At 73.6% G+C, this 55,927-nt stretch carries 52 protein-coding genes (1 of these 52 cut by a window edge); 28 read left to right on the plus strand and 24 right to left on the minus strand.

The features are described from left to right. Positions 1–344, minus strand: a 344-nt coding sequence (locus tag ACH4TP_RS38555) for a hypothetical protein (protein ID WP_398440530.1), incomplete at its 3' end; no start/stop codon positions are given. A 128-nt stretch (positions 345–472) separates the two neighbouring features. Beyond that, the gene (locus ACH4TP_RS38560) at positions 473–3,238 is read right to left on the minus strand and encodes an FAD-binding and (Fe-S)-binding domain-containing protein (protein WP_398440531.1); all 2,766 of its coding nucleotides are present in this window, start codon (positions 3,236–3,238) and stop codon (positions 473–475) included. Positions 3,239–3,289: 51 nt separating this feature from the next. On the opposite strand from ACH4TP_RS38560, the gene serC reads away from it, so the two are divergent. After that, positions 3,290–4,408: a phosphoserine transaminase gene (serC, locus tag ACH4TP_RS38565; RefSeq protein WP_398183735.1), complete on the plus strand. Its 1,119-nt coding sequence runs from the start codon at positions 3,290–3,292 to the stop codon at positions 4,406–4,408. Between the two features lie 3 nt (positions 4,409–4,411). On the opposite strand, the gene ACH4TP_RS38570 is transcribed toward serC, so the two are convergent. Continuing rightward, positions 4,412–5,443, minus strand: coding sequence for a helix-turn-helix domain-containing protein (locus ACH4TP_RS38570; protein ID WP_398183732.1), 1,032 nt, complete (start codon positions 5,441–5,443; stop codon positions 4,412–4,414). Positions 5,444–5,712: 269 nt separating this feature from the next. Here ACH4TP_RS38570 and ACH4TP_RS38575 point away from each other — a divergent pair, with 269 nt between their 5' ends. Next, positions 5,713–6,234 (plus strand): peptidase inhibitor family I36 protein, encoded by a 522-nt coding sequence (locus ACH4TP_RS38575; RefSeq protein ID WP_398183729.1) that lies wholly within the window; start codon positions 5,713–5,715, stop codon positions 6,232–6,234. Between the two features lie 15 nt (positions 6,235–6,249). On the opposite strand, the gene ACH4TP_RS38580 is transcribed toward ACH4TP_RS38575, so the two are convergent. After that, a complete protein-coding gene (locus ACH4TP_RS38580) occupies positions 6,250–7,236 on the minus strand; it encodes a WD40 repeat domain-containing protein (protein WP_398440532.1) in 987 nt (328 codons plus the stop codon). Between the two features lie 263 nt (positions 7,237–7,499). Here ACH4TP_RS38580 and ACH4TP_RS38585 point away from each other — a divergent pair, with 263 nt between their 5' ends. Next, a complete protein-coding gene (locus ACH4TP_RS38585) occupies positions 7,500–8,345 on the plus strand; it encodes an alpha/beta fold hydrolase (RefSeq protein WP_398183723.1) in 846 nt (281 codons plus the stop codon). Positions 8,346–8,399: 54 nt separating this feature from the next. Then, complete coding sequence (locus ACH4TP_RS38590) at positions 8,400–9,080, plus strand: GDSL-type esterase/lipase family protein (RefSeq protein WP_398183720.1); 681 nt, start codon at positions 8,400–8,402, stop codon at positions 9,078–9,080. Between the two features lie 4 nt (positions 9,081–9,084). On the opposite strand, the gene ACH4TP_RS38595 is transcribed toward ACH4TP_RS38590, so the two are convergent. Beyond that, the gene (locus tag ACH4TP_RS38595; RefSeq protein ID WP_398440533.1) at positions 9,085–9,507 is read right to left on the minus strand and encodes a carboxymuconolactone decarboxylase family protein; all 423 of its coding nucleotides are present in this window, start codon (positions 9,505–9,507) and stop codon (positions 9,085–9,087) included. Between the two features lie 31 nt (positions 9,508–9,538). Between ACH4TP_RS38595 and ACH4TP_RS38600 the strand changes: the two genes are divergently transcribed. Further along, on the plus strand, positions 9,539–10,072 hold the full coding sequence (locus ACH4TP_RS38600; RefSeq protein WP_398440534.1) for a MarR family winged helix-turn-helix transcriptional regulator: 534 nt from the start codon (positions 9,539–9,541) through the stop codon (positions 10,070–10,072). Positions 10,073–10,105: 33 nt separating this feature from the next. Here the strand turns inward: ACH4TP_RS38600 and ACH4TP_RS38605 are convergent, their stop codons facing one another. After that, positions 10,106–11,095, minus strand: coding sequence for an aldo/keto reductase (locus ACH4TP_RS38605; RefSeq protein ID WP_389221437.1), 990 nt, complete (start codon positions 11,093–11,095; stop codon positions 10,106–10,108). Between the two features lie 166 nt (positions 11,096–11,261). Further along, entirely contained in the window at positions 11,262–11,846 is a 585-nt protein-coding gene (gene thpR / locus ACH4TP_RS38610) for an RNA 2',3'-cyclic phosphodiesterase (RefSeq protein WP_398183709.1), read from the minus strand. Positions 11,847–11,879: 33 nt separating this feature from the next. Between thpR and ACH4TP_RS38615 the strand changes: the two genes are divergently transcribed. Beyond that, positions 11,880–12,380: a GNAT family N-acetyltransferase gene (locus ACH4TP_RS38615; protein WP_398440535.1), complete on the plus strand. Its 501-nt coding sequence runs from the start codon at positions 11,880–11,882 to the stop codon at positions 12,378–12,380. Between the two features lie 49 nt (positions 12,381–12,429). On the opposite strand, the gene ACH4TP_RS38620 is transcribed toward ACH4TP_RS38615, so the two are convergent. The 3 genes from ACH4TP_RS38620 to ACH4TP_RS38630 all read right to left on the minus strand — a co-directional run bounded on the left by ACH4TP_RS38620 (position 12,430) and on the right by ACH4TP_RS38630 (position 15,761). Then, positions 12,430–13,818 (minus strand): signaling protein, encoded by a 1,389-nt coding sequence (locus ACH4TP_RS38620; RefSeq protein WP_398440536.1) that lies wholly within the window; start codon positions 13,816–13,818, stop codon positions 12,430–12,432. Positions 13,819–13,934: 116 nt separating this feature from the next. Next, on the minus strand, positions 13,935–15,290 hold the full coding sequence (locus tag ACH4TP_RS38625) for an MFS transporter (RefSeq protein ID WP_389221445.1): 1,356 nt from the start codon (positions 15,288–15,290) through the stop codon (positions 13,935–13,937). 27 nt (positions 15,291–15,317) lie between these two features. Next, positions 15,318–15,761, minus strand: a complete 444-nt coding sequence (locus tag ACH4TP_RS38630; protein WP_351184871.1) for a MarR family transcriptional regulator — start codon at positions 15,759–15,761, stop codon at positions 15,318–15,320. A gap of 202 nt (positions 15,762–15,963) precedes the next feature. On the opposite strand from ACH4TP_RS38630, the gene ACH4TP_RS38635 reads away from it, so the two are divergent. Next, positions 15,964–16,188 (plus strand): hypothetical protein, encoded by a 225-nt coding sequence (locus ACH4TP_RS38635; protein WP_389221447.1) that lies wholly within the window; start codon positions 15,964–15,966, stop codon positions 16,186–16,188. On the opposite strand, the gene ACH4TP_RS38640 is transcribed toward ACH4TP_RS38635, so the two are convergent. Continuing rightward, positions 16,158–17,609 (minus strand): NCS2 family permease, encoded by a 1,452-nt coding sequence (locus ACH4TP_RS38640; protein WP_398183701.1) that lies wholly within the window; start codon positions 17,607–17,609, stop codon positions 16,158–16,160. The genes ACH4TP_RS38635 and ACH4TP_RS38640 overlap by 31 nt on opposite strands. A 153-nt stretch (positions 17,610–17,762) precedes the next feature. Between ACH4TP_RS38640 and ACH4TP_RS38645 the strand changes: the two genes are divergently transcribed. Together ACH4TP_RS38645 and ACH4TP_RS38650 are read left to right on the plus strand one after the other, a co-directional pair. After that, positions 17,763–18,038 carry a DUF2530 domain-containing protein gene (locus tag ACH4TP_RS38645; RefSeq protein ID WP_389221451.1) on the plus strand — a complete coding sequence of 92 codons (276 nt, stop codon included), beginning with the start codon at positions 17,763–17,765 and terminating at the stop codon, positions 18,036–18,038. 77 nt (positions 18,039–18,115) lie between these two features. Beyond that, complete coding sequence (locus ACH4TP_RS38650; RefSeq protein ID WP_398183698.1) at positions 18,116–20,524, plus strand: HAD-IC family P-type ATPase; 2,409 nt, start codon at positions 18,116–18,118, stop codon at positions 20,522–20,524. 130 nt (positions 20,525–20,654) lie between these two features. Here ACH4TP_RS38650 and ACH4TP_RS38655 read toward each other — a convergent pair whose 3' ends face one another. Then, complete coding sequence (locus ACH4TP_RS38655; protein ID WP_398183695.1) at positions 20,655–21,062, minus strand: SRPBCC domain-containing protein; 408 nt, start codon at positions 21,060–21,062, stop codon at positions 20,655–20,657. Further along, the gene (locus tag ACH4TP_RS38660) at positions 21,059–21,376 is read right to left on the minus strand and encodes an ArsR/SmtB family transcription factor (RefSeq protein WP_398183692.1); all 318 of its coding nucleotides are present in this window, start codon (positions 21,374–21,376) and stop codon (positions 21,059–21,061) included. The genes ACH4TP_RS38655 and ACH4TP_RS38660 overlap by 4 nt, the downstream gene beginning before the upstream one ends. A gap of 229 nt (positions 21,377–21,605) precedes the next feature. On the opposite strand from ACH4TP_RS38660, the gene ACH4TP_RS38665 reads away from it, so the two are divergent. Beyond that, positions 21,606–22,829 carry a calcium-binding protein gene (locus tag ACH4TP_RS38665; RefSeq protein ID WP_398440537.1) on the plus strand — a complete coding sequence of 408 codons (1,224 nt, stop codon included), beginning with the start codon at positions 21,606–21,608 and terminating at the stop codon, positions 22,827–22,829. Positions 22,830–22,885: 56 nt separating this feature from the next. Here the strand turns inward: ACH4TP_RS38665 and ACH4TP_RS38670 are convergent, their stop codons facing one another. The 3 genes from ACH4TP_RS38670 to ACH4TP_RS38680 all read right to left on the minus strand — a co-directional run bounded on the left by ACH4TP_RS38670 (position 22,886) and on the right by ACH4TP_RS38680 (position 28,801). Next, entirely contained in the window at positions 22,886–23,713 is an 828-nt protein-coding gene (locus ACH4TP_RS38670; RefSeq protein WP_398183685.1) for an alpha/beta fold hydrolase, read from the minus strand. 100 nt (positions 23,714–23,813) lie between these two features. Continuing rightward, positions 23,814–26,957: a sacsin N-terminal ATP-binding-like domain-containing protein gene (locus tag ACH4TP_RS38675; RefSeq protein WP_398440538.1), complete on the minus strand. Its 3,144-nt coding sequence runs from the start codon at positions 26,955–26,957 to the stop codon at positions 23,814–23,816. Positions 26,958–27,871: 914 nt separating this feature from the next. Further along, complete coding sequence (locus tag ACH4TP_RS38680; RefSeq protein WP_389221465.1) at positions 27,872–28,801, minus strand: DUF3027 domain-containing protein; 930 nt, start codon at positions 28,799–28,801, stop codon at positions 27,872–27,874. Between the two features lie 340 nt (positions 28,802–29,141). Between ACH4TP_RS38680 and ACH4TP_RS38685 the strand changes: the two genes are divergently transcribed. The 4 genes from ACH4TP_RS38685 (at position 29,142) to ACH4TP_RS38700 (ending at position 32,707) form a co-directional block, all read left to right on the plus strand. After that, the gene (locus ACH4TP_RS38685; RefSeq protein ID WP_398440539.1) at positions 29,142–30,542 is read left to right on the plus strand and encodes an MFS transporter; all 1,401 of its coding nucleotides are present in this window, start codon (positions 29,142–29,144) and stop codon (positions 30,540–30,542) included. Between the two features lie 104 nt (positions 30,543–30,646). Further along, complete coding sequence (locus ACH4TP_RS38690) at positions 30,647–31,129, plus strand: DUF2771 domain-containing protein (protein WP_389221469.1); 483 nt, start codon at positions 30,647–30,649, stop codon at positions 31,127–31,129. 7 nt (positions 31,130–31,136) lie between these two features. Next, positions 31,137–31,859, plus strand: coding sequence for a futalosine hydrolase (locus ACH4TP_RS38695; protein ID WP_398183678.1), 723 nt, complete (start codon positions 31,137–31,139; stop codon positions 31,857–31,859). After that, complete coding sequence (locus ACH4TP_RS38700) at positions 31,856–32,707, plus strand: 1,4-dihydroxy-6-naphthoate synthase (protein ID WP_398183675.1); 852 nt, start codon at positions 31,856–31,858, stop codon at positions 32,705–32,707. Before ACH4TP_RS38695 ends, ACH4TP_RS38700 begins: the two co-directional genes overlap by 4 nt. A gap of 49 nt (positions 32,708–32,756) precedes the next feature. Here ACH4TP_RS38700 and ACH4TP_RS38705 read toward each other — a convergent pair whose 3' ends face one another. Then, complete coding sequence (locus tag ACH4TP_RS38705) at positions 32,757–33,140, minus strand: cold-shock protein (protein WP_389221475.1); 384 nt, start codon at positions 33,138–33,140, stop codon at positions 32,757–32,759. A gap of 329 nt (positions 33,141–33,469) precedes the next feature. Here ACH4TP_RS38705 and ACH4TP_RS38710 point away from each other — a divergent pair, with 329 nt between their 5' ends. Beyond that, positions 33,470–33,733: a hypothetical protein gene (locus ACH4TP_RS38710; protein ID WP_389221477.1), complete on the plus strand. Its 264-nt coding sequence runs from the start codon at positions 33,470–33,472 to the stop codon at positions 33,731–33,733. 10 nt (positions 33,734–33,743) lie between these two features. On the opposite strand, the gene ACH4TP_RS38715 is transcribed toward ACH4TP_RS38710, so the two are convergent. Then, a complete protein-coding gene (locus tag ACH4TP_RS38715) occupies positions 33,744–34,367 on the minus strand; it encodes an HAD family hydrolase (RefSeq protein ID WP_389221479.1) in 624 nt (207 codons plus the stop codon). 110 nt (positions 34,368–34,477) lie between these two features. On the opposite strand from ACH4TP_RS38715, the gene ACH4TP_RS38720 reads away from it, so the two are divergent. The 3 genes from ACH4TP_RS38720 (at position 34,478) to ACH4TP_RS38730 (ending at position 37,472) form a co-directional block, all read left to right on the plus strand. After that, the gene (locus ACH4TP_RS38720) at positions 34,478–35,482 is read left to right on the plus strand and encodes a FecCD family ABC transporter permease (protein ID WP_389221481.1); all 1,005 of its coding nucleotides are present in this window, start codon (positions 34,478–34,480) and stop codon (positions 35,480–35,482) included. 128 nt (positions 35,483–35,610) lie between these two features. Continuing rightward, entirely contained in the window at positions 35,611–36,666 is a 1,056-nt protein-coding gene (locus ACH4TP_RS38725; RefSeq protein WP_398440560.1) for a FecCD family ABC transporter permease, read from the plus strand. Further along, positions 36,663–37,472 carry an ABC transporter ATP-binding protein gene (locus tag ACH4TP_RS38730; RefSeq protein ID WP_398440540.1) on the plus strand — a complete coding sequence of 270 codons (810 nt, stop codon included), beginning with the start codon at positions 36,663–36,665 and terminating at the stop codon, positions 37,470–37,472. Before ACH4TP_RS38725 ends, ACH4TP_RS38730 begins: the two co-directional genes overlap by 4 nt. Before the next feature lie 3 nt (positions 37,473–37,475). Here ACH4TP_RS38730 and ACH4TP_RS38735 read toward each other — a convergent pair whose 3' ends face one another. Further along, positions 37,476–38,624 (minus strand): hypothetical protein, encoded by a 1,149-nt coding sequence (locus tag ACH4TP_RS38735; RefSeq protein WP_398440541.1) that lies wholly within the window; start codon positions 38,622–38,624, stop codon positions 37,476–37,478. Between the two features lie 72 nt (positions 38,625–38,696). Between ACH4TP_RS38735 and ACH4TP_RS38740 the strand changes: the two genes are divergently transcribed. Continuing rightward, entirely contained in the window at positions 38,697–41,360 is a 2,664-nt protein-coding gene (locus ACH4TP_RS38740) for a helicase-associated domain-containing protein (RefSeq protein ID WP_398440542.1), read from the plus strand. A 15-nt stretch (positions 41,361–41,375) separates the two neighbouring features. On the opposite strand, the gene ACH4TP_RS38745 is transcribed toward ACH4TP_RS38740, so the two are convergent. After that, the gene (locus tag ACH4TP_RS38745; protein ID WP_389221491.1) at positions 41,376–41,690 is read right to left on the minus strand and encodes a hypothetical protein; all 315 of its coding nucleotides are present in this window, start codon (positions 41,688–41,690) and stop codon (positions 41,376–41,378) included. A 179-nt stretch (positions 41,691–41,869) separates the two neighbouring features. On the opposite strand from ACH4TP_RS38745, the gene ACH4TP_RS38750 reads away from it, so the two are divergent. After that, positions 41,870–43,516, plus strand: a complete 1,647-nt coding sequence (locus ACH4TP_RS38750) for a DNA repair helicase XPB (protein WP_389221493.1) — start codon at positions 41,870–41,872, stop codon at positions 43,514–43,516. Positions 43,517–43,568: 52 nt separating this feature from the next. Here the strand turns inward: ACH4TP_RS38750 and ACH4TP_RS38755 are convergent, their stop codons facing one another. Further along, positions 43,569–44,924, minus strand: a complete 1,356-nt coding sequence (locus tag ACH4TP_RS38755; RefSeq protein WP_398440543.1) for a hypothetical protein — start codon at positions 44,922–44,924, stop codon at positions 43,569–43,571. A 263-nt stretch (positions 44,925–45,187) separates the two neighbouring features. Here ACH4TP_RS38755 and ACH4TP_RS38760 point away from each other — a divergent pair, with 263 nt between their 5' ends. From ACH4TP_RS38760 to ACH4TP_RS38780, 5 genes are all read left to right on the plus strand, one after another. Then, on the plus strand, positions 45,188–47,245 hold the full coding sequence (locus tag ACH4TP_RS38760) for a HelD family protein (protein WP_398440544.1): 2,058 nt from the start codon (positions 45,188–45,190) through the stop codon (positions 47,243–47,245). Beyond that, complete coding sequence (locus tag ACH4TP_RS38765; RefSeq protein ID WP_389221499.1) at positions 47,242–47,652, plus strand: VOC family protein; 411 nt, start codon at positions 47,242–47,244, stop codon at positions 47,650–47,652. The genes ACH4TP_RS38760 and ACH4TP_RS38765 overlap by 4 nt, the downstream gene beginning before the upstream one ends. 190 nt (positions 47,653–47,842) lie before the next feature. After that, positions 47,843–48,310 carry a hypothetical protein gene (locus ACH4TP_RS38770; RefSeq protein WP_398440545.1) on the plus strand — a complete coding sequence of 156 codons (468 nt, stop codon included), beginning with the start codon at positions 47,843–47,845 and terminating at the stop codon, positions 48,308–48,310. Positions 48,311–48,313: 3 nt separating this feature from the next. Beyond that, complete coding sequence (locus ACH4TP_RS38775; RefSeq protein WP_398440546.1) at positions 48,314–49,057, plus strand: hypothetical protein; 744 nt, start codon at positions 48,314–48,316, stop codon at positions 49,055–49,057. A gap of 89 nt (positions 49,058–49,146) precedes the next feature. After that, complete coding sequence (locus ACH4TP_RS38780; protein WP_398440547.1) at positions 49,147–50,025, plus strand: transporter substrate-binding domain-containing protein; 879 nt, start codon at positions 49,147–49,149, stop codon at positions 50,023–50,025. Between the two features lie 2 nt (positions 50,026–50,027). Here ACH4TP_RS38780 and ACH4TP_RS38785 read toward each other — a convergent pair whose 3' ends face one another. From ACH4TP_RS38785 to ACH4TP_RS38795, 3 genes are all read right to left on the minus strand, one after another. After that, positions 50,028–50,903, minus strand: coding sequence for an aminoglycoside phosphotransferase family protein (locus ACH4TP_RS38785; RefSeq protein ID WP_398440548.1), 876 nt, complete (start codon positions 50,901–50,903; stop codon positions 50,028–50,030). 130 nt (positions 50,904–51,033) lie between these two features. Further along, positions 51,034–51,723 carry a copper homeostasis protein CutC gene (locus ACH4TP_RS38790; protein WP_398440549.1) on the minus strand — a complete coding sequence of 230 codons (690 nt, stop codon included), beginning with the start codon at positions 51,721–51,723 and terminating at the stop codon, positions 51,034–51,036. Between the two features lie 51 nt (positions 51,724–51,774). Continuing rightward, positions 51,775–52,746 carry a hypothetical protein gene (locus ACH4TP_RS38795; RefSeq protein WP_398440550.1) on the minus strand — a complete coding sequence of 324 codons (972 nt, stop codon included), beginning with the start codon at positions 52,744–52,746 and terminating at the stop codon, positions 51,775–51,777. Positions 52,747–52,953: 207 nt separating this feature from the next. Between ACH4TP_RS38795 and ACH4TP_RS38800 the strand changes: the two genes are divergently transcribed. From ACH4TP_RS38800 to ACH4TP_RS38810, 3 genes are all read left to right on the plus strand, one after another. Further along, complete coding sequence (locus tag ACH4TP_RS38800; protein WP_389221517.1) at positions 52,954–53,235, plus strand: heavy-metal-associated domain-containing protein; 282 nt, start codon at positions 52,954–52,956, stop codon at positions 53,233–53,235. Positions 53,236–53,425: 190 nt separating this feature from the next. Next, positions 53,426–55,693, plus strand: a complete 2,268-nt coding sequence (locus ACH4TP_RS38805; RefSeq protein WP_398440551.1) for a heavy metal translocating P-type ATPase — start codon at positions 53,426–53,428, stop codon at positions 55,691–55,693. Between the two features lie 32 nt (positions 55,694–55,725). Continuing rightward, a protein-coding gene (locus ACH4TP_RS38810; protein WP_389221521.1) for a metal-sensitive transcriptional regulator crosses the window boundary here: on the plus strand, positions 55,726–55,927 show its 5' portion. It continues 80 nt past the right edge of the window; only the first 202 of its 282 coding nucleotides appear in the window; the start codon lies at positions 55,726–55,728; its stop codon lies off the right edge, out of view.

The raw sequence follows: 55,927 nt of genomic DNA on the forward strand, positions 1-55,927 counted from the left end.
CCGGGGCGCAGGCCTGAGGGGCCGCAGACGTAGACGGCGACGAGACCGGCGACCTCCGTGCAGTCGTTGGCCTGTGCGGTGAATCCCTGGGGGACCCCTGCTCCGTCTCCGGCCGGTCCGGTCAGCGGCTTGGTGGAGAAGGCGATCACGGTCTTGCCGTCAGGGGTGCCGGACTCCACCTTGGGGGAGAGGCGCGGCGCGGTGCCGGGAGCAGCGACCTGGTCATGCGCCGACAGCTTCAGATCCTCCGCCGCGGCCACCCCCGCCCCCGCCGTCATACCGGCCACGGCCAGCAGGCCCGCCACCCCGGTCATCGCCGCCGCGCGGCGCATGCGCTTGCTCAAGAGTCGTTCCCCCCGGAACAGAAAGAAGGGGGCCATCGCCCCGTACGCAAGGAGTCGGCGCGGCTCTCACTGACACGTGGCAGGGGCGCGTCCGACAAGGTGCATCCTCAGCTTTCCCGAGGTCAGCGTCAAGATCCGGAAGGCTTCAGTCCGCTGTCGATCGCCTCCGCGAGGAGCTCCGCCAGGTGCCGCCCCCGGAAGTCCGTCAGGTCCGCGATCTGGGTCCGGCACGAGAAGCCGTCCGCCAGGACCGTCGCGCCTCCGGCCGCCCTCAGCGCCGGCAGCAGCTGGTCCTCCGCGCAGGTCACCGAGACTTCGTAGTGGCCGGGCTCGAAGCCGAAGTTGCCCGCGAGGCCGCAGCAGCCGCCCGCCAGCTCCCCCGTCAGGCCCGCCCGTTCCCGGAGGCGGCGGTCAGCCGTGTCGCCCAGGACGGCGTGCTGGTGGCAGTGGGTCTGGCCGGTGACGGGGCGGTCGAGGCGGGGCGGGGTCCAGTCGGGGGCGAGGGTTTCCAGGGCTTCCGCGAAGGTGAGGACCGATGCCGCAAGGCGCGCGGCGCGGGGGTCGTCTCCCATCAGCTCCGGGAGGTCGGTGCGGAGGGTGGCCGCGCAGGAGGGTTCGAGGACGACCACCGGGCCCTCCGCCTGCCCCATCACGTCCAGCGTCCGCCGCATCACCTTCCGGGCCGCGCCCAGCTGGCCCGTCGAGACGTACGTGAGGCCGCAGCAGACCCGGCCCGGGGGCAGGTCCACGCCCAGTCCCGCGTCCTCCAGGACGCGGACGGCCGCCTCGCCGACCTCCGGTGCCAGGTGGTTCGTGAAGGTGTCCGGCCACAGGGTGAGCGACGGCGGGCGGGTCGAGGCGCGTTGGGCGAACCAGTACGCGAAGGACCGTTCCGCCACCCTCGGCATCGTCCGCTCCGGCGTCACCCCCGCGAGCCGCGCCGCGAACGGAAGCCCCATCACCGCGTTGAGGCCCCGCCCGAAGTGCGCCAGCCAGCCCGGGAGGCGGCCCATCGTCCAGTGCGAACGCGGCCGCGCGAAGGGCCGCCGCGCGTAGTGCCGGTCGAGGAACTCCGCCTTGTACGCCGCCATGTCGACGCCCACCGGGCAGTCGCTCCGGCAGCCCTTGCAGGACAGGCACAGGTCGAGGGCCTCCCGGACCTCCTCCGAGCGCCAGCCGTCGGTGATCACCTCGCCGAGCGCCATCTCGTGAAGGAGCCGCGCCCGGCCCCGGGTGGAGTGCTTCTCCTCCCCCGTCGCCCGGTACGAGGGACACATCACGCCCGGCCCCGTACTCGGCCCTTCGACGCGGCACTTGGCCACGCCCACGCACCGGGCCGCGGCCCTTCCCACCCCCACCACCGGCAGGCCCTCGAAGCGGAGCCCCTCGTCGAGTCGCCGCGGCCGCACCAGCATCCCCGGGTTCAGGCCCCCGTCCGGGTCCCACACGTCCTTGACCGCGCCGAAGAGGCCGACGAGCTCCTCCCCGTACATCCTCGGCAGCAGCTCGGCCCGCGCCTGCCCGTCGCCGTGCTCCCCGGAGAGCGAGCCGCCGTGGGCGACCACGAGGTCGGCGACGGCCTCGGAGAAGCGCCGGAAGTCCCGTACGCCCTTCCCCGTCCACAGGTCGAAGTCGATGCGGACGTGCACGCAGCCGTCCCCGAAGTGCCCGTACGGGACTCCCCTGAGGCCGAAATCGGCCAGCAGCGCGCGGAAGTCACGGAGGTACGCGCCGAGCCGTGCCGGCGGCACCGCGCAGTCCTCCCAGCCCGGCCAGGCGTCCCCGCCTCCCGGCATCCGGGTCGCCGTCCCCGCCGCGTCCTCCCGGATCCGCCACAGCGCCCGCTGCCCGGCCGCCTCCCGCACCACGGCCGCGTCCAGCGCGTCGGCCGCCCGGACCAGATCGGCGGCGGCCCGAGCGCCGTCCACCTCGCAGAACAGCCACGCCGCACCCTTGGGGAGCCCTGACGCCCCCCGTACGAGATCCGCCGCCATCCCCTCCACCGTCAGCGGCCCGTACGGGAGCAGTCCCGCCGCCGCGTCCGCCGCCGCGCTCTCGTCCGCGTACCCCAGGACGACGAGGACCGGCTCGGCGGGCAGCGGGACGAGGGTGACGGTCGCCTCCGTCACCACCCCCAGGGTCCCCTCGCTGCCGACGAAGGAGCGGACGACGTCCCGGCCCCGCTCGGGCAGCAGCGCGTCGAGGGCGTACCCCGAGATGCGGCGCGGGAGCCCTTCCGGGTAGCCGGTGCGGAGGAGGGCCAGGTTGCGGTCGACGAGGTCGAGGAGTCCGGGGGGCGCGCCCCGCCCGTCCCGCCCCAATGTCAACCTCTCGCCCCGGTAGGTCACCACTTCCAGCGAGCGCACGTTGTCCGCCGTGGTCCCCCAGGCGACGGAGTGCGCCCCGCAGGCGTTGTTGCCGATCATGCCGCCGAGGGTGCAGCGGCTGTGGGTGGACGGGTCGGGGCCGAAGGTCAGCCCGTGGGGGCGGGCCGCATCCCGCAGCCGGTCGAGGACGAGGCCGGGCCGGACGACCGCCGTCCGCGCCTCGGGATCCAGGGAGACGATCCCGCCCATGTGCCGTGTGAGGTCGAGCACGACGCCGGTGCCGGTCGCCTGGCCTCCGATGGAGGTCCCGGCGCCCCGCGCGACGACCGGGGTGGCGCCGTGCGCCCGGCACGCCTCCAGGACGGCGGCGACGTCGGCGGCGTCGCGCGGCGCGACCGTACCGGCAGGCACGCGGCGGTAGTTGGAGGCGTCCATCGTCGCGAGCGCCCTCGCGGTGACGGAGAAATCGACGTCTCCGCGCACTGCGGCGCGCAGCTCGGAGGCGAGTCCGGGCAGGTCTTCCTCGTGTGTTCCCACAACGCCAGGATGTCCCACTCCTCGTCTCATCGGGCGGACATCCGGCGACCGGCCCCTCCCCGACCCGATACTCTCCGCCTCGTGGCTGAGATCCAGATTCCCGCTGACATCAAGCCCGCCGACGGCCGTTTCGGCGCGGGCCCCTCCAAGGTGCGTACGGAGGCGCTGGACGCCCTGGCCGCCACCGGCACCTCCCTCCTCGGCACGTCCCACCGCCAGGCTCCGGTCAAGAACCTGGTCGGCGAGGTACGTGCCGGCATCTCCGACCTCTTCTCGCTGCCCGAGGGCTACGAGGTGATCCTGGGCAACGGCGGCTCCACCGCCTTCTGGGACGTCGCGACCCACGGACTCATCGAGAACAAGTCGCAGCACCTCACCTTCGGCGAGTTCTCCTCCAAGTTCGCGAAGGCCGCCAAGCTGGCTCCCTGGCTCGCCGAGCCGACCGTGGTCTCCTCCGACCCGGGCACCCACCCGGAGCCGGTGGCCGAGGCGGGCGTCGACGTCTACGCGTACACCCACAACGAGACCTCCACCGGTGTCGCCGCCCCGATCAAGCGGGTCGCGGGCGCCGACGAGGGCGCGCTCGTCCTGGTCGACGCGACCTCCGGCGCGGGCGGCCTCCCGGTCGACATCACCGAGTCGGACGTCTACTACTTCGCCCCGCAGAAGTCCTTCGCCGCCGAGGGCGGCCTGTGGCTCGCGGCCTTCTCCCCGGCCGCCCTGGAGCGGGCGCGGAAGATCCACGCCTCGGGCCGCCACATCCCCGAGTTCTTCTCCCTCCCCACGGCGATCGACAACTCGCTCAAGAACCAGACGTACAACACCCCGGCCCTCTCGACCCTCTTCCTGCTCAACGAGCAGCTGAAGTGGATCAACGGCCAGGGCGGTCTGGACTGGGCCGTGGCCCGGACGAAGGAGTCCTCGGACGCCCTCTACACGTGGGCCGAGGAGTCCAAGTACGCCTCGCCGTTCGTGGCGGACGCCGCCAAGCGCTCGCAGGTCATCGGCACGATCGACTTCTCGGACGACGTCGACGCGGCGGCCGTCGCCAAGGTGCTGCGCGCCAACGGCATCGTGGACACCGAGCCGTACCGCAAGCTGGGCCGCAACCAGCTCCGCATCGCGATGTTCCCGGCGATCGACCCGGCGGACGTGCGGGCGCTGACGGCCTGCATCGACTACGTCATCGGACAGCTCTGACCTTCACGGTCGTACGGAGGGCCCGGCGTCGGACACGACCGACGCCGGGCCCTTCGGCGTGCGCGGCGGGGCCGGTGGCCCCTCCTGCCGGAAGTCGCTCGGCGCCATGCCGTACGCGCGGCGGAAGGCCCGGCTGAAGTCGGCCTGGTGCCGGAAGCCCCACCGGCTCGCGATCTCGCCGATCGTGCGGTGGCCGAGGCGCGGGTCGGCGAGGTCCGCGCGGCTGCGTTCGAGGCGGAGCCGCCGGATCGTGGCGCCGATCGTCTCCGGTTCCTCGCGGAAGAGCAGGTGGAGCAGGCGTACGGAGATGTGGTGGTGGGCCGCGACGACGGCGGGGCCGAGCCCGGGGTCGGACAGGTTGTGGTCGACGAAGGCGCGGATGCGGGCCCGCAGGACCTGCTGCCGGGTCTCGGCCGGCAGGGGCACGGGGCTGTCGCCGGCGGCGGAGAGGAAGGCGGCGACGAGGTCGCTCGCGACGCCGCCGAGACGCCGCAGCTCGGCGGCGTCGCAGCCGCCGGCCTGGGCGCGGAGCCCGTTCAGGTAGGAGACGAGCAGCGCCCCCGAGCCGGTCCGGGAGGGCAGTGCGGTGCTGAGCAGACGGTCCATCCGGTCCTGGGGCAGCGGGATGCGGGCCCGGGGAAGTCGCAGCAGACTGACCTCGGGGAGTCGCCCCTCGTCGCGGAACTCGCTGCTCAGGGGGTGCGAGGAATCGAAGACCGCCAGGTCCCCCACGCGGAGGAGGGAGTTGTTGCGGCGCTGCTCCATGCCGATGGAGCTGCCGTGGACGAGGAAGAGGAAGTAGTCCTCGGGGTCCCCGCGCCGGATCTGGGCGGCGTCCCGCCGGGCGGACAGCGGGGAGAAGGCGAAGGTGGCGAGGTCGGTGTCGCCCAACTCGACGGCCGTGGTGGTCGCTTGGAAGCGCTCGACGTACGGACTGGTGATCGACACCCGCATGACCGCTTCGTCGATCATCTGCGCCCACCACTCGAAGCCGTCGCGTGCGCTGAAGTTCGTGGTGGAGACGGATGCGCTCACCCTCACCTCCCCGGTGATGTGTACACGCCCATCGTGGATGGCGGGGCGGGCGCCGGGACAGCGGGATGTCGGTCAACTCGCGTGAAAACAGCGGTCTTTTGCGCCCGATGTCACGTGACTCTGCGCTCAACGCCAACGACGCGCCCGGACCACGCACCGCACAGTGGTCCCACCCCCGGCACCGCGCCGGGCGGACGACGAAGGGATGACCAGTGGCAGTGCGGAGTTCCTTACGGACACACGGGTGGGCGAAGGCCTTCACCGCCCTCATGCTGGCGCTCCTGGCCCTCGTGGCCGCACCGAGCGCGGCCGGAGCGGCCACGGGCGGCGACGCGTTCGCGGCGCAGGCCAGGTCCGCCGGGCTGACCGGTGCGCAGGCGAAGAGCCTGCAGAAGCAGGTCGACGCCTACCTGGCGAAGAGCGGGGGAACCCAGGTCGGCGCGAACAAGATCGCCCTGCCGGGCGGGGAGCTGCTGCTCCCGCTCCCGGGGGAGGAGCGAGCCCGGGACCTCGACGCCCCGGCGGGCGTCGCGGCGGCCAGCTGCCCCTACACGTACGTGTGCGCGTACTACGGCCAGAACTACACGGGGTCCGAGCTGCGCCTCTTCACCTGCAACTACCCCGTGTACATCAACTGGTACACGACCGGATCGTGGATCAACAACCAGCGCGCGGAGCTCAGGGCGAAGTTCTACGACAAGAGCGGCGTCCTCCGTTGGACCTCGCCCGGCGGCTACAGCTCGGACCCCGCCGCCGACTGGCGCTGGGTGGGGTACCTGAGCCCCTGCTGACCCGCTCCCCCGCCCTCAGCCCCGGCGCAGCAGGCGTTTGACGCCGACGACGAGGACGGTGGCTCCGGCGAGGACGAGGAAGCCGACGGTGACGTTGCCCTTCTCGCCCTCGGCGGCGCCCGCCGCCGGGGGCTTCGGCGTGCCGCCCGGCGTCCGCGTCGGCTCCTCGGAAGGCCCCCCGGAGGTGCGGTCCACCCGCACCACCCGGCTGTTCTTCCCCTCCGAGCCGAACATGAAGGCCGAGCCGTCGGTCGTGTACGTCACCGATTCGGCCTGGCCCTGGAAGGGGGCGGCGATCGGCGTGCCCTGGTCGGCGAGGCGGCCGTCCTTCCAGGCGTACTCCTCGGCGCTGAAGTAGCCACGCAGGACGAGGCGGTCGCCGCCCGGGGAGAAGGCGCCGTCGGTCACCCAGGGGACGTCGTCGACGCGCCGGAAGACGTTCGTGCCGGACGGGGAGAGGTGCTCGGGGCCCGCGTAGAGGCCGCCGCCCTTCTGGTTCTTGCTCGCGATGTAGACCCGGCCGGTCTTCGGATGGACCATCAGGGCCTCCGCGTTGCGGGCCCCGTCGGCGTACTTCACGACGTACTGCCTCGCCTTGACGGTCTGGTCCTTCAGCGTCTTCGGCTCGGGGAAGCGGTAGATCCAGACGTGGTCCCAGGTGCCGTCGCGGTTGTCGCCGATGTCGCCGACGTAGATGTCGCCGTCCGGGCCGACGGCGATCGCCTCCATGTCGCGGGGGGTGCCGACGCCGGCCATGGTCAGGGTCGCGACGGTCTTTCCCGTACGGGAGTCGACGCCGTAGATCAGGGGCGCGTCCTGGTCGTTGTGCGTCCAGTAGATCCCGGGGTGGGCCCGGCTCGCGGCGAGTCCGCTGGACTCGGTGATCCGGGGGTCCTCGATCGTGAAGTCCCGGTCGGGTTCCTGCCCTTCGGCACGGGCGTGGGCGGCCGGGAGCAGCACCAGGGCGGCGGCCGCGCCGAGGGCGCAGAGAGCAGATCGCATGGGTTCAAGCCTGCCACGGCGGGCGGAAAACCCGGGGAGGCCCGGGGGCTCGGGGGGCCCAGGGGCTCGGGGGCCCGGGGCAGCCCGGGGGCCCGGGGCAGCCCGGGGGCCCGGGGCAGCCCGGGGGCCCGGGGCAGCCCGGGGGCCCGGGGCAGCCCGGGGGGCCCGGGGGGCCCGGGGGGGACCCAGGGAGGCCCGGGGGCCCCAGGGAGGCCCGCGGAAACCCGTTTGACCAGGACCGGAACCGCTGTCATGGTCGCGCCATGCCTACCTTCCCCGCCCCCGACGGCACCCTGCTCGCGTACCACGTGTCCGGTTCCGGCGAGCCGCTGATCTGTCTGCCCGGCGGTCCGATGCAGGACTCCGCCTATCTGGGGGACCTCGGCGGTCTCGACGCCCATCGGACGCTGATCCGCCTCGACCTGCGGGGCACGGGTGCCTCGGCGGTGCCGGAGGACGCGGCCTCGTACCGCTGCGACCGGCTCGTGGAGGACGTGGAGGCGCTGCGGGCGCACCTCGGGCTGGAGGCGGTCGACCTGCTCGGGCACTCGGCGGGCGCGAACCTGGCCGCGCTGTACGTGACCCGGCATCCGGAGCGGGTGGCGCGGCTCGTGCTCGTGACGCCGGGCGCGGCGGCACCGGGGCTGGTGACGACCGGGGAGGAGCGGCTCGCGGCGGCCCGGCAGGCATGGCGCGAGGAGGAGCCCTGGTTCGGTCCGGCGTACGCGGCACTCGAGGAACTGGCGGCGGGGCGGGGGACGGCGGAGACCTTCCAGGCCGTGGCGCCGTTCTTCCACGGGACCTGGGACGAGGCCGCGCGGCAGCGGAACGCGGACACGGTGGAACAGCGGAACGGGGAGGCCGCCGGCGTCTACGCGAGCGAGGGCGCCTTCGAACCGGACGCCACGCGCGCGGTGTTCGCGGGGTTCGACCGGCCGGTCCTGGTCGTCGCCGGGGAGGGCGACGCGAACACGCCGGTGCCGACGGCCACGGCGTACGCGGAGCTGTTCCCGGAGGCGGAGCTCGCGGTCCTGGCGGGGGCGGGGCACTTCCCGTGGCACGACGACGCGGAGTGGTTCGCGGACCGCCTGGCCGGCTTCCTGAAGTAGGCCCGTGTCCCGGATCACGTCGAGGTCCGGGCCCGGGTCCGGGAAGATGTGAGCATGCGTTTTCTGTTCGTCGGCGACAGCATGACCATTGGACGCGCCGGCGACTGGACCTGGCGTTACCGCATGTGGGAGCACCTGGAGGCGACGCTCCCCGGCGGGTACGAGATCGTCGGCCCGCGCTCCGGTCTGTACGACCCCGCCGTCGACGCCCCGGCCTCGGAGGCGTACCCCGATCCGGCGTTCCCCGCCGGGGCCAGGCGCCATCTGGCGGGCTGGGGCGAGGGCTGGCTGCACATGGCGCCGGTGATCGGCGAGGCGGTCGCGGCGACCGGGGCGGACGTCCTGCTGGTCTCCCTCGGCCTGATCGACCTGGGTTTCTACACGAACAGCGACCAGACGGAGGAGAACGTCCGGGCGTTCGTCGAGGGCGCGCGGGCCGCGAACCCGCGCGTCCGGGCGGTCCTCCTGCCGGTCATCCCGAACGTCCGCGCCGGGTACGACGCCGCCTTCGCCGCCGAGTGCGCCCGCCTGAACGAGCTGCTCGCGAAGGCGGTCGCCGACCTGGACACGGCGGCCTCGCCGCTCCTCCTGGCGACGGTCCCGGAGTCGTACGACCTCCGGACGGACACCTACGACGGCACGCACCCCGGCCCGAGCGGCGAGCACAAGCTGGCGGCCGCGTTCGCCGACGCGATGCACCAGGCGTGGGGCGTGGGCGGCCCGTACGCCGTCTGACGGTTCAGGCGGCGCGGACCAGGCGGTTCGCGAAGGTCGACACCGTGTACGTACCGATGCCGAGGACGACCTCCAGGGCGTTGCGGCGGGTGTAGCCGGCCTTCTCGAAGTCGGCGAGGTCCCCGTCGCTCACCGCACCGGAGGAGGCGAGGACCCGGAGGGTGAACGCCCGCACGGCGGCGAGGCGTTCGGCGTCGGGGGCCGGGCCGAGGGCGGCCATCTTGGCCTCGTGCATGTCGACGCAGAGGTGGCACTGGTTGCGTTCGGCGACGGTCAGGATGACGGTCTCGCGGGAGTGCGGGTCGAGGGTGGCGGACTCGAAGACCGCGCTGAGCTCGAGGAAGGCGTCGAGGGTCTCCGGGGAGGTCTCCTTGAGGAGGGCGACGGCGGCGGCGGTGCGGGCGGGCAGGTCGAGCGGTGCGGACAAGGCGGTTCCCCCACGGACTAGAATGGACAACATGGTTGACGATGTCGCTGGAGAAAACGTAAACCAGGTTGTCGATATGGACAAGGGGGTGCCCGTGCGCGACACACCCGGGTACGAACTTCCCCTGCTCCTCTTCGGCGGCTTCCGCACCCTCATCGACCGGCTCCACGCCCGCCTCGCCGCCGAGGGCCACCCCGACCTGCGCCCGGCCCACGGCTTCGCCATGCAGGCGATCGGGGCCGAGGGCGCCACCGCGAGCGACATCGGGCGGCGCCTCGGCGTCTCCAAGCAGGCCGCCGGCAAGACCGTCGACCGGCTGCTCGCCGCCGGCTACGCCGAGCGCGCCGACGACCCCGCCGACGCGCGCCGCAAACTCGTCCGGCTCACCCCGCGCGGATACGAGGCCCTCGCCCGCTCCGCCGCGATCTTCGACGACCTGCGGGCGGAGTGGATCGCGACCCTCGGCGCGGACCGCGTCCGGGACATGGAGGCGGCCCTGCGGAACGTCGTCCCCGAGGAGACGGCGTTCCGCCTGGACGCCACCAGCTGGCTGGGAACCCCCTAGGAAGAACCCCCAGGAAGAGCCCCTAGGAAGAGGTCACCAGGCGAAGGCCTCCGGAGACGGCCCCGGCCCCGGGAAGACCTCGTCGAGGCCGGCCAGGAGCTCTTCGCTCAGTTCGAGCTCCAGGGCGCGCAGGGCGCCCGCCAGCTGCTCCGGGGTGCGGGGGCCGACGATCGGGCCGGTGACGCCGGGGCGGGTGAGCAGCCAGGCGAGGGCCGTCTCGCCGGGCTGGAGGCCGTGCTTGTCGAGCAGGTCCTCGTAGGCCTGGAGCTGCGCCCGCACCGCCGGGTCGGCGAGCGTGGCCGCCGCGCGGCCCTCGGTGCGCCGCTTGCCCTCGGTCTCCTTCTTGAGGACGCCGCCGAGCAGACCGCCGTGCAGCGGCGACCAGGGGATGACCCCGAGGCCGTACTCCTGGGCGGCCGGGATCACCTCCATCTCGGCGCGCCGCTCGAACAGGTTGTAGAGGCACTGCTCGCTGACGAGCCCGACCGCGCCGCGCCGGGCGGCGATCTCGTTGGCCTGGGCGATCTTGTACCCGGGGAAGTTGGAGGATCCCGCGTACAGCACCTTGCCCTGCTGGACGAGGACGTCGACGGCCTGCCAGATCTCCTCGAAGGGAGTGGCGCGGTCGACGTGGTGGAACTGGTAGACGTCGATGTAGTCGGTGCCGAGGCGCTTCAGGCTGGCCTCGACGGCCCGCCGGATGTTCAGGGCGGACAGCTTGTCGTGGTTGGGCCAGGCCTCGCCGTCGGGGCCCATGTTCCCGTAGACCTTGGTGGCGAGGACCGTGCGGTCACGGCGGCCGTCGCCCTTGGCGAACCAGGAGCCGACGATCTCCTCCGTCCGCCCCTTGTTCTCGCCCCAGCCGTACACATTGGCCGTGTCGAAGAAGTTGAGCCCCGCGTCGAGGGCGGTGTCCATGATGGCGTGACTGGTGGCTTCGTCCGTCTGCGGTCCGAAGTTCATCGTCCCGAGGACGAGTCGGCTGACCTTGAGTCCGGTGCGTCCGAGCTGCGTGTACTCCATGGGGGTCAAGCCAACTGCTTCGAGTGCGCTCGAAGCAAGGGACTTCCCACAGCGTGGGTACGGGGGGCTACTGGCCGACCAGCGAGGCCACCGCGACGATCGCGAACATCAGTACGAGCACACCGGCCATGATCCGGTTTCGGGTCTTCGGGTCCACCAGACGAGGTTAACCCGACCGCTCCTCCGGCCCCTCAAGGGGCCAGGTCCCGACCGTCTCGTACCGGGGCTGCGCGCCCGGCACCCCGCCCCCCGGCAGGTTCGACCGCACGAGCACCAGCTCCCCGACCCGCCACCTCGTCCCCTCGAACCCCCCGAGCTCCTCCACGAACGAACCGAGCCCCACCCCGTCCCCCCGCGCCCGGCCGACGGTCAGATGCGCCTGGTAGCGGCGGTGCTCCTCCATCGACACCCCCGACCGCCGCGCCGCCGCGTCCGACCGCTCCGCGAGCAGCCGCAGCGTCTCCAGATCCCCGGCCACCCCCGCCCACAGCGCCCGCCGCCCGAAGTGCCCGCCCCCGTGCAGCCGCAGGGAGAAGGGCGGCGTCCGGTGCGCCGCCCTCTCCATCCGCACCCGCAGCTCCGGCAGCAGCTCCTCCCCGACCTCCCCCATGAACGCGAGCGTCAGGTGCCACCCGTCCCGTCCGGTCCACCGCAGCCGCTCGGCCCCGGGCAGCCCACGCAGCCGCCCGACGACCTGCCCCAGCTCGTCGAGACGCTCCGGGGGCGGCACGACGGCGGCGAAGAGCCTCATGACAGAAGTCTGGCACCACCTATCCTCTCCGGCATGAAGATCCGGAAGGGCACGACAGAAGACCTCCCCGCGATACTCGCGATACTCGACAGCGCCGTGGTGTGGCTGAACGGCAAGGGGATCACCGCCCAGTGGGGCACGGAGTCGTTCTCCGGACGGCCCAAGGCGGTGGAGCAGGTCGCGCGGACGATGGCCGAGGGTGATCCGTGGATCGTGGAGATCGACGGGGTGCCGGCGGGCACGATGACGCTGACGCCGCACCCGGGCCAGTACATCGAGCCGGCCGACGAGCCGGAGGTGTACGTGCGGCTGCTGGCGACGGACGCGCGTTTCCACGGGCACGGGGTGGGCGCGGCGCTCCTGGCCCACGCCGAGGCCGAGACCCGGCGCCGGGGGGTGTCGCTGCTCCGCGTGGACTGCTTCGCGGGCAGCGAGGGGCGGCTGGTCGCGTACTACGAGGGGCAGGGGTTCACCCGTACGGAGACGTTCGAGGTGAACGACTGGCCGGGGCAGGTGCTGGAGCGGCGGGTGTGAGGAGGCCCGGAAAGGGCCGTTGCCCCGGCCCGCCGCCCGGTCGGTTCGGTCAGCTGGTGAAGTAGCCGGCGTCCAGTGCGATCCAGCCGGCGAAACCGCGCTCGTCGTAGACGCGCAGCTGACCGTCGGGGGTGACCTCCCAGCGGACGGCGAGGGGGCCGGTGATCGTGCCGGCGCCGGTCGCCGTGCCCACCATGCCCTGGGTGCGGCCGGGGCGGAGGTGCTGCGGGAGCGTGAGGATCGTCGTACCGCTGGCCCACGGCTTCCCGTCGACGCGGGTCACCCGGAGGCGGAGGTCGACGCGGTCGCCCGACTGGCGGTACTGCGGGCGGTAGCTGTCGGTGGCGGTGAAGGCGGGGTCGTAGGCCAGGTCGGTCCACGGGACGGTGGTGCCGGAGATGCCGTAGAGGGCCATGTGTCGTGTCTCCTGGGTGGCGAAGCCGAAGACGAGCTGCGGCCCCGCGGGCGTTCGGCGGACGGTGATCGCTTCGGTCTCGCGGTGGGTCAGGTCGAGCGCGGTGGCGTTGAAGGTCCGCTCGACCACCGCGCCGGTGAGGACGTCGTAGACGGTCCACCAGGAGTTGCCGGGACTCGGGTTGGTGGCGCTGTAGGCGCTGCCCTGGTTCTGGTAGAGGAGGTTCCCGTACAGGCACCAGGACTGGGTGGTGTACTGCGCCGGGAAGCTGCGGTCCGGGGTGAAGACGCGGTTCTTGAAGGCGTCGAGCCCGTAGACGCGGTACTCCGCGGCGCCGGTCGACGACACGTGGCGGACCGCGATGCGGCCGTGGTCGAGGTCCAGGGCCGGGGTGACGGACGAGGCGCCGGGGACGGGGTCGAAGACCTCGACGAGGCTGCTCCCCGCGTCGACGACGGCACCGGGCGTGAACGCGATCCGGCCGATGTGCCTGCCGTAGGCGAAGCCCTCGGCGACGCGGTCCGCGTCGGTCTCCAGCCAGAGCCAGGGCGTGCCGTCGACGTGCTCGACGCCGAGTCCGCCGCCGTGGCCGAAGCCCCGCAGGTGCATGACGGCGAGGACCGTGCCGTCGGGCGCGAGCTGGTTGACGCAGAGGTCGCCCCGCTGGTTGCGGTCCGTCGTGGACAGCGCGGGAGCGTTCGGGTCCTCGTCCGGGAGGCGGCGGCCGCCGCTCATGAGCTGTACGGCATAGGCCAGGCCGGTCACCGGGTCGAAGGCGACCTGCTGGTGCACCCTGGTGTGTTCGAGGAGGATCTCCCTGCCGAGCAGATCGGCGGGCTGGGACTTCAGGTCGAACCTGTGCCCCTCGGGCAGGGTGACGGCGGCGGGCCAGACCGCGGGCTCGGCCGTCGGGAGGGCCGTCTGCGGGACGGCCGCCTGCGCGGCTCCGGCGGGAGCGAGGGCGGGCGCGAGGACCGGAGCGGCGGCCATCGCGGTCAGGACGTTGCGGCGGGTCAGCGGCATGGGCGTGCAAGCCCCCCTTTTCCTTGATCATCACCTGCACGGCCCGGCGATCTTCGCACGCGCGAGCGAGAGGTCAAGGGGGGCCCGGCACCTTCAGGCCGGCCGGACGCCCGCGCCTACGCGGCCGTCGCCAGCTGCTCGCGCGGGACGAACCGGACCCGCGGGTGCCCGTGGTGCCAGCCCATCGCGACCTTGAGGCCGCCGACGCGGGCGAGGACGAGGCCGATGCCGACCGCCGCCACGAGGGAGATCACGCCGCCCGTGGCGAAGCCGACGCGGGCGCCGTAGGTGTCGGTGACCCAGCCGAGGAGCGGGGCGCCGATCGGGGTGCCGCCGGCGAAGACCATCATGTAGAGGCTCATGACCCGGCCCCGCATGGCGGGGTCGGTGGCCATCTGGACGGCCGAGTTCGCGGTGATGTTGACCGTGAGGCCGATCATGCCGATGGGCACGAGCAGCAGCGCGAACAGCCAGAACGTCGGCGACAGGGCCGCCGCGACCTCCAGGACGCCGAAGACGGCGGCGGCGGTCACCAGCATCCGCAGCCGGGTCGAGCCGCGGCGGGCGGCGGCGAGGGCGCCCACGAGGGAGCCGGCCGCCATGAGGGTGTTGAGGAGGCCGTACGAGCCGGCGCCGACGTGGAAGACCTCGCCGGAGAAGGCGGTGAGCCAGATCGGGAAGTTGAACCCGAAGGTGCCGATGAAGCCGACGAGGACGATCGGCCAGATCAGGTCCGGCCGCCCTGCCACGTACCGCAGCCCCTCCCGCAGCTGGCCCTTGCCGCGCGAGACGCGCTCCACCTTGTGGAGCTCGCCCGTCCGCATGAGCAGCAGGCTCACGAGGGGCGCGAGGAAGGAGAGGCCGTTGAGCAGGAAGGCCCATCCGCTGCCGACCCCGGCGATGAGGACACCGGCGACGGCGGGCCCGACGAGCCGCGCGGACTGGAAGTTCGCGGAGTTCAGGGAGACGGCGTTGCGGAGCTGCTCGGGGCCGACCATCTCGGAGACGAAGGTCTGCCGGGCGGGGTTGTCGACGACGGTCACCATGCCGAGCAGGAACGCGATCACGTACACGTGCCAGACCTGGATGGATCCGGAGAGGGTGAGCGCGGCGAGCGCGAGCCCGCACAGCCCGAGGGCGGCCTGGCTGACGAGCAGCAGGCGCCGCTTCGGGTAGCGGTCGGCGATGACACCGCCGTACAGCCCGAAGAGCAGCATCGGCAGGAACTGCAGGGCCGTCGTGATGCCGACGGCGGCGGCCGAGCCGGTGAGGCTCAGGACCAGCCAGTCCTGGGTGATCCGGGCCATCCACGTACCGGTGTTGGAGACGATCGCTCCGGTGAAGAACAGCCGGTAGTTCCGGATCCCGAGCGAGGAGAAGGTGTCCCCGAAGAGGGTTCCTCCCCGCCCGCGGGTGTCGGGGGTGGGTTGATGGACGGGTGCGGAGTCTGCTGCTCCGTGTCCCGTACTCAAAGTGCGTCGCCTCCTTGGCGCATCGGTTCAGAGATGGGCGAGCTTCTCCAGGACCGGGGCGGCCGCGCGCAGCTTCGCCCATTCGTCCTCGTCCAGGCCTTCGGCGAGGGCGGCCAGCCAGGCGTTCCGCTTGCGGCGGGACTCTTCGAGCATGGCTTCGGCCTGCTCGGTCTGGCTGACGACCTTCTGCCGGCGGTCGTCGGGGTGCGGCTCCAGCCGGACCAGTCCCTTGGCTTCGAGCAGCGCGACGATGCGGGTCATCGAGGGCGGCTGGACGTGCTCCTTGCGGGCCAGCTCACCGGGGGTGGCGGAGCCGCAGAGCGACAGGGTGCCGAGCACCGACATCTCGGTGGGGCTCAGCGACTCGTCGACGCGCTGGTGCTTGAGACGTCGGCCCAGTCGCATGACGGAGGAGCGGAGCGCGTTCACGGCCGCGGCGTCGTCGGCGGTGCCGTGGGACAGATCTGGCATGTTCGTTAGCCTAACTCATTACTCTGTCTAAATACCAACGGGAGGTGGCAGGGGTAGCACGCATCACACCCGCCACACCCCTACCGAAGGGGCGGCGCAGGGCCCGGCAGATCACGCTTCGGCATCCATGCATCACCCAAATGAGTGAGTCGGATCCGGAAAGTGACGCAAAGAGCCCCCGGCTCCCCCGACCCTGAACGGCATGGGATCGACAGTGCTCAGCCTGCGCATCGACAGTGAGCTGCTCGACCGGCTCAGGAGTCACGCCGCGAAAAGAGGAATGAGCGTCCAGGACTACGTGGCCCGGACGCTCATTCGAGAGGACTTCGACGAGCGGTTCAAGACCGCCGTCGACGAGACGGAGAAGTTCTACGGGGCGGTCGACCCGCCCCGCGATCACGTGAGGCCGAGCGCCGGCATCGCGTAGTAGAAGACGAAGACCGCCGACACGACGTACATGGCCACCGGGACCTCACGGCCCCGGCCGGCCGCGAGCCGCAGCACGCTGAAGGCGATGAAGCCGATGCCGATGCCGTTCGTGATCGAGTACGTGAACGGCATCATCACCATGGCCAGGAACGCCGGCACCGCGATGGTGAAGTCGCTCCAGTCGATCTCCTTGATCGACCCGGCCAGGATCAGGAAGCCCACCGCGAGCAGCGCGGGGGTCGCCGCCTGCGACGGCACCATGGTCGCGAGCGGCGTGAGGAACAGCGCCACCGAGAACAGACCGCCGGTCACGACCGAGGCGAGGCCCGTACGGGCCCCCTCGCCGACGCCCGCCGTGGACTCCACGAAGCAGGTGGTGGCCGAGGAGGAGGTCGCGCCGCCGGAGGCGACGGCCAGGCCGTCGACGAGGAGGACCTTGTTGATGCCGGGGAAGTTGCCGTCCTCGTCGATCAGCTTGGCCTCGTCGCCGACGCCGAGGATCGTGCCCATCGCGTCGAAGAAGCAGGACAGCAGGACGGTGAAGACGAACAGGACGCCGGTGAGGACGCCGACCTTGTCGAAGCCGCCGAAGAGGCTGACCTTGCCGACGAGGCCGAAGTCGGGCGAGGCGACGGGGTTGCCCGGCCACTCGGGAGTGGTGAGGCCCCACGACGGAACCTTCGCGACCGCGTTGATCACCATGGCCACGATCGTCATGGCGACGATCGAGATGAGGATCGCGCCCGGCACCTTGCGGATGATCAGCGCGAGGGTGAGCAGCGTGCCCAGGATGAAGACGAGCACCGGCCAGCCGGTGAGGTGGCCGTCGGCGCCGAGCTGGAGCGGGACGGTGGTGTGCGCGGCGTCGGGGATGCGGGAGACGAAGCCCGAGTCGACGAGGCCGATGAGCATGATGAAGAGGCCGATGCCGATCGCGATGCCCTTGCGCAGGCCGACCGGGACGGCGTTCATGACGCGCTCGCGCAGGCCGGTGGCGACGAGCAGCATCACGACGATGCCGGCGAGGACGACCATGCCCATGGCGTCCGGCCAGGACATCTTCGGCGCGAGCTGGAGCGCGACGACCGTGTTGACGCCGAGGCCGGCGGCCAGCGCGATCGGCACGTTGCCGATGACGCCCATGAGGAGGGTCGTGAACGCCGCCGTGAGGACGGTGGCGGTGACGAGCTGGCCGCTGTCGAGCTGGTGCCCGTACATGTCCTTGGCGCTGCCGAGGATGATCGGGTTCAGCACGATGATGTAGGCCATCGCGAAGAAGGTGGCGAAGCCGCCACGGATCTCACGGGCCACGGTGGAGCCGCGCTCGGAGATCTTGAAGTAGCGGTCGAGGCCGGAGACGGAGCCCTGGTCCTGGGGGGTCTCCGGGGGCGTGGCCTTGGCGGTGGCCGTCGAGCTCATGGGGGTTCCTCTTCGGAGGTTCTGAGAAGTCCTTTTTGGCGGTTCATACGAGTGGAACCCGCCAGAGGCAAACCGTTTCAGTATGAACACATGAACGAGCGAGAGTCCATCTCCGCGCGTAGACACGAAAACGGGCCACCTAGACTGAGCCCCATGGCGAAGTGGACACCGAAGCACGAGGCACCCGAGCCCCTCGAAGGGCCGGTCGTCGCCACCATCACCGGCGGAACGATCCTCTGGTTCGTCCTCTTCCTCGTCCAGGTCCCCTTCTACGGCTGGTTCGACGACCGGGACCTCACCTGGTGGGTGTGGACCTGCCTGGCCGGAGCGGGTCTCGGCCTGATCGGCATCTGGTACGTACGGAAGCGGGACGCGGCGATCAAGCGGCACGCGGCGGCGCAGCGGACCTCCGACGGGGACCACGCGTAACACCGGGGCACCCCCCGGCCTGCCCCTTCGCCCTCCTCGGCAGGTGAACGGCCGAAACCGGTCGTACCGTCGAAAACATGACTCAGCGGGCGAAGATCGACACGACCGGCAGCGGGACGGCGGCGACCGGGCCGCCCGTCGTGCACCGCCCCGCCGGGCTGACCTCCGCCGAGGTCGCCGAACGCCTCGCCCGCGGCGAGGTCAACGACGTCCCCGTACGGAGCTCCCGCTCGACCGCGGAGATCGTCCGCGCGAACGTCTTCACCCGCTTCAACGCGATCATCGGCGTGCTGTGGGTGATCATGCTCTTCGTCGCGCCGATCCAGGACAGCCTCTTCGGCTTCGTGATCATCGCGAACACCGGCATCGGCATCATCCAGGAGCTCCGCGCCAAGAAGACCCTCGACGGGCTCGCCGTCATCGGCGAGGCGAAACCCACCGTCCGGCGCGACGGCAGGGCCGCCGAGATCTCCACCTCCGAGATCGTCCTCGGCGACCTCATCGAACTCGGACCGGGCGACAAGGTCGTCGTGGACGGCGAGGTCGCGGAGGCCGACAGCCTGGAGATCGACGAGTCGCTCCTCACCGGCGAGGCGGACCCGGTCGTGAAGAGACCGGGCGACCGCATGATGTCCGGCTCGTTCGTGGTCGCCGGCGGCGGCGCCTTCACCGCCACCAAGGTCGGCCGCGAGGCGTACGCCGCCCAGCTCGCCGAGGAGGCCTCCCGCTTCACCCTCGTCCACTCCGAGCTGCGCACGGGCATCTCCACGATCCTCAAGTACGTGACGTGGATGATGGTCCCCACCGCGATCGGCCTCGTCATCAGCCAGCTGGTGGTCAAGGACGACAACGTCAAGGACGCCGTCGCCCGCACGGTCGGCGGCATCGTCCCGATGATCCCCGAGGGCCTCGTCCTCCTCACCTCCGTCGCCTTCGCGATCGGCGTGATCCGCCTCGGCCGCAAGCAGTGCCTCGTGCAGGAACTCCCGGCGATCGAGGGCCTGGCCCGCGTCGACGTGGTCTGCCTGGACAAGACGGGCACGCTCACCGAGGGCGGCATGGACGTCACGGAACTGCGGGCCCTGAACGGCTCGGACGAGACGTACGTACGGAAGGTCCTGGGCGCCCTGGGCGAATCGGACCCGCGCCCGAACGCCTCCCTCCAGGCCATCATCGACGCCTACCCGGACACGGTGGAGTGGCGCTGCACGGAAAGCCTGCCCTTCTCCTCCGCCCGCAAGTACAGCGGCGCGTCGTTCAGCGAGGGCGACGGCGAGAACTCCACCTGGCTCCTCGGCGCCCCGGACGTCCTCCTGAAGCCGGAGGACCCGGCCCTCCCGGAGATCGACCACCTCAACGAACAGGGCCTGCGGGTCCTCCTCCTGACCCGCGCCACCCGGGAACTCGACTCCCCCGAGGTCGCCGCCGACACCCGCCCCACGGCCCTCGTCGTCCTGGAACAGCGCCTGCGCCCCGACGCCGCCGACACCCTCGCCTACTTCGCCGACCAGAACGTCGCCACCAAGGTCATCTCCGGCGACAACGCCGTCTCGGTCGGCGCGGTCGCCGGAAAGCTGGACATGCCGGGCGCGGAGAACACGGTCGACGCCCGCCACCTGCCGGCCACGCGGGAGGACATGGCGAAGGTCCTCGACGAGAACGCGGTCTTCGGCCGCGTCACCCCGCAGCAGAAGCGGGACATGGTGGCGGCGCTCCAGTCCCACGGCCACACGGTCGCCATGACGGGCGACGGCGTCAACGACGTCCTCGCCCTCAAGGACGCCGACATCGGCGTCTCGATGGGCTCGGGCTCGGAGGCGACGCGGGCGGTGGCCCAGATCGTCCTCCTGGACAACAGCTTCGCGACGCTCCCCTCGGTGGTGGCCGAAGGCCGCCGGGTCATCGGCAACATCACCCGCGTGGCGACGCTCTTCCTCACGAAGACGGTCTACTCGGTCCTCCTGGCGATCCTGGTGGTCGTCTCCCAGGTGGAGTACCCCTTCCTCCCCCGCCACCTGACCCTGCTCTCCACCCTCACGATCGGCGTCCCGGCCTTCTTCCTCGCCCTCGCCCCCAACAAGGAGCGCGCGAAACCGAACTTCGTCCGCCGGGTGATGCGGTACGCGATCCCCGGCGGCGTCATCGCGGCCGCCGCCACCTTCACCACCTACCTCCTGGCCCGCCACCACTACACCGGCCCGGACGCCCTCGGCGCCGAGACCAGCGCGGCCACCCTCACCCTCTTCCTCGTCTCCATGTGGGTCCTCGCGATCATCGCCCGCCCCTACACCTGGTGGCGCGTCACCCTCGTCGCCACCATGGCCGCCGCCTTCCTCCTCGTCCTCGCCGTCCCCTGGCTCCAGGACTTCTTCGCCCTGAAACTGGTCGGCGTGACGATGCCGTGGACGGCGGTCGCCATCGCGGCGGCGGGCTCGGCGCTGCTGGAACTGGCGTGGCGGTGGGTGGGCAGACGGTTCCCGACGTGAGGCGCGGCCGGGCGGCGGGCCCTGCGTCCCCGGCGCCGGGCGGGGCTCGTCGAGGGTGCCGCCTCCTTGACCCCCGGGGCGGGCCCGGCCCGCCCGGCCCGCACTTCACGCACCCGAAGCCACCGGACGCTCAGGCTCGGAGGAGTGCGGCCTCCAGGCGGTCCAGGACGTGGGGCCAGCCCCTGCCCATGCCCTCGTACGCCCGGCGGCCCAGGGGGGAGTCGAGGTCGAAGCCGGTGTGGGTGAGGACGAGGCGGGTGCCCCGGGGTTCCGGGTGCAGGGTCCAGGTGAGGGTGGTGTCGAGGGTGCCCTCGGCGAAGCGGTAGGCGAGGAGTCGCTCGGGGTCGACGGCGGTCACCTCGCAGGGCTGCTGGCCGAAGTCGCCCATGTCGAGGGTGAAGCGGTGCCCGACGACGGGCTTGACGTCGCCGGCGGCCCACCAGCGGGCGTGCAGGTCGGGGTCGGTCAGGGCCTTCCATACCGCCGCGGGGGCGTGGGGCAGGAACTTCTCGCAGGTGATCGTGTTGCTCTCGGTCATGGCGTCTCGGGTTCCTCGTCCAGGAGTCGGGCCAGCGCGTCCAGGCGCTGCTTCCAGTAGTGCTCGAACGGGTGCAGCCACTCGCCCACCTCGGCCAGACGGGCCGGTTCGAGGTGGTAGAAGCGGTGCCGCCCGCGGGGCTCCTCGCGCACCAGTCCCGCGGTACGGAGCACCGCCAGGTGCTCGGAGACCGCGGGCCTCCCGAGCTCGAACATCCCGGCCAGCTCACCTGTGGAGCGAGGCCCTTCCCGCAGGGTTTCGAGCAGTTTGCGGCGTACCGGGTTGGCCAGTACGCCGAACACGTCGGTCGGCATGACGCCCACGATACGTCGGGATTTTCCGACGCGTCAAAACTTTCCGACGCATCTCTCGATCCGGCCCAGCCCGTCGCGCGGGTGGCCGCCGACCGCCTACTCATCGGGTGAAATCACTCTCCGTACATGACGGCACCCCCTATGCGGGGCAGACATCACGCAACGCGACCGCCCCTCGGCGATCGCGCTCGCTCGCTCTCCTCCGTCTCCCCCACGGGAAGGGAACCCCATGCCCCGCAGAACCACCGTCCGCCCGACCGCGCGCCTCCGCACCCTCGGCCTCCTCTGCGCCCCGGCGCTCGTCGCCGCGGCGCTCACCGTCGCCGCCGGGGGGCCCGCCTCCGCCGCGCCCACCTGTTTCGAGGCCGCCGCCACCGTCACCGGCACCATCGGCACCCCGGGCGACGACGTCATCATCGGCACGCCCGGCAACGACGTCATCGACGGCAAGGGCGGCAACGACAAGATCTGCGGCCTGGGCGGCAACGACTACGTCCACGGCGGCGACGGCGACGACCTCGTCTCCGGCGGGACCGGCGACGACCGGGTCTACGGCGACGCCGGAAACGACGAGTTGGGCGGCGACGAGCGCGCGTACACCGGCGACGTCACCAGCGCCACCGGCCGGGACTACCTCGACGGCGGGACCGGGAACGACTTCCTGCTCGGGGACAACTCGGCGACGCAGGGCACCGCCAACGGCGCCTCCCCCGACGTCCTCGTCGGCGGGGACGGCGACGACGTCCTGTACGGGGACGACCAAGGCGACCACGCCAACGGCGGCGCCCCGGACCGGATCATCGGCGGCAACGGGGAGGACGTCATCATCGGGGACTCGCTCGGCTACTACGGCGCGACGGGCGCCGGGGACGACGTCCTGCTCGAAGGCCCCGGCACCCTCGGCGACGTCACGGGGGACAGCTTCGCGCCGTTCGGCGACGCGAGCGGGGCCGGCGGCGACGACCTGATCGACCTGGGAGCGGACGGCGCGTTCGGCGCCGTCGGCGACCACACGTCCGGCGGCACCGCGGTCGGCTCCGGCAACGACACGATCCTCGGCGGCAGCACGGGCGAGATCGTCCTCATCGGTGACAGCACCCTCGTCGACCCCACCGGCGCCACCGCGGGCAACGACCGGATCGAGGGCCGCGGCGGCGACGACCGGATCTTCGGCGACAACTCGGACTGGAGCCAGACGCTCGGCACCGCCGGCGGGCGGGACGTCCTGCGCGGCGGCGACGGCGACGACTTCCTGCGCGGCGGCCCCGCCGACGACACCCTCGACGGCCAGGCGGGCGTCGACGACTGCGACGGGGAGGGCGGGACGGACATCGTGGCCAACTGCGAGACCCAGCCGGCCGCGCGTTCGGCCCGGAAGGCCCTCCCCACCCGGACGGAGCGGCCCCTGTACGACCGCCTCGCCGGGTGGAAGGGCCGGCACGGGAGGGTCTGACCGGCCTCCGGGCCGGGCTGACCGGACCGGGCCGAGGCCCGGTCCGGTCAGCCCTCTCAGTCGCCCCCTCCCGCCGTCCTGATGAAGTCCGTCACGACCCGCGCGTACTCCTCCGGGTGCGTGATGTGCGGGATGTGGCCCGCGCCCTCGAAGGTCTGCTGGCGGGCCTTCGGCAGGACCACCGCCAGGCGGTCCAGGACCGTGCCGAACCAGGCGGGGCTCTCGGTGCCGCGGCTCAGGAGGACGGGGGCCTGGCAGGCGGAGAGGCCTTCGAGGTCGAGTTCGGCCCAGTGCGGGTCGTTCTGCTCGTCCAGCCAGGTCTGGGCGTTGGCCACGAACGTCTCCCGGATCGGGGCCGGGAGCTTGTCCCACATGCCGGGGCCCATCGCCACCTCCTCCACGAACAGGTGCGCGGCCGGCTCGTCCTCCCCCTTGCGGAGGTGGTCGAGGATGGCGTCGAAGGAGACGAACGTCCGCTGCAGTTCCGACATGGCCGCGTGGTCGTCGGCCACGACGCCCACGAGCGGCGGCTCGTGGACCGTGACCGTGCGGAACAGCTCGGGTCGGCGGGCGGCCAGGCCGAGGGCGATCGACGCGCCGAAGGAGCTGCCGGCGACGTGCGCGGGGCCGTCGAAGAGCTCCTCGATCAGCGCGGCGAGGTCGTCCTCGTCCTGCCTCCGGGTGCCCTGGCCCGGCACCTTCTCGCTCTGTCCGTGGCCTCGGCGGTCGTACGCGACCGCGGTGAAGGACGCGCGGATGTCCGCCTCGATCGCCGGCTGCCAGCTGTGGTGGTCGTTCCACGAACCGTGGACGAGGACGAGGGGTTCGCCTTCGCCCACGGAGTCGTACGCGAGGTTCACGCCGTTGACGCGTACCTGGGGCATGGGGGCCTCCTGGGAGAGGGGTGAGGGCGGCGGCCGGTCTCCGCGCGCCGCCACTCAGGTCTCTACCAGGGCCGTTCGGTGCGGCCCCGCCGCCGCGCCGTCAGTCGAACCACCTGTCCCTGGCCAGTTCCGCCGTCCTCGTCGGGTCCTCCAGGAGGGCGGCGACCTCGAAGCGGCGGGGCCACTGGCCGGCGGCCCAGGCGAGGCCGGCGGCGACGCCCTCCAGGGTGGCGGCGTGGACGACGCCGTCCTGGGTGTGACGCCAGTCGAGTTCGGTGCCGCCGGCGCGGAGTTCCTCGTGCTCGACGTACGAGGAGGGGGTGGCGGGGCCGAGGAGGGCGTGGACCGACGCCGGGACCTCGTGCTCCTCGCCGACCGTCGTGACCTCGGCCTCCACCGCCTCGCTCAGGCGGCGGATCTGGAAGAGCTCGGCCAGGTCGTCCGCGCGGGACGGGGAGACCGGGAGGAGCGGGAGGCCGGCGGCCAGCGGCAGGAGGTCGGGGGCGTCCGCCACGAGGGCCTCCGAGGCCTCGACGACGACCAGGGCACCGTCCACGACCGCGCGCAGGTCGTCGGGGAGCGTCACCTGCTCGGGGTCCAGGTCCGCCAGGGCCGTGTACAGGGCATGCAGCTGGGGGGCCGTCACCTCCCGCGCCGGGTCCGCGAGACGGGCCAGGAGTTCCGCCGCGCCGCCCGGCTCGTCGAGGAGGGCCGCGACCGAGGTGCGGACGCCCAGGGCGCGGAGGACCTGCTCGTCCTCGAAGCCGGTCGCGTCGGCGGAGTCGTACAGGCCGGCGAGGAGCGGGTCCGAGCCCTCGGCGCGCAGGCCCGCCGGGCGGCGGCCGTCCAGGACGGGGTGGTCGCGCAGCCACCAGGCCGTGTACGGGCGGACGGTCTCCGTCCGGCCGTCCGGGAGGAGGACCCGTACGGGCTGGGTCAGGGCGTCCCGCAGCGGCGGCTGCGCGAGGAGCGCGAGGGCCTGCGGCCAGGCGTCGTCGTCGACCAGGTCCAGGTCCCGTACGGCCACGATCTCCGTCGCCACCGGCGGCACGTGCGTCGGGGGCAGCCGGTCGAGGACGTCCTCGCACCACACGTCGACCGCGTCGAGGAGTCCGGCGTCGTCCGGCTCCGGGTAGTCGCCCTCCCGGGGCTCGACCTCGTCCGGGTCGAGGACCAGGTCGGTCGCGCGGACCAGGGTGAAGTTGGCGAGGACCCCGCAGGCGGCGAGGGGCTGTTCGCCCCAGCGGGCGGCCATTTCGGCGTCGACGAAGGCGAGTTCGTCCTCGCGCATGACGGCCGCGAACGCCGAGCCGGGGAGGACCAGTTCGCCCGCCGGAGACAGTTCGCCGTCCTCGTCGGGGAGGGCGAGCGCACCGAGCCACGGCTCCTCGCCGGGGTCGAGCTCCGCGTCCCGGACGAGGGCGAGGACGGTCTCGGCCAGTTCCTCCGCGTCGAGGGCGTCGGTCTCCTCGTCCCAGACCTCCCCCGCTTCGAGGGAGGCGGCGACCGCCGCCCGCACCTGCGGGGTCGTCAGGACCGCGCGGGGCGTCGCCGGCAGGGCGCCCAGCTTCTCCAGGAGCGGGTGGGCCGCCTCCGGGTGCGCCACCTTCAGGCCGAGCCGGGTCAGCTCGGCCGGGGTGCGGTCCTGCGGCAGGAGGACCTGGCGGGGGCCGATCGTCGTACGGATCCTCGCCCCCTCCTCGGTCTCCGCGAGCGGCACCGGAAGGCCCGTCAGACGGTCCGGGTCGACGCCCGCGAGCGAGTCGTACAGCCGCCACCACCACGCCGCAGGCCTGTCGACCCCGGCCAGGCGGTCGATCGCCTCGGTGAGGGGGACGCGGCCGACGCCGAGGGTGCGGAGCTCGGGGCGGCGCTCGAAACCGGCGGGCAGGAGCGTCGGGAAGACCTCTGCGAGGACGTCGACGGTCCCGGCGCCCGCGCCCTCCACGACCTCCGCCTCGATCGGGCGGAGCGCCGGCAGCTCCTCGGACGGCGCGGCCGGGGCCAGGAACGCCACCCTCGGCAGCCGGTCCAGGATCGCCGCGCGCAGCGCCCCGTCGATGTGCCCCTTGCCGAGGGGGCCGGGGACCAGGTCGAGGGTCGCGGTCGTCACCGGGTCCCAGTCGGCGAGGAGTTCGGCGTACGCGTCGGCCGCCCGCTGCACCAGGAACTCGGTGAGCGGCCCCGGCGCCGGGTGCCGCCGGGCGGTGTCCAGCGGGAGCGACGCGATGAGGAGGGCGGGGATGCCGAGGGGCTCGTCGGTGGGGGTCGGCGCGTGCACGACGGGGGTCGTACGGGGGTACTTCGGGGCCCCTTCGGCGTCCACCGGTACGGCCCAGGTGACCGACCAGTGCGGGCGGAGCCGCTCCTCGACCGGGCGGTCCTTCAGGAGGTCGGGGTCGAGGGGGCCGCCGTGGGTGACGGTCCGCCAGCGGTTGCCGCCGGTGGTGGAGTCGTCGACGCGGACGTATCCGTCCTCCTCGGAGCGGCGGAGCGTCCGCACGCCCGCGGCCGTCTCCACGACGACCTCGGAGATACCCGGAAGAGTGAGCAGCAGAGCGTCGTCGACGGCCGCGAGGAGCCGCTCCGCCAGGTCCTCGGCGGCGGCGTCCCGCAGCGGGAGGACGACGACGGTGTCGTAGCCGTCGGGCGCGGTGCCCTCGGCGGGCAGCGGGAGACGGAGGAGGGGTACGTGGCCGTCGCGGCGCCGCAGTTCGTCGCCGAGGCCCGGGCTGTACCTGGCCGCCTCGGCGGCCAGCTCGCGCGCCTCGGCCAGGGACCAGCGGACGCCGCCGTGCCGGCCGAGGACGGCGGGCTCGTCGGTCACGGCCAGGACGGCCGCGAAGCCGACGCCGAAGCGGCCGACCGCGCCGTGCGTCTGCTCGCGCTTCGCGGACGCCCGGAGGGTCGACAGCGACTCGGCGCCCGCGGCGTCCAGGGGCGCGCCGGTGTTCGCGGCGGCGAGGACCGCGGGGCCCTCCTGGTCCGCGGGGTGCAGCGTCAGGCGGAGGCGGCCGGTGACGCCGGCGCGGTGGGCGGCGTCGGCGGCGTTCTGCGCGAGCTCCACGACCAGGCGGTCCCGGTAGCCGCCCAGCGCCAGGTCCTCCTCGGCGTTCGCGTCCTCCCTGAACCGCGCCGGACTCGCGCCCCACGCGTCGAGCACCCCCCGCCGCAGCCGTGCGGTGCCGAAGGGATCGGTTCCGTCGGTCGTCGTCCGGACGCTGACGCTCACGTCTGACTCCACTCTTCGGTTCTACGGGGCTGTCCTCCCGGACCATTCAGCCCGGGGCCCGAAGGTACCGCGCGGCGCGGCACGGGGGCGCCGGGGGCACGTCGGGGGGTGGGGGCGCGCGGGGTCGTTCGCCGTTTCGGCGCCCTGACCTGTGGTTTTCCCGCCTGATACGGATGCGTCGGCGGCGTCCGAGCGCGGCCGGCGGGGCCTGCGGCGACCGGGCCCGGGGCCGCCGCGCGCCGCCCGTTGTGGGCTGCGCCCCGCCGCCGTTGTGTGCAATCGTTCCGCCGGGGCGGTACCCACCCTCAACGGCCGCCGCCCCCCGTTGTGGGCCATCGCTCCGCCGGGGCGGGACCCACCCTCAACGGCCACCACCCCCCGTTGTGGGCCATCGCTCCGCCGGGGCGGAACGGGTGGGCACAACGGACCCGCGCCCTGCCGGCGCCAGAGGCTTCCGAGCCCGGACCCGCACCCCGTGTGCGCCGTCACCGGTGGTGCGGGTTCAGGCGCGGAACGCGGAGGCGCCGCTAAGGGCGCCGTCCCGTGTGCCCACCCGTCCCGCCCAGCGGGACGATTGCCCACACGGGGGTGAACGAAGCGCACCGCCCCGCCGGGCGCGCGGCCCACACGGGCGGGGGCGGGCCCCACACTGGGCGGGGGCGAAGCCCCAGGCGAAGCGCACCGCCCCGCCGGGCGCGGGCCCCACACGGGCGCGGGGCGGAGCCCCAGGCGGGCGCGGGCCCCACACGAGGCGGGGCGAAGCCCCAGGCGGGCGCGGGCCCACACGGGGGGGCGCTGCCCGGCGGGGTGAGGGTCGCGCCGCGGTGCGCGGGCTCGTACGCCGGGCAGCGCGGGTCCGCCGGGGCGGGAGGCCCGGAGTGGGCGCCCCGCACCAGGCCCGGCGGGGGCGACGGGACGCGCGGGGGCTACGAGTGGCCCAGGTCCTCCGACGCCGCGTCGGGTTCGGTGGTGGAGCCGGAGTCCTTGGCGGGGCGGAGGGGGAAGGCGTCGGTGGCCATGGAGTCGAGGACGGGAGGGGCGGGGCGGGGGGGCTTGGGCATGACGGCGGCTTCGGAGTGGCCGCCGCAGCCGTAGGCGAGGGAGACGACGCGGCCGTCGGCGGGGGAGAACTCGTTGGCGCAGATGCCGAAGGCCTGCTTGAGGGAGCCGGCCAGCGGGACCAGGAAGGCGCAGGACTCGCAGGAGGCGGGGGCGGCCTGGGCCATGGGGGTCTTGGCGCCGAAGGCCTCGTCCCAGCGGTCCGCGGCGACGTGGAGGCCGTAGCGGGAGAGGACCCGCGCCCGGCGCATGCCGAGTTCGTCCGCGACGGCGGCGATGGCGCCGCGGGAGGGGGTGCGCGAGGTGAGCTCGGCGTCCTCCTCGTCGAGGTGCTCGGACATCTCCTCCGAGACGACGGAGTTCGGCGGCGGGGCGTCCTCGCCCGAGTAGCCGGGCTCCAGGCGCAGGTCGTCCTGCTCGGTGGGGAGGAGGTCGCCCGGGCCCATGTCGCCGGGGCGGAGGCGCTCGCTCCACGGCACCCACTCGGGGGCGAGGAGGGCGTCCGCGCCCGGCAGCAGGACGGTTTCGTCAAGCGTGACGTTCTTGGCACGGGAGGCGCGGGTGACGGTCACCGCCCAGCGCCAGCCCCGGTAGCCGGGCTCCTTGGACTCGAAGTAGTGCGTGACGACGCGGTCGCCCTCCGCGACCACCTCGACGTGTGCGCCGACGATGCCGGGCGCGGCCGCCTCCTCGGCGGCCTCCCGCGCGAGGTCTACGGCCTCGGCGCACAGGCGGTCGGGGGTACGCGTGGCTCGCGGGGTACGCGGGGTACCGCTTCGCGTCGTCGCAGCACTCACAGGTCTCGCTTCTCTCCTACGCCGTCTCACGGGTGCGCCGGCCGAGGGGCGGGAGCGAAGCCACGGGCGGCGGGCGGAGCGGACCAGAGGGCCGCATCGACGTCCGCACCCGACTTGTCTCGCGCGTCTCGGGCACACCTAACGCCATCCATTCTGCGGGATGCCGAAGAGGCGCGCGGCCGAGAGATTCCGCCGGTGACGCGCTACGCACGCTACCCCGTTCGCGGGCCTCAGCCCACCTGCCCGTCCCAAGTGACCCGGATCGCGGCCACCCCGCGCCCCACGAAGCGGCTCCCTTCCCGGGTCTCCCCCGCCGCGCCACGGTTCGTCCGGCGCGCGGGTGGGGCACTATGACGGAGTGGCAGCCGCACGGTCCCCCGTACGATCACACGATCCCGCCGGGCCGCTCCGCCGAGCGGGCCGGAAGGTGGGACGTGCCCTGCACCTGCCGTTCACCGGGACCGCGAAGGGCATCCGGAAGGCGACGCACGCGCACGGGGCGGGCGAGTCGGGGCTCGGGAAGCTGATCGAGCTGCACGCCGTGAACGGCGCCGGGGACGTCATGATCACCGTCGCCCTCGCCTCCACCGTGTTCTTCTCCGTGCCGACCGACGAGGCCCGCGGCCGCGTCGCGCTCTACCTGGCCGTCACGATGGCCCCCTTCACGCTCCTCGCCCCCGTGATCGGCCCGCTCCTGGACCGCATCCCGCACGGGCGGCGGGCGGCGATGGCGGGCGCGATGCTGACCCGGGCGGTCCTCGCGGTCATGATGTCGGGGGCGGTGGCGACGGGCGGTCTGGAGCTGTACCCGGCCGCGCTCGGGGTGCTCGTGGCCTCGAAGGCGTACGGGGTGGTCCGCAGCGCCGTCGTGCCCCGCCTCCTCCCACCGAACTTCTCCCTCGTGAAGGCGAACTCCCGCGTCACCCTGGCCGGGCTCCTCGCCACGGGCATCGCCGCGCCCATCGGGGCGGGGCTCCAGCTGATCGGGCCGCGCTACCCGTTGTACGGGGCGTGCGCGCTGTTCCTGCTCGGCACGTTCTGGGCGCTGCGGATGCCGCACAAGGTGGACTCCGCGAAGGGCGAGCGGCGGGCGCACCTGCTGACGCACGGCGAGAAGAAGCCGAGCCTGCGGACGGTGGGCCCGTCGGTGCTGCACGGCCTGCAGGCGAACGCGGCCCAGCGGATGCTGTCGGGTTTCCTGATCTTCTTCCTGGCGTTCCTGCTGCGCGAGCACCCGCTGTCCGGGCAGAGCGCCGCCGTCTCCCTCGGCATCGTGGGCGTGGCGGCGGGTACGGGCAACGCCTGCGGTACGGCGGCCGGCTCCCTGCTCCGGGACCGGGGCCACAAACCGGAGGTGATCATCGCCACGATGATCACCGTGGTCTGCGGTACGGCGGTCCTCGCGGCGATCTTCTTCGGCGGGCTCATGGTCGCCGTCCTCGGCGCGGTCGCGGGCCTCACCCAGGCCCTGTCGAAGCTGTCCCTCGACGCGCTGATCCAGCGGGACGTGCCGGAGCTGGTGCGGACCTCGGCCTTCGCCCGCTCCGAGACGGCGCTGCAGATGGCGTGGGTGGTGGGCGGCGGGATCGGCATCGCCCTGCCCCTGAACGGCACCCTCGGCATGTCCGTGGCCGCCGGGTTCCTGGCCCTCGGGGCGTTCCTCTCGGTCCGCGGCCTGCTGTCGGCGGCCCGCAGCCGCCCGGGCCCCAAGGGCGGCCGCCCCAAGGAGAAAGTGGCCTAGGCCCGCCGTACGGGCCCCGGACACTCCGGCACGAAGCGGTACGCGGCGGCGGCACGCCGTACCCCCGCGTGGCGCGGACGCGGCGGCCCGATAGCCTTCGGCTCATGACCGTTGCGTTCTTCTCCGGCTCGCGCCGCCGGGCCGCCGTCGCCCTCGGGGCCGTCTCCGCCGGGCTCCTCGTACTCTCCGCCTGCGACAAGCCGACTCCGCTCGCGACCCTGACGGTCGGGACCGACTCGGTGCACTCCGAGGCCGCCTGCTACAACAACGGCGACGCCATCAAGGAGTCGCAGATCCAGCAGTGCCTGAACAAGAAGGCCGAGAAGACCATCACGGTCTCCACGGACGACAAGATCCGATTCGGCGTGGACCCGGAGATCGCGGACCACGGCTGGACGATCTTCCTCGGCGGCCAGCAGGCCGAGCCCGAGCCGTACAAGAAGACGTACCGGACCATCCCGGCCAGCGCCTTCTTCTCCCAGTCCCCCACCGGCGGGTCCACCGACAAGACCCAGGTGACCATCGTCGAGAACACCGGCAAGAAGCTGACCGGCATCTGGCACTTCCAGCTGAAGAAGGACTCCTGATCCGCCGGTGGTCCACCGGATCCTGATCGTGACGGCCGTGGCGGCGGAGGCGGACTCCGTCTCCGCCGGCCTCGGCGACCTCGGCGGCCCCGAGCTCCTTCCGCTGCCGGGGGGCCTCGCCCTGCGCCGTCACGGCGACCGCGTCGACGTCCTCGTCGGCGGGGTCGGCCCCGCGGCCGTCGCCGCCGCGACCGGGACGGCGCTCGCCTGCGCCTCGCTGAAGGCCGAGGGGTACGGGCTCGTCGTCTCCGCCGGCATCGCGGGCGGGTTCCAGCCGGCCGCGCCGGTCGGGTCCGTCGTCGTGTCCTCGGCGATCGTCGCCGCCGACCTCGGCGCCGAGACCCCGGACGGGTACCTCTCCGTCGAGGAGCTCGGCTTCGGCCGCTCCGTCCACCCCGTGCCCGAGGCGCTGACGGGCCGGATCACCGCCGCGCTCGCGGCGGGCTGCGTCCTCGCTCCCGTCCTCACCGTCTCCACCGTCACCGGCACCGCCCGCCGCGCCGCCGAGCTCGTGGAGCGGTATCCGGCGGCCGCCGCCGAGGCGATGGAGGGCTTCGGCGTCGCCGAGGCCGCCGTCGCGCACGGCGTGCCCGTCGTCGAGGTCCGGGCCGTGTCGAACGCCGTCGGGCCCCGCGACCGCGCCGCCTGGCGCATCGGCGAGGCCCTGGGCGCCCTCCGGCACACCTTCGAGCTGCTCGGCCGTACCGTCCTCGTGGAGGCGCACGCGTGAAACTCAAGATCGCCTACTCGCCCTGCCCGAACGACACCTTCGTCTTCGACGCCTGGGCGCACGGCCGGGTCCCGGGCGCGCCCCGGCTCGACGTGACGTTCGCGGACATCGACGTCACCAACGGCCTGGCGGCGAGCGGCACCGACGCGCACGACGTCCTGAAGGTGTCGTACGCCGTGCTGCCGTGGATCCTCGACGAGTACGCCCTGCTGCCCTGCGGCGGCGCCCTGGGCCGGGGCTGCGGCCCGCTCGTCCTGACGCGCGACGCGGGGACCGGGGCGGACCTGACCGGGAAGACGGTCGCCGTGCCGAGCGAGCGCTCGACCGCGTACCTGCTGTTCCGGCTGTGGGCGGCCGAGAAGGTGCCCGGCGGGGTCGGGGACGTCGTCGTGATGCCGTTCCACGAGATCATGCCCGCCGTCCGGGACGGGAAGGTCGACGCGGGGCTCGTCATCCACGAGGCCCGCTTCACGTACCAGGACTACGGGCTGCACTGCCTCGCCGACATGGGCGAGCACTGGGAGTCCACGACCGGCCTCCCGATCCCGCTCGGCGCGATCGTCGCCCGCCGCTCGCTGGGCGCGGAGACGCTCGAACTGCTCGCCGAGTCGGCCCGCGCGTCGGTGCGGATGGCCTGGGACGACCCCGAGGCCTCCCGGCCGTACGTCCTGGAGCACGCCCAGGAGATGGACCCGAAGGTGGCCGACCAGCACATCGGCCTCTACGTCAACGAGTTCACGGCCGACCTCGGCGAGCACGGCTACGCGGCGGTCCGCGGCCTGCTCACGCGCGCCGCGGCCGAGGGACTCGTACCGCCCCTCGGCCCGGACGCGCTGCGATTCCCGTAAAGGGATCCCTGTGAGGGGGATCCCTGTGAGGGGATCCCCGTGAGGGGACTCAGACGTCGAGCTGGTCGGCGACCGCGCGCAGCAGGCCCGCGATCTTCTTGCCGGCGGCCTTCTCCGGGTAGCGGCCGCGCTCCAGCATCGGCGTGATGTTCTCCAGGAGCGTCGTCAGGTCCTGGACGATGGACGCCAGTTCGTCGGGCTTACGGCGCTGCGCCGCGGCGACGGACGGGGTCGGTTCGAGGATCGTGACGGACAGCGCCTGGTCGCCGCGCTGACCGGCGACGACACCGAACTCCACCCGCTGGCCGGGCTTCAGGGCCTCGACCCCGGCGGGGAGCACCGACGAGTGGACGAAGACGTCGCCGCCGTCGTCGCGGGAGAGGAAGCCGAAGCCCTTCTCGCTGTTGAACCATTTGACCTTGCCGGTAGGCAAAGCACGCACCCCATTCCACCAGTCAGCCGAACCACTGTCGTCGCAGGTCAGGCTATCTAGCGCTTGCTCGTGCCTGCCGTGTCGTCTGGAAGCCTCCCCAGCTCTGTACCCCCCGTCAAGCCGCTCCATCCATACCGGCCGGCACTCATGGTCGACATCGGTCGCGGCTCGCCCGGGACGGCGAGAAGGCACGCACATCACAGCACATGTCGGTGGTGCCGGGGCAGCGAATACGCGCGGGACGTCCGACAAACCCCCCACTTGTGCCGCATACGGGAGGGGGGTTTGTCAGGTCAGGGCCGGGGGTGCCGGGGAACTACCCTGGCGGGATGCGCAACGAAAACCCCGCCGTGCCGGCCGACGACAGCGCCCCGGGCGACGGACTCGTCAAGGCCGGTGTGATCGTGTTCGCGGTCGGCGCGGTCGCGACGCTGGTCACCGTGGCCCCGCTGCTCCTGGGGACGAAGCCGTTCCCCACCGTGGCGTACCTCGTGTCGATGCTGATGGGGGTCGGTTTCCTCGTCGCCGCCGCCGGGCTGCTGCGGTCGGTCGCGGCCCAGCGGCGGCAGGCCCGTACCGGCCAAGCCGCCTGAGCCCCTCGGCTCAGGACAGGTAGGTCTCCCACCAGGGGCGGAAGCCCGTCAGGTCCGGCAGGACCACGTCCGCGCCGGCCGCGCGCAGCTCCTCGGCGGGGCAGGGGCCGGTCGCGACGGCCACCGAGAGGGCGCCGGCCGTGGCCGCGCCCCGGACGTCGCCGACGTGGTCCCCGACGTACACCTGGGCGCCGTGCGCGCGCAGGGCCTCCGCCTTGCCCTCGGCCCACAGGCCGCCCGCGACCGCGTGGGGCTCGATGCCGAGGTGGGCGAGGTGCAGCTCGACGTGCGGGCCGTTCTTCGCGCTGACGACGATCGTGCGGCCGCCCGCCTCGCGCACGGCCTCGATGGCGTCCCGGGCGCCCGGCATCGGAACGGTCGGCTCGATCGCGTACGAGGGGTAGAGGGCCCGGTAGCGGGCGGTCATCTCCGTGACGTGCTCCGCCGGGAACCAGTGCGCCATCTCCTGCTCCAGGGGCGGCCCGAGGCGGCTCACGACGAGGTCGGCGTCGATGGGGACGCCCGTCTCGGCGGAGAAGGCGAGGAAGGCCGCCTTGATGCCCGGGCGGGTGTCGAGCAGGGTCAGGTCGAGGTCGAAGCCGACGGTGGGCGGGTTCGCGGGCGCGTGTGTCATGGGGCCATTGTCGGAGCCGTACCGCGGGCCCCCCGGGCCGGGTGTCCGCGGACACGTGCCACATACACTGAGGCAAGCCTTACCAAACTTGCACTCTGCCGAGGGGTTCCATGCCGGCCGCACTCCGCACCAGACGGGTCCTGGCGACCTCGGCGGCTCTCGTCGCCCTGCTCCTCGCCGTCCTCCTCAGCCTCGCCGTCGGCGCCCGCCCCGTCGCGCCCTCCACCGTCCTCGACGCCCTGCTGGGCGCCGCGACGGGCGACGACGCCGAGGTCGTCCGGCAGCTCCGCGTCCCCCGGACCCTCATCGGACTGATGGTCGGCGCCGCCCTCGCGCTCGCCGGCACCGCCCTCCAGGGCATCACCCGCAACCCGATCGCCGACCCCGGCATCCTCGGTATCAGCCAGGGCTCCTCGGTCGCCGTCGTCCTCGCCATCGCCTTCCTCGGGGTGCACGAGCTGAGCGGCTACGTGTGGTTCGCCTTCGCCGGCGCCGCCCTCGCCTCCGTCGCCGTGTACGCCGTCGCCTCCGGCGGGCGCGGCGGCGCCACGCCCGTGAAACTGGCGCTCGGCGGGGCCGCGATCAACGCGCTGCTGCTCTCCGTCACCACCGGCGTCCTCACCACCAGGGCCTCGGCCCTCGACGAGTTCCGGTTCTGGCAGATCGGCTCCCTCGACGGCCGCGACACCCAGATCGTCGGCCAGATCTGGCCCTTCCTGCTGCTCGGGACGGTCCTCGTCGTCTCCGTGGCGCGCGGGCTCGACGCGCTCGCGCTCGGCGAGGACGTCGCCAAGGGGCTCGGGCAGCGCGTCGCGACCGTACGGATCGTCGGCGGGCTCGGCGCGACCGTCCTCACCGGCGTCGCCGTCGCCGCCGCCGGGCCCGTCGCCTTCGTCGGCCTCGCCGTCCCCCACATCGCCCGCGCCCTCGTCGGCTCCGACCACCGCTGGGTCCTGCCGATGGCCGCGCTCACCGGCCCGGTGATGCTGCTCGTCGCCGACGTCGCCGGACGGGTCGTCTTCCCGCCGGGCGAGATCCCCGCCGGGGTGATGACCGCCCTGATCGGCGTGCCGTTCCTCGTGACGCTGGTACGACGGAAGGCGGTGCCGGCGTGAGCACGCTCCCTGACGGGCGTACCGACCGCGGTGACGCGCGCACGGCCGAGGGCGGCACCGGCGTGGGTGCGCCCTCTGACGGACCCACCGACCTCCGTCACGCCCGCGCGGCCGAAGGCGGTGCCGACGTGAGGGTCGTCCGGGCGCGCCCCGCCGGGTACGGGATCGTGCGCGCCGGGCGGGCGTCCTTCCTCGTCCACCGGCGCTCGGCCCTCGTCGCCGCGGGCCTCCTGCTGGTCCTGGCCGCGGCCTGCGTCGCGTACCTCTGCGTCGGGGAGAAGACCGTCGCCCCGGGCGAGGTCGTACGGATCCTCCTCGGGCGGCCGTCGCCGTCCGCGTTCGTCGTCGAGGAGCTGCGCGAGCCCCGGCTCGTCGTCGCCCTCGCCGTCGGCGCCGCCTTCGGCATCGCGGGCGGCCTCATCCAGACCGTCGCCCGCAACCCGCTCGCCAGCCCCGACATCATCGGCATCAGCCAGGGCGCCGGGGCCGTCACCGTCGCCGCGATGACCTTCGGCCTCACCTCGTACACCGTCCTGCCGTACGTCTCCATCGCGGGCGGCGTCCTCGCCGCCGCCCTCGTGTACGCCTTCGCCTGGCGCGGCGGGCTGCATGCGACCCGGTTCGTCCTCATCGGCATCGGCATCGCGATCGCGCTGCGGTCGCTCATCACGCTCTTCATGACGAAGGGCGACTACCTCGTCGCCCAGCAGGCCCAGATCTGGATGACCGGCTCCCTCAACGGGCGCGGCTGGGACGAGTCCGCGCCGATCCGCTGGACGCTGCTCCTGCTGCTGCCCGCCGTGCTGTGGGCGACCCGCGCCCAGCGGACCGTCTCCCTCGACGACGACACGGCGACCGCGCTCGGCGTCCGGCTCGGCGGGGTCCGGCTCGGGCTCGTCGCCGTCGGCGTCGTCCTCGCGTCGGTGGCGACGGGCGTCGCCGGACCGGTCGACTTCGTGGCGCTGCTCGCCCCGCAGATCGCCCGCCGCACGACCCGGACGGCGCAGATCCCGCTGCTGTGCTCCGCGCTCACCGGCGCGGTGGTCGTCGTCGCCGCCGACCTGCTCGGCCGGCGGCTCTTCTCCCCCGTCGAACTGCCGGTGGGCGTCCTCACGGCGGCGGTCGGCGCCCCGTACCTGATCTGGCTCATCGCCCGGAACCGAGCCGTTGGAGGAAAGTCGTGAGCAGGCTGACCGCGCGCGGGCTGACGCTCGCCTACGAGGACCGGACCGTCGTCGAGGAGCTCGACCTCGCGGTCCCCAACGGCAAGGTGACGGTGATCGTCGGCCCCAACGCCTGCGGCAAGTCCACGACGCTCCGGGCGCTCGGCCGGCTGCTCAAACCGGCGGGCGGCGCGGTCCTCCTCGACGGGGAGTCGCTCGCGAAGCTCCCGACGAAGCGGATCGCCCGCTCCATCGGACTGCTCCCGCAGACCCCCGTCGCCCCCGAGGCCATCACCGTCGCCGACCTCGTCTCCCGGGGCCGGCAGCCGCACCAGGCCTGGTGGAAGCAGTGGTCGGAGGAGGACGAGCGGGCCGTCGCCGACGCCATGGCCCGCACGGACGTCACCGCCCTCGCCGACCGGCCCGTCGACGCGCTCTCCGGCGGGCAGCGGCAGCGGGTGTGGATCGCGATGGCCCTCGCCCAGGAGACCGACCTGCTCCTCCTCGACGAGCCCACCACCTACCTGGACATCTCCCACCAGGTCGAGGTCCTCGACCTGGTCCGCCGCCTCAACCGGCTCCGCGGCCGCACCGTCGTCCTCGTCCTCCACGACCTCAACCAGGCCGCGCGGTACGCCGACCACCTCGTCGCCATGAAGGCGGGCCGGGTCGTCGCGGAGGGCCCGCCCTCGGACATCGTCACGGCCGACCTCGTCCGCGACGTCTTCGGCCTCGCCTCGGTGGTCGTCCCCGACCCGGTGACGGGCTCACCGCTGGTGGTGCCGGGGGCGCCGTGGGCGGCGGCCGAGGAGCCGGTGGCGTCCTGAGGCTCAGTGCCTGCGCGAGCGCCACAGCAGGAACAGTGCCGAGGCGGTCGCCGCGGCCCGGAGGACCCACGGCCAGGTCTCGGAGATCGCCGCGCCCATCGCCTCGCCGCCCGGGGCGATGGCCTCGCCCCAGCGGCCCTGGACGCGGCCCCAGAGCCAGGCGATGCCGGCGGCGGCGCTGAGGCCGGGGATCACCAGGACCGCGCCCTTGACCTCGCCCGGGGTCAGCCGGCGGGAGGCGTACGCGAGGAGCCAGCCCGCCGCGAGCGCCACCAGCGAGCCGAAGACGGCCCCGCCGAGCAGGAGCAGCGCGGCGAGCAGCACGAAGGGGTTCGCGAGGCGGGGGCGTGCCGCCGGGGCCGCCTCCGGTTCCGCCCCGGCCTCGGGCTCCGCCTCCGGGGCCTTGCGGCGCCGCAGGACACGCGCCAGGCGGCGGGCCTTCCCCTGCGGGGGCTGCTCCTCGGCCGCCGCCTCCTCGTCCGCCTCCGGGGCGGGCGGCGTGAACAGGTCGGGGCGCTCGATGCCGCCGACGAAGCCGAGGAAACCGTCCTCGTCGGAGGGGTCTTCGGCATCCGTACGCCACCAGTCGGCCGCGCGGTCGGCCGCGGGGGAGGCGGCGCCCGCGCCGCCGGAGCCGGCCGCACCCCGGCCGCCCCGGGCCGGGCCGTCGGGGCCCCGGTCGTCCTGGGCGGGGATGGCGGGGCGGGGCGCGCCGGGGCGCCCTCCCGGGCCCGACGCGCCGGGGCGCACGGAACCGGCCGCCCCGGAGCCCGCGCCCGCTCGGCCGCCCGGCTCTCCGGAGGTCGACGCGCCGGGGGCCGGGTGCGGGTTTTCGGGCTGGGCGGAGGCGGCCGCGCGGGGGCGGCGGAGGAGGCGGGAGCGGGGTGTGCGGGGCTCCGGGACGGGGGCGGCGGTCGGCCCGGGCCGGGGGTTCGCGCGGTCCACGACCTCGTCGGGGGTGCCCAGGGAGCCGAGGATGCCGCGTACGGCGGCGGGGCCTTCCTCGCCGTGGGTGGCGCGGCGGCGGTCGATCTCGTCGCGGAGGCCGGAGACCAGTTTCATGCGGTCGCCGGCCGGTAGCTGTCGCTGCTGGGCCAGGTCGCCGACGCGGCTCAGATAGTCGTAGACCAGACGGTCGCTCTCGATCCCCACGATGCCCCTCCACGGCCGGTTCGCCCGGTACGGCCCGACGTTAGCGCCTGGACAGCGGCTAACGTGGTCCGGATGGGGATCGGTGAGCTCGACCGGGAGGCGCACGTGCCCGAGGGAACTGGCGCCGGGGCGGCGCCGCGCACGCTCGCGGAGGCGCTGCGCGCGCGGGGCGACGAGGGGCTCGCCGGGCTGCTGCGCGCCCGCCCGGACCTGCTGAGCCCCGTACCGAACGACCTGACGCAGCTGGCGACGCGGGCCGGTACGCGGGGTTCGGTGGTGCGGGCGCTGGAGCGGCTCGACCGGTTCGCGCTCCAGACGGCGGAGGCGCTGGCGGTGGCCCCGGACCCCGCCCCGTACGCCGTGCTGCGCGCGCTGCTCACCGGCGACGAGGGCGATCCGGAGATCGAGGCGGCGCTGCCGGGCGCGGTGGCGCTGCTGCGCGAGCAGGCGCTGGTGTGGGGCGAGGACGACCGGCTGCGGCTGGTGCGGACCGCGCGGGAGCTCCTCGCGCCCTCGGCGCAGCATCCCTCGCCGACCGGGCTCGGGCCGACGGTCGCGGAGGCGACGGCGGGGATGTCGCCGGGCCGGGTGCAGGAGATCATCGCGACGGCCGGTCTGCCCGCGACGCACGACCCGGTGTCGGCGGTCGCGGCGCTCACGGAGCTGTTCACCGACCGGGCCCGGATGGGCGCGCTCCTCGACGAGGCGCCGCCGGAGGCCCTCGCCGTCCTGGACCGGCTGGTGTGGGGTCCGCCGTACGGGGAGGTCACGGCGAACCCGGCGCCGCCGGTGCGGTGGCTGCGCGACCGGGGGCTGCTGCTTCCGGTGTCGGCGCGGACGATGGTGCTGCCCCGCGAGGTGGCGCTGCACCTGCGCGGCGGGCGGGCGCACCGGGCGCCGGAGCCGGTGGCGCCGGTGGTGGAGGCGGCGCGCGACTACCGTCCCCAGGTGGTGGACAGCGCCGCCGCCGGGCAGGCGTACGCGGCGCTCGCGACGGTCGAGGAGCTCCTGAAGTCCTGGGACCAGGGCGGGCCGCAGGTCCTGCGGGCGGGCGGGATGTCCGTACGGGACCTCAAGCGGACCGCGGCGGCCCTGGACGTGACGGAGCAGCTCGCCGCGTTCTGGCTGGAGCTGTGCTTCGGGGCGGGGCTGCTCGCCTCGGACGGCGAGGCGGACGAGCGGTACGCGCCGACGCCCGCGTACGACGACTGGCTCGACCTGCCGGCCGCCGAGCGCTGGGCGCGGCTCGTCGCGCCCTGGCTCGTGGCGACCCGGGTGGCGGGTCTGGTCGGCGGCGCGGACGCGAAGGGCCGCACGCTCGCCGCGCTCGGCCCCGATCTGGACCGCGCGCCCGCGCCGGAGGTCCGCCACCGGGTCCTCGAACTCCTCGCGACCCTCCCGCCGGGCGCGGCGGCGGACCCGGAGACGGTGTACGCCCGGCTGCGCTGGGAGCGGCCGCTGCGGGGCGCGGGGCAGGCGGGGCAGCCGCGCCCGCCGCAGCCGACGGGCGGTGCGGGCTACGGCTCGGCGGTCGGCGCGCCCGCCCGCGGCGCCGCCGGTTCCGACGACTCCACGACCACCGGCACCGGCCACGCCCCCGGCCTCGGCACCGCCCCCGACCCCCGCACCGACCTCCGCTCCCGCCTCGCCCGCTGGACGCTCGCCGAGGCCGAGCTCCTCGGGCTCACCGGCCGGGGCGCGCTCTCCGCCCCCGCGCGGGCCCTGCTCAACCTGCCGCTGGCGGAGGCGGCGACCCCCTCCGACCACGGCGGGCGGGTCGAGCTGTCGGTGGCCGCCGGGCGGGCGGCGACGCTGCTCGCGCCGCTGCTGCCGGAGGCCGTCGACCACGTCCTGCTCCAGGCCGACCTGACGGCCGTCGCGCCCGGACCGCTGCGGCGGCCGCTCGCCGACTCGCTGTCCGTGCTCGCGGACGTGGAATCGAAGGGTGGCGCGACGGTCTACCGGTTCACGCCCGGTTCGGTACGGCGCGCGCTCGACTCCGGGCGGTCGGCGTCCGACCTGCACGACTTCCTGACCGCGCACTCCCGCACGCCGGTGCCGCAGCCGCTCGCGTACCTGATCGACGACGTGGCCAGGAAGCACGGACACCTGCGGATCGGGGCGGCCTCCGCGTACGTGCGCTGCGACGACGACGCCGTCCTCGGCGAGATCCTGGCCGACCGCCGCTCCGCCGCCCTGGGCCTGCGGCGCCTCGCGCCGACGGTGCTGGCCGCGCAGGCGGACCCGGCGTCGCTGCTCGACGGGCTGCGGGCGATGGGCTACGCCCCGGCCGCCGAGTCCGCCGAGGGCGACGTCCTCGTCACCCGCGCCGACGCGTACCGCACCCCGGCCCGTACGGCCCCCGTGCCCGTCCCCGACGGCCCGCCGGCCCCCGACACGACGCTCCTCGGCGCGGCGGTGAAGGCGATCCGGGCGGGCGACCGGGCGGCGACGGCGGTGCGGAAGGAGCCGGCGGCCCCCGTGGAGGCGGCGGGCGGCCTCCCCCGCACCTCGGCCGCCGAGACCCTGGCCACGGTCCAGGCGGCGGCGATGACGGGTTCGGCCGTCTGGATCGGCTACGTCAACGCGGAGGGCGCGGCCAGCCAGCGCGTCATCGCCCCGGTCCGCGTCGAGGGCGGCTTCGTCACGGGCTACGACCACACGGCCGACGAGGTCCGCACGTACCCCCTGCACCGCATCACGGGCGTGGCGGAACTGGCGGACGACCAGGTCTGACCCGCCGGACAGGCCTCAGGGCAGCAGCCCGAGGAAGCGGGCGAGCGCGGGGCAGGCGAGCCCGACGGCGCACGCGAGCCCGGCGAAGACCCGCCGGACCGTCCGCCGGTCGGGCGTGCGCGCGAGGAACCAGGTGGGGACCGCCGCCAGGACCGGCAGCAGCAGGCAGCCGCCGATCACGGCCGGGTGCGCGCGCAGCAGCCCGAGCCTGCTCCCGACGAGCAGCACGAGCAGGGGGCCGCCGAGGGCCCCGGTCAGCACGGCCGCCGACCAGTTCGGGTCGTGAGCGGCGGATCCGGACCGCTTCCCGGCCCCGGCGGTCGGTGGCATGCCCCTCATCCCACCGCCGTCTCCCGGGTCCGTCCATCCGTACACGTACTCATTCGGCATGTGCCGGGTGCTCATGCCGGCCCGTGCTCCGGCCCCGGCGGGCGCCCCGCAGGGCCCCGGATCAGGCAGACTGGAGGATTGGCCGTCGTCGGAGCGGCCCGGGAAGGATCTGATCGCAGGTGAATGGGCCACTCATCGTCCAGAGCGACAAGACGCTGCTCCTGGAGGTCGACCACGAGCTCGCCGAGGCCTGCCGGCGGGCCATCGCGCCGTTCGCGGAGCTGGAGCGGGCGCCGGAGCACATCCACACGTACCGGGTGACGCCGCTGGGGCTGTGGAACGCGCGGGCCGCCGGGCACGACGCCGAGCAGGTCGTCGACGCGCTCGTCGAGTACTCGCGGTACCCCGTGCCGCACGCGCTGCTCGTCGACATCGCCGAGACCATGGCCCGGTACGGGCGGCTCACGCTCTCCAAGCACCCCACGCACGGGCTCGTGCTGACCACGACCGACCGGCCCGTCCTGGAGGAGATCCTCCGGTCGAAGAAGGTGCAGCCGCTGGTCGGGGCGCGGATCGACGCGGACACCGTCGCCGTGCACCCCTCCGAGCGCGGGCAGATCAAGCAGACGCTGCTGAAGCTGGGCTGGCCGGCCGAGGACCTCGCCGGGTACGTGGACGGGGAGGCGCACCGGATCGACCTCGCCGAGGACGGCTGGTCGCTGCGCCCGTACCAGAAGCAGGCCGTCGACGGCTTCTGGCACGGCGGCTCCGGTGTCGTCGTGCTGCCCTGCGGCGCGGGGAAGACGCTGGTCGGGGCCGGGGCGATGGCCCAGGCGAAGGCGACGACGCTGATCCTCGTCACGAACACCGTGTCCGCCCGGCAGTGGAAGCACGAGCTGGTGAAGCGGACCTCGCTGACCGAGGACGAGATCGGCGAGTACTCCGGGACGCGCAAGGAGATCCGGCCGGTCACCATCGCCACGTACCAGGTGCTCACGACCAAGCGGAAGGGCGTCTACCCCCACCTGGAGCTCTTCGACTCCCGCGACTGGGGCCTCATCGTCTACGACGAGGTGCACCTGCTGCCCGCGCCCGTCTTCAAGTTCACCGCCGACCTCCAGGCCCGCCGACGGCTCGGCCTGACGGCGACCCTCGTGCGCGAGGACGGGCGGGAGTCGGACGTCTTCTCGCTGATCGGGCCCAAGCGGTTCGACGCGCCGTGGAAGGAGATCGAGGCGCAGGGGTACATCGCGCCCGCCGACTGCGTCGAGGTCCGCGTCAACCTGACCGACTCGGAGCGGCTCGCGTACGCGACGGCCGAGGCGGAGGAGAAGTACCGGTTCTGCGCGACGACCGCGACGAAGCGGAAGGTGACCGAGGCCCTGGTGAAGAAGTTCGAGGGCCAGCAGATCCTCGTCATCGGCCAGTACATCGACCAGCTGGACGAGCTCGGCGCGCACCTCGACGCGCCGGTCATCAAGGGCGAGACCTCGAACGCCCAGCGCGAGAAGCTCTTCGACGCCTTCCGCAACGGCGAGATCAACGTCCTCGTCGTGTCGAAGGTCGCGAACTTCTCCATCGACCTCCCGGAGGCCACGGTCGCCATCCAGGTCTCCGGCACCTTCGGCTCCCGCCAGGAGGAGGCCCAGCGCCTCGGCCGGGTCCTGCGCCCGAAGGCCGACGGCCACCAGGCCCACTTCTACTCCGTCGTCGCCCGCGACACCATCGACCAGGACTTCGCCGCCCACCGCCAGCGCTTCCTGGCCGAACAGGGCTACGCGTACCGGATCGTGGACGCGGACGAGCTGCTGGCGCCCGGGGAGTGACGCGTGAGGGGCCCCGTCCGGCGCACGGACGGGGCCCCTCGGCGTACCGCGATCAGGAGGCCGGGTTCAGGACCAGCTTCGCCTGGTTGTTGGCGGTGTTCGGGTCGAACGGGAACGGCTGCGTGCCGTACGGCGGCTTCAGCGTCACCGCGCCCTTGGCGCCCGTCACGACCGTGTCGATCCGCAGGTCGAAGGGGAGCGCGACGGTCTGGCGCTCGGCGACCCAGACCGGCAGCTGGCACAGGTAGCGCGGCGCGCCGGTGCGCGTCTCGCTCTCCCACCAGCCGCCGTCCGCCGTGAGCGGCTGGCAGGCGTCGGGGACGGCGGTGGCGGTGGCGCCCTGCGGGACGGTCACCTCGACACTGCCGACGGGCTCGCCGGAGGAGAGGTTGGCGACCCAGGCCGGGCCACGGTTCTTGAACGTCAGGTCGGCCCGTACGGTCTGGCCGGCCTCGCCGCTCAGCCGGGCGCCGTGGACCGCGAAGTCGGCCGTGTTGGTGACGGTGACCTGCTCGACCGTGCCGTTGTCCCCGGGCTGCAGGTCCTCGGCGCCGCCGCGCGGCTGTACGCCTATGTCGACGCGCTCGTAGAGGCCGTACGCGGCGGCGGTGGCGGTGACCGGCGACGGCAGGGTGAAGGAGCCGCCGGGCTGGACGATGTCGTCGTAGGCGCATTCCACCCGGGTGAGCGCCTTGATCGTGCCCTCGCCGAGCGGGGTGCTGACGCACTGCGGCGCGAGGCCGTTCAGCGTGAGGCCGCGGGTGACGTGGTAGGTGACCTGGACGCCGTTCGCCGGCTGGTCGCCCTTGTTGACGAGGGAGACCGGCACGTCGACGGTCGCGCCGGGGGCGATGCCGGTCGCCGGGACCGGGGCGGTCCAGGAGAGGTCGGGGCCGGTGGCGATCCGGACGTCGGTCCAGTTCTGACCGGCGGTGATCGGCCCGTCGGGCGAGGTGGCGGTCGCCTGGTAGGTGATCCGTCCGCTCGCGCCGACGGCCGCGCCCGGGACCGCCCGGAACTGCACCGGCAGGCGCACGGCGCTGTCGGTGCCGGTCGTGGGGACGTCGGCGAACGAGCAGACGGCGGCGGTCGCCGAGGCGGGGGCGCAGCCGTCCGGCCAGGTGACCTCGGCGATGCCCGCGAGGCCGGACACGTCGACGGTGAGCCGGCCGTCGGTCACCTGGTTGGCGGCGTTGTCGTGGGACAGGCTGAGGCTGAGGGTGGTGGGGGCGGGCTGCGGTCCGCCGCCGTTCGCCTTGGGCAGGACGAGCTCCCAGGGCGAGGCGTTGGCCCACAGCTGGTCGCTGTCGGCGAGAGCCGGGGCGGAGGCGAGCCCCACGGTGAACAGTCCGGCCGCGGCGGCGCAGGCACCGAGCCGCGCGATGCGGCCCGTCGAAAGCTTGTTCATGTTCTCCTCGTTCGTCGTCGACGGTGCGAAGAGGAGACCCGCGGGGCCGGACGAAGGTTGTGCCGGTGATCGACAGGAGGAACACCTCGGCGCCGGGGGGCGGGTCGGGTCGGCGCCCGGGTGAAAAGGATTCGCCCGGGTCGGTCGGCCGGAGTTAGACTCGTCGGCTTCCCCCGCTTCCCGTTCGTGGAGCGCCGCCGTCCGGTCGGAAACCGGCGGCCACTTTGTCGTGTCCGCGTATCCACCTACCCGGAGGCTTCACCGTGTCCGTATCCGTGCCCGAGTCCGACGCTCCCGGGGCGCTCGACGATCCGCTCGCGCGCGAGCGCGCCCATCTGACCTCCTCCCGCGCGGCGCTGCGGGCGATGCGCGAGGACGTCGAGGCGCTCGACATCAAGGACGTCACAGCGAACTGGGTCAACTCGCTGGTGCTCGGGCGGCAGATCGAGGACCGGATCAAGGCGCTCGCCGACCTGGCGGACACCCCGCTGTTCTTCGGGCGGCTCGACTACCTGCACACCACGCAGGAGGGGCAGCGCTTCTACATCGGGCGGCGGCACGTCCACGACGCGGACGGCGATCCGATGGTGATCGACTGGCGTGCGCCGGTCTCGCAGCCGTACTACCAGGCGTCGAAGAAGGACCCGCAGGACGTCGGGCTGCGGCGCCGCTTCGGGTACACGGGCGGCGACCTCACCGCGTACGAGGACGAGCACCTCTCCGACCCGGCCGAGCTGGAGCACACCAGCCGGCTGCTCCAGGCCGAGATCGAGCGGCCCCGCGTCGGTCCCATGCGGGACATCGTCGCCACCATCCAGCCGGAGCAGGACGGGATCGTCCGCTCCGACCTGTCGGGGACGGTGTGCGTGCAGGGAGGCCCGGGGACCGGTAAGACCGCCGTCGGTCTGCACCGTGTCGCCTACCTGCTGTACGCGCACCGCGAGCGGCTGGCCCGTACCGGCACCCTGGTCATCGGGCCGAACCGCTCCTTCCTCCACTACATCGAGCAGGTCCTGCCCGCGCTCGGCGAGCTGGAGGTGCAGCAGGCGACGGTCGACGACCTCGTCGCGCACGTCGAGGTGCGGGGCACGGACGAGGCGGCGACGGCGGTCGTGAAGGGCGACGCCCGGATGGCGGAGGTGCTGCGTCGGGCGGTCCGCTCGCACGTGACGCTGCCGACGGAGTCCCTGATGGTCGTGCGCGGGTCGCGGCGCTGGCGGGTCCCGGCGTACGAAATCGAGGAGATGGTGCGGGAGTTGCTCGACCGCGACATCCGGTACGGGGCGGCCCGCGAGGCCCTCCCGCAGCGCATCGCCCACGCCGTGCTCGTCCGCATGGAGGAGGCCGGCGAGGCCCCCGACGACCGCGTGCAGAACGCCGTCGCGCGCAACGCGGCGGTCAAGGCCGTCGTGAAGGAGTGCTGGCCGCCCGTCGACCCCGCGAAACTGGTGCTGCGACTGCTTTCCGACGCCGAGTTCCTCGCCGAGCACGCCGAGGGCCTGCTCACCGAGGACGAGCAGAAGCTGCTGCTCTGGGCGAAGCCCGCGCGGAGCGTGAGGACGGCCAAGTGGTCGGCGGCGGACGCCGTCCTCATCGACGAGGCGAAGGACCTGGTCGAGCGTACGCACTCGCTCGGGCACGTGGTCCTCGACGAGGCGCAGGACCTGTCCCCCATGCAGTACCGGGCCGTGGGCCGCCGCTGCACGACCGGCTCGGCCACGGTCCTCGGCGACCTCGCGCAGGGCACGACGCCCTGGGCGACGGAGAGCTGGGCCCAGGCGCTCGCGCACCTGGGGAAGCCGGAGGCGGTGGTGGAGGAGCTGACCGCCGGTTTCCGCGTGCCGCGCGAGGTCATCGCGTACGCCTCGCGGCTCCTTCCGCACATGTCGCCTGGGCTCGCGGCGGTGGAGTCCGTACGGGAGAACCCGGGGTCCCTGGAGGTCCGCCCGAGCGACGCCCTCGACGAGGACGTCGTCGCCGCCTGCGTCGAGGCCCTCACCCACGAGGGCTCCATCGGCCTGATCGCCGCCGACGCGCGGATCGCGCCGCTCGCGGAGGCGCTGACGGCGGCCGGGCTCGCGTACCTCTCCCCCGGCGAGGAGACGACGGCCGAGTCCCGGCTCACGCTCGTCCCGGCCTCGCTCGCGAAGGGTCTGGAGTACGACTACGTGGTCCTGGACGAGCCGGCGGCCGTCGTCGACGGCGAACCGGACGAGCGGACCGGCCTGCGACGCCTCTACGTGGCGCTGACCCGTGCCGTGTCCGGCCTGACGGTCGTTCACTCGGCTCCGGTTCCGGAGCAGTTGGGGTCCCTCTCGTGAAGGGTGCGCTCCACCACGTCGAACTCTGGGTCGGCGACCTGGCACGGGCCGAACGCAGCCTCGGCTGGCTGCTCGGCGCGCTCGGCTACGCGCCCTTCCAGTCCTGGGAGGGCGGCCGCAGCTGGTCGCTCGGCTCCTGCTACCTGGTCGTCGAGCAGTCCCCGGCCCGTACGTCGGACGCGCACGACCGCCTCCGCCCGGGCCTCAACCACCTCGCCTTCCACGCCGGCGACCGGTCGGACGTCGACGCCCTCGCCGCCGAGGCCCCGGAGCACGGCTGGCGGCTGATGTTCGCCGACCGGCATCCGTACGCGGGCGGGGACGGCCACTACGCGGCGTACCTGGAGAACGAGGACGGGTTCGAGGTGGAACTCGTGGCCGCCGACCGGGAGCCGACGGAGGCCTGACCTGCGGCGATGCCCGGCGGCGGCTCCGCCTGCCGCCGGGCGCGCCACGGCGGGGCTCCGCCGCCTTTCCGGCGAGGGCCAACTCCCTTGAAATCACCCATATTTGGGCCTGTGTGAGTCGCGTCTCATCACTTACCATCGCGGTGTTCACCCAGCTTTCAGTGCGCCACCTGAACCACTGGAGGACCCCGTGTCAGAACTGCTCACCGCCGCCGCCGGAGTCGCTCCCGTCTTCGCCGCCGCCGCCACGACCCTGGGGTCGGCGGTGGCGGGTGCCGCCGTCCAGCGGGTCGCGGACGGAACCGTGGCCACGGGCGAGGGATTCCTCCGCCGGCTCTTCCGCCGGGACGACGGAACCGACCCCGTGCTCGACGTGGCGGAGGGCGAGGTGGACGAGCGGCGGGCGGACGAGCTGCTGTCCGGGCTCGATCTGGCCGAACGGCGGCTCCTGGCCCAGGCGTTGGCCACCTGGCTGGGCGAGTCGGGTGCCGGAACGGGCGCCCTCGACCCCGAGCGGCTGAAGGAGCTCGTACGGGCGGCCGAAGCGCCGTCCACGACCCACGTCGCCGCCTACGGACCCCACTCGATGGCCGTCGGCCGGATCGGCGACAACGCCACCTTCAACCTGGGCGGCGGCCAGTCGGGAAGCGGGTCCTGAGCCATGGTCGAGAAGAAGCGGGAAAACCGCGTCGAGACGCACGGGCCCGGTTCGGTCGCGGGGGGCAACTTCGGCGACGGGACCACGATCAACTTCCAGTACCCGCCCCCACCTCCGCCCCCGCCCCCGCCTCCGCCTCCGCCCCCGCGCCGACGGCTCCTTGAGGCCCTGCCGCTCCTCGTCGCCGTCGCCGTCGCCGTCTACTCGGCCCTGACCTGGCCCGGCGGCCCGCAGAGCCAGTACGTCCTGTTCTACGGGTTCCTCGGTGCGGGCCTCGTCCTCTCCGTCGTGTACGCCGTCCGGGGGAAGAGCTGGCCGCTGCTCGCCCTGGCACTGGTCTGCTGTCTCCTCGGCCTCGGCGCGCTCGGGTCCGTGGCCCGCAACGGCGAGGTGCCCGTCGAGATCGACGTCCAGGGCGCGCAGCCCCTGGACGGCTCCCGGGCCGGCGCCCTGACGCTCGTGATGTCCGCCCCGGCGGCCGAGGACGTGCGCGACCGGCTGCGGCTCGCGCTGACGATCTCCGACGACGATCCGAACACGGCGACCTGCCTCCACAAGACGACCGCGACGCTGAGGCCGATCACGCCGGGGATCACCCCGGGCGAGCGCCAGATCGCCGCCGACTCCGTCGTCGACTTCGACCTCGGAGGGCAGCACGGCGCGGTCTCCCTCTCCTTCGTCCTGCACACCGAGCCGAACTGCGTGATGCGCCTCGCGCAGGTCAAGGGAACGCTCCACAACAGTTGACGGGCGGCGAGAGCCACGAGACGGGGGGAACGTACGTGATACGAGGGATCCGAAGCCGCGCCGGCGGACCGGCCCGACCGTGGTCCGGCGTGCTCGGCGCGGTCGCCGTGCTGGCGACGCTCGCCGCGGGCTGCACGGCCGGTCCCGAGCCGACGATGTTCGGCGAGGGGAAGACCGTCCGGGTCGGCGCGAAGGGCGACCAGCCCGGCACCAGCCACGAACCGCACGACGGGGAGTTCGACGGGTTCGACATCACGGTGACGCGGGAGGTCCTCGGCCGGCTCGGCGTCGAGAACCCGCTGTTCAGCGGCATCCTCTCCAAGAACCGCGCCGCCTCCCTGCGGAAGGGGGACGTCGACCTGGTGGCCGCGACGTTCTCGATCACCGAGCAGCGGATGCGGCCGGTCGAGGACGGTGGCGAGGGCCTCGACTTCGTGGGTCCGTACGCCTCCACCCCGCAGGGCATCCTGGTCCGGGCGGCGGACAAGGGCCGCTACCGCAACCTCTCCGACCTCGACGGCCGGCTCGTCTGCGTCTGGAAGGGCACGACCTCGCAGAAGGAGCTGAGCAAACCCGCGTACAAGCAGATCAGGCTGCACGAGGAGGAGGACGCGGGGTACTGCGTGAAGGCCCTGAAGGCCGGAGAGGTCGACGCCGTCTCGACCGACCAGCTGATCCTCTACGGGTTCATGGCCGCGGAGCCCACCCTCGCCGTCGCCCCGGGGATCGCGTTCGGGGCGAGCAACGACTACGGCATCGCCATGGCCCGGACCCCCGAGCACCGGAAGGACTGCGAGAAGCTGCGGGACGCGCTGAAGAAGTACGTGGCCGGGAACGAATGGGACCGCGACTTCCAGAACAACCTGCCCCGGGTGCCGCTGGCCGCGCGCAACGAGGCGCGGCCCACCCTGACCGAGATCGACGCCGTGTCCTGCCGGGACCACCCCGCCAACGCGAGCGTGGGCTGAGCTCAGCGGTCCGCGAGGGCCTCGGACCACGTGCGGTGGGCGACGGCCGCCAGGACCGGGTTCTTCTCCCGGTAGTAGTGCTCGGTCACCAGGCCCCAGCACAGGGCCCAGCCCCGGCCGCGCGCCCAGGTGGCGTCGTCGACGCGGGAGGCCTCGCGGAAGAGGGGGCGGGTGTCGGCGGTCAGGAGGGACCAGGCGGGCATGGTGTCGACGGCCGGGTCGCCGACGCCGAGGCAGCCGAAGTCGATGACGGCGCCGAGGCGGCCGCCGTGACTGAGGAGGTTGCCCGGCAGCAGGTCCCCGTGGGTCCAGACGGGCGGGCCGTCCCACTGGGGGAGCCGGAGCACGGACTCCCAGGTTTCCATGGCGAGTTCGGTGTCGACGACGCCCTCGGCACCGAGCTCGCGGACCGCCCCCGGCAGGTTGCCGTCCTCCCAGCCGGTGACCGGGCCGCCGCGCGAGGAGGCGGGACCGCCGGCGGCGTCGACGGCACGCAGGGAGCGACCGAAGCGGCCCAACTCGACCGCGGCATGGGCGAGATCGGTGATCGGGGCGTCGTACGCGTCGTCGCCGTCCAGCCACGCGAAGACCGACCAGGCGCGACCGTACCCCTCCCCCGGCACGCCCCGCCCGACGGGCACGGGGACGGGCAGGGGCAGATGCGGCGCCAGGTGCGGCAGCCAGCGCTGCTCCTTCTCGGCCTGCCCCTCCGCCCAGTCCGCCTTCGGCAGCCGTACGGCGAGCTCGTCGCCCAGCCGGAACACGGCGTTGTCGGTGCCGGCCGAGTCCACCTCCCGTACGGGGAGCCCGGCCCAGTCCGGGAACTGGGCGGCGATCAGCCGCTCGACGAGCGCGGTGTCGATGCGGGGAGAGGTCATGCGCGCGAGGCTAACGATCGATCCCCCGGCGGACCACGGGATTTCGCCTCCGCGCCTCTGTCCCGGTCCAGGACGACCCGCCGGCGGGAAGCCGCCTGGCGGGACCGGGAGCGGCTGCTCCGGTGACGCCCTACGCGTCGACCGCCTCGCGCCAGGTGCGGACCGCGTCCGGGGAGACCGGGTGGGTCCAGCCCTGGGGGCGGGCGGCGCCGCCGATGTGGAAGGCGGTGAGGCCGGCGGTGCGGAGGGGCGGGAGGTGGTCGAGGCGGAGGCCGCCGCCGACGAGGATCCGGGGTTCGTAGCCCGGCTCGCCCGTGCGGGCGGCTTCCGCGCGGAGGGTCGCCAGGCCGTCGTCGACGCCGGTGGCGGCACCGGCCGTCAGGTAGGTGTCGAGGCCGGGGAGGTCGGCGAGGAGCTTGCGGAGGCCGTCGCGGTCGGCGGCGCGGTCGATCGCCCGGTGGAAGGTCCAGCGGCAGCCGTCCAGGACGGTGATCAGGCGCTCGACGGCGACCAGGTCCGGTTCGCCGTCCGGCGTGAGGAAGCCGAGGACGAACTCGTCCGCGCCCGCCGCGCGGAGCTCCTCCGCCCGGCCGACCAGGGCGTCGACGTCGCCCGCCGCGAAGCCGTCCGCCAGGCGGAGCATCACGCGGAGCGGGATGTCGACGGCGCGGCGGATGGCGGTGAAGGTGGCCGTCGACGGGGTGAGCCCGTCCGCCGCCATGTCGGTGACGAGTTCGAGCCGGTCGGCCCCACCGGTCTGGGCAGCGACCGCGTCCTCCTCGTCGAGGGCGATCACCTCAAGGACAGCACGGTTGCTCATCTCGCCCATTCCTCCATGAATGACGACTACAGGTCTAGTCCAATGTCCAGACTAGCCGTGCGCGTGAGCTCCCGCATCGTGCCCCGCCTCACCGGCCTCGCTCGCGGCCGGAGCCGGCGCCTTTCCGTTCGCGCCCGCCGTCACCGTGAAGGAGGCCGTGCGGACCTTCCCCTGGTGCTGGAAGTCGAGGAACAGGCGGTACGTGCCCGCACTGGGGGCGGTGGCCGTGAAGGAGACGTCCGGGCCGGGGCCGCCCTCGTTCGGGTGGACGTGGAGGTAGGCGAGGTCGCCTTCGCGGAGGGCGACGAGGTGGCCGTAGGCGCCGAGGTAGGGCTCCAGGTCGGTCACCGGCTTTCCGGCCTTGGTGACCGTGAGCTTCAGCTCGCCCGGCTCGCCCGGGTCCAGGACGCCGCCGAGGCGGACCTGGTAGCCGTCGACGGTCGAGGTCGGGGCGGCGGCGGGGAGCGGCTTCGGGGCGTACGCGCCGGGGACGGAGAGGTCGGCGCCGAGCGTGACGCCCTTGGCGCCGGGCGCCGCCGGCCTGAAGTCGGCGAAGGCCTTGTAGCCGCCGGCCTCCGGGAGGTCCGCGTCCACCGACCAGGTGCCGTCGGCGGCCCGCACCGGGTGGAGGTGGCGGAAGGTGGTGAGGTCGCGGGAGGCGACGATGAAGTGGAGTTCCTTGCCGTGCTCGGTGGCGAAGGCGGTGACCTTCTCGCCGGACGCGTCCCTGATGGAGAACTTCAGGGTGCTCTTGCCCCGGGCGGGGGTCGGGGTGTCCAGGGCCAGCGTGTAGCCGTCCTGGGAGATCTGGAGGCCTCCCGGGAGTGATGAGGCCGCCGCCGCCGACTCCTCACCGTGACCCTCGTGACCCGGCTCCTCCTGCGGCTCCCGTGCCGCGTGGCCCGCGTGCTCCGTCCTCTTCGGCTCCTCGACGGGGCCGACCCCCTTGCCGACCCCGTACGCGGTCCCGAAGGTCGCGGCGAGCGCGGCGGCAAAGGCAGTGATCTTCACTCCGGTGTTCATGACTGCTCTCCCGTACGTGGGTGGCGTGGGCATTGGTGCGTCCGATGCACTTCACCATACCCCTGGGGGGTATCAAGTCAAGTCGCTCCGACGCTTGCGCCGGATACCACCGGGGGGTATACATGGACTCACGACCGGATACCCCCCGAGGGTATCGACGAAGAGCTCGACAGAGTTCCGACAGAGTTCCGACCGAGGAGAGAAGCCATGGGCTCCTGCTGCACCCCCGACAACAGCTGCTCGACCACGGAGACCACCGCCGTCGCGGTCGCCGACAGCACCGCCACCGTCTACGCCGTCTCCGGCATGACCTGCGGCCACTGCCGGACCGCGATCACCAAGTCCGTCAGCGCCCTCGACGGCGTCATCTCCGTCGACGTCGACCTCGCCGGCGGCCTGGTGACCGTGACCACCGGCGGCGAGCCCGACGACGCCGCGATCGCCGCGGCCGTCGACGACGCGGGCTACGAGCTGACCGGCCGGGCCTGATCCGCCGCCGGGCAGACCGACACCCCACCGGCGCGCCCCCGTCCCGGTACCCGACGGTCCGCCCGGCAGGCGGACACCGCCCGCACCACCCGGCCGCCGGGGCCCGACCTCCCCCAGGCTCTCGGCTTCGCCCGGGCAGGGGCCCCCGCCTGGGCCCCGGCCCCCGAACCGCTACACCGAGGAGCAGGAAATGACCACGACCACTCCGGGCACCGCCCAGGTCGAGCTCGCCATCGGCGGCATGACCTGCGCCTCGTGCGCGGCCCGCATCGAGAAGAAGCTGAACCGGATGGACGGGGTCGAGGCCACCGTCAACTACGCCACCGAGAAGGCGAAGGTCACCTTCGACGCCGACATCGCCGTCGCCGACCTCATCGCCACCGTCGAGGCCACCGGTTACACCGCCCAGGAGCCCCAGCCCGAACGGCCCGCGAGCGGCGGCGGCGAGGACGGGCCCTCCGACGAGGAGATCGCCGACGCCGAGCTCCGGCCGCTCAAGCAGCGCCTGATCACCGCCGTCGTCCTCGCCGTGCCGACCATCCTGATGGCGATGGTCCCGGCCCTCCAGTTCGAGTACTGGCAGTGGCTGAGCCTCACCCTCGCCGCCCCGGTCGTCGTCTACGCCGCCTGGCCCTTCCACAAGGCCGCCTGGACCAACGCCAGGCACGGCGCGGCCACCATGGACACGCTCATCTCGGTCGGCACGATCGCCGCGTTCCTGTGGTCGTTGTGGGCGCTGTTCTTCGGGACCGCCGGTACGCCGGGGATGACGCACCCCTTCGAGTTCACGATCGCCCGCACCGACGGCGCCGGGAACATCTACCTGGAGGCCGCGGCCGGCGTCACCGCCTTCATCCTGGCCGGCCGGTACTTCGAGGCCCGCTCGAAGCGCAAGGCGGGCGCCGCGCTCAAGGCGCTGATGCAGCTGGGCGCCAAGGAGGTGACCGTCCTCAAGGGCGGTCGCGAGGTCACCGTCCCCACCGCCGAACTCCAGGTCGGGGACCGGTTCCTGGTCCGCCCGGGCGAGAAGATCGCCACGGACGGCACCGTCGTCGAGGGCTCCTCGGCCGTCGACGCCTCCATGCTCACCGGTGAGTCCGTGCCCGTCGAGGTCTCCGTCGGCGACTCCGTCACCGGCGCCACCCTGAACGCCGGCGGCCGCCTGGTCGTCGAGGCCACCCGCGTCGGCTCCGACACCCAGCTCGCCCGCATGGCCAAGCTCGTCGAGGACGCGCAGAACGGCAAGGCCGCCGCCCAGCGCCTCGCCGACAAGATCTCCGCCGTCTTCGTGCCGATCGTCATCGCCCTCGCGCTGGGCACCCTCGGCTTCTGGCTCGGCACCGGGCAGGGCCTGACCGCCGCCTTCACCGCGGCCGTCGCCGTCCTGATCATCGCCTGCCCCTGCGCCCTCGGCCTGGCCACCCCGACCGCCCTCATGGTCGGCACCGGCCGCGGCGCCCAGCTCGGCATCCTGATCAAGGGGCCCGAGGTCCTGGAGACCACCCGCAAGGTCGACACCATCGTCCTGGACAAGACCGGCACCGTCACCACCGGCCGCATGACCCTCATCAAGGTCCACACCGCCGCAGGCGTGGACGAGACCGAGGTCCTGCGCCTGGCGGGCGCCCTGGAGCACTCCTCCGAGCACCCCGTCGCCCAGGCCGTCGCCACCGGCGCCGCCGCCAAGGTCGGCACCCTGCCCGCCCCCGAGGACTTCGCCAACATCCCCGGACTCGGCGTCCAGGGCGTCGTCGACGGCCACGCCGTCCTCGTCGGCCGCGAGAAGCTGCTCGAAGAGTGGGCCATGGAGCTGCCCGCCGGGCTCAAGTCCGCGAAGGACGAGGCCGAGAAGGCCGGCAAGACGGCCATCGCGGTCGCCTGGGACGGGGAGGCCCGCGCGGTCCTGGAGGTCGCCGACGCCGTCAAGGAGACCAGCGCCGAGGCCATCAGGCGGCTGCGCGCCCTCGGTCTCACCCCGATCCTGCTCACCGGTGACAACAGGGCGGTCGCCGAGGCCGTCGCCGCCGAGGTCGGCATCGACGAGGTCATCGCCGAGGTCATGCCGCAGGACAAGGTCGACGTCGTCAAGCGCCTCCAGGGCGAGGGCCGTTCGGTCGCCATGGTCGGCGACGGCGTCAACGACGCCGCCGCGCTCGCCCAGGCCGACCTGGGTCTGGCGATGGGCACCGGTACGGACGCGGCCATCGAGGCCGGCGACCTGACCCTCGTACGGGGAGACCTGCGGGCCGCGGCCGACGCGATCCGGCTCTCCCGCAAGACCCTCGGCACCATCCGCTCGAACCTCTTCTGGGCCTTCGCCTACAACGTGGCCGCCCTGCCGCTCGCCGCGGCCGGACTGCTCAACCCGATGATCGCGGGCGCGGCCATGGCCTTCTCCTCGGTCTTCGTGGTCGGCAACAGCCTCCGCCTGCGGGGCTTCCAGGCCGCCGACAAGTGACCGACCCGACCTGACCTGACGAGGAGCCCGCCGTGGCCGGTTACGGACAGCACAAGGAAGACATCATCAGACGCCTGAAGCGGATCGAGGGACAGGTCCGGGGCGTGCAGCGGATGGTCGACGAGGACGTCTACTGCATCGACGTCCTCACCCAGGTCTCCGCCGTCAACGCGGCCCTCCAGTCCTGCGCGGTGGCCCTCCTGGACGAGCACCTGAGCTGCTGCGTCACGGAGG

Origin of the sequence: Streptomyces sp. NPDC021012, assembly GCF_044333355.1 — a bacterium.
In the GTDB taxonomy this organism is placed as follows: domain Bacteria; phylum Actinomycetota; class Actinomycetes; order Streptomycetales; family Streptomycetaceae; genus Streptomyces.

Coding starts and splice junctions, on each gene's coding strand:
- ACH4TP_RS38580 (WP_398440532.1), bottom strand. CDS start 7,236: ATGCGATCTGCTCTCTGCGCCCTCGGCGCGGCCGCCGCCCTGGTGCTG.
- ACH4TP_RS38670 (WP_398183685.1), bottom strand. CDS start 23,713: ATGCCCCAGGTACGCGTCAACGGCGTGAACCTCGCGTACGACTCCGTG.
- ACH4TP_RS38585 (WP_398183723.1), top strand. CDS start 7,500: ATGCCTACCTTCCCCGCCCCCGACGGCACCCTGCTCGCGTACCACGTG.
- ACH4TP_RS38590 (WP_398183720.1), top strand. CDS start 8,400: ATGCGTTTTCTGTTCGTCGGCGACAGCATGACCATTGGACGCGCCGGC.
- thpR (WP_398183709.1), bottom strand. CDS start 11,846: ATGAGGCTCTTCGCCGCCGTCGTGCCGCCCCCGGAGCGTCTCGACGAG.
- ACH4TP_RS38600 (WP_398440534.1), top strand. CDS start 9,539: ATGGTTGACGATGTCGCTGGAGAAAACGTAAACCAGGTTGTCGATATG.
- ACH4TP_RS38645 (WP_389221451.1), top strand. CDS start 17,763: ATGGCGAAGTGGACACCGAAGCACGAGGCACCCGAGCCCCTCGAAGGG.
- ACH4TP_RS38620 (WP_398440536.1), bottom strand. CDS start 13,818: ATGCCGCTGACCCGCCGCAACGTCCTGACCGCGATGGCCGCCGCTCCG.
- ACH4TP_RS38650 (WP_398183698.1), top strand. CDS start 18,116: ATGACTCAGCGGGCGAAGATCGACACGACCGGCAGCGGGACGGCGGCG.
- ACH4TP_RS38795 (WP_398440550.1), bottom strand. CDS start 52,746: ATGAACACCGGAGTGAAGATCACTGCCTTTGCCGCCGCGCTCGCCGCG.
- ACH4TP_RS38635 (WP_389221447.1), top strand. CDS start 15,964: ATGGGATCGACAGTGCTCAGCCTGCGCATCGACAGTGAGCTGCTCGAC.
- ACH4TP_RS38740 (WP_398440542.1), top strand. CDS start 38,697: ATGGGGATCGGTGAGCTCGACCGGGAGGCGCACGTGCCCGAGGGAACT.
- ACH4TP_RS38665 (WP_398440537.1), top strand. CDS start 21,606: ATGCCCCGCAGAACCACCGTCCGCCCGACCGCGCGCCTCCGCACCCTC.
- ACH4TP_RS38690 (WP_389221469.1), top strand. CDS start 30,647: ATGACCGTTGCGTTCTTCTCCGGCTCGCGCCGCCGGGCCGCCGTCGCC.
- ACH4TP_RS38745 (WP_389221491.1), bottom strand. CDS start 41,690: ATGCCACCGACCGCCGGGGCCGGGAAGCGGTCCGGATCCGCCGCTCAC.
- ACH4TP_RS38605 (WP_389221437.1), bottom strand. CDS start 11,095: ATGGAGTACACGCAGCTCGGACGCACCGGACTCAAGGTCAGCCGACTC.
- ACH4TP_RS38790 (WP_398440549.1), bottom strand. CDS start 51,723: ATGAGCAACCGTGCTGTCCTTGAGGTGATCGCCCTCGACGAGGAGGAC.
- ACH4TP_RS38630 (WP_351184871.1), bottom strand. CDS start 15,761: ATGCCAGATCTGTCCCACGGCACCGCCGACGACGCCGCGGCCGTGAAC.
- ACH4TP_RS38785 (WP_398440548.1), bottom strand. CDS start 50,903: ATGACCTCTCCCCGCATCGACACCGCGCTCGTCGAGCGGCTGATCGCC.
- ACH4TP_RS38755 (WP_398440543.1), bottom strand. CDS start 44,924: ATGAACAAGCTTTCGACGGGCCGCATCGCGCGGCTCGGTGCCTGCGCC.
- ACH4TP_RS38710 (WP_389221477.1), top strand. CDS start 33,470: ATGCGCAACGAAAACCCCGCCGTGCCGGCCGACGACAGCGCCCCGGGC.
- ACH4TP_RS38800 (WP_389221517.1), top strand. CDS start 52,954: ATGGGCTCCTGCTGCACCCCCGACAACAGCTGCTCGACCACGGAGACC.
- ACH4TP_RS38805 (WP_398440551.1), top strand. CDS start 53,426: ATGACCACGACCACTCCGGGCACCGCCCAGGTCGAGCTCGCCATCGGC.
- ACH4TP_RS38560 (WP_398440531.1), bottom strand. CDS start 3,238: ATGAGACGAGGAGTGGGACATCCTGGCGTTGTGGGAACACACGAGGAA.
- ACH4TP_RS38660 (WP_398183692.1), bottom strand. CDS start 21,376: ATGCCGACCGACGTGTTCGGCGTACTGGCCAACCCGGTACGCCGCAAA.
- ACH4TP_RS38720 (WP_389221481.1), top strand. CDS start 34,478: ATGCCGGCCGCACTCCGCACCAGACGGGTCCTGGCGACCTCGGCGGCT.
- ACH4TP_RS38655 (WP_398183695.1), bottom strand. CDS start 21,062: ATGACCGAGAGCAACACGATCACCTGCGAGAAGTTCCTGCCCCACGCC.
- ACH4TP_RS38615 (WP_398440535.1), top strand. CDS start 11,880: ATGAAGATCCGGAAGGGCACGACAGAAGACCTCCCCGCGATACTCGCG.
- ACH4TP_RS38775 (WP_398440546.1), top strand. CDS start 48,314: ATGGTCGAGAAGAAGCGGGAAAACCGCGTCGAGACGCACGGGCCCGGT.
- ACH4TP_RS38715 (WP_389221479.1), bottom strand. CDS start 34,367: ATGACACACGCGCCCGCGAACCCGCCCACCGTCGGCTTCGACCTCGAC.
- ACH4TP_RS38575 (WP_398183729.1), top strand. CDS start 5,713: ATGCTGGCGCTCCTGGCCCTCGTGGCCGCACCGAGCGCGGCCGGAGCG.
- ACH4TP_RS38640 (WP_398183701.1), bottom strand. CDS start 17,609: ATGAGCTCGACGGCCACCGCCAAGGCCACGCCCCCGGAGACCCCCCAG.